General features: G+C 40.0%; 53 protein-coding genes and 1 tRNA gene (2 of these 54 only partly in view). 40 read left to right on the forward strand and 14 right to left on the reverse strand.

Features of this window, described 5'->3' with window-relative positions:
* The 5 genes from ACWPKD_RS08065 to ACWPKD_RS08085 form a co-directional block, all read left to right on the forward strand.
* Positions 1-361 carry the end of a metallophosphoesterase gene (locus ACWPKD_RS08065; protein WP_455412170.1) on the forward strand. It extends 1,598 nt beyond the left edge of the window, so the window shows 361 of its 1,959 coding nt (coding positions 1,599-1,959); its start codon lies beyond the left edge, outside the window; the stop codon is at positions 359-361.
* Positions 362-547: 186 nt separating this feature from the next.
* A complete protein-coding gene (locus ACWPKD_RS08070; protein ID WP_455412171.1) occupies positions 548-1,327 on the forward strand; it encodes a patatin-like phospholipase family protein in 780 nt (259 codons plus the stop codon).
* Positions 1,328-1,441: 114 nt separating this feature from the next.
* The gene (gene pyrH, locus ACWPKD_RS08075) at positions 1,442-2,149 is read left to right on the forward strand and encodes a UMP kinase (protein WP_455412172.1); all 708 of its coding nucleotides are present in this window, start codon (positions 1,442-1,444) and stop codon (positions 2,147-2,149) included.
* Between the two features lie 25 nt (positions 2,150-2,174).
* A complete protein-coding gene (frr, locus tag ACWPKD_RS08080; RefSeq protein WP_455412173.1) occupies positions 2,175-2,738 on the forward strand; it encodes a ribosome recycling factor in 564 nt (187 codons plus the stop codon).
* Between the two features lie 16 nt (positions 2,739-2,754).
* Positions 2,755-5,328: a DUF5686 family protein gene (locus tag ACWPKD_RS08085; protein WP_455412174.1), complete on the forward strand. Its 2,574-nt coding sequence runs from the start codon at positions 2,755-2,757 to the stop codon at positions 5,326-5,328.
* Here ACWPKD_RS08085 and ACWPKD_RS08090 read toward each other — a convergent pair.
* On the reverse strand, positions 5,325-5,654 hold the full coding sequence (locus ACWPKD_RS08090; RefSeq protein WP_455412175.1) for a DMT family transporter: 330 nt from the start codon (positions 5,652-5,654) through the stop codon (positions 5,325-5,327). The genes ACWPKD_RS08085 and ACWPKD_RS08090 overlap by 4 nt on opposite strands.
* Before the next feature lie 176 nt (positions 5,655-5,830).
* On the opposite strand from ACWPKD_RS08090, the gene asnS reads away from it, so the two are divergent.
* The 3 genes from asnS to ACWPKD_RS08105 all read left to right on the forward strand — a co-directional run bounded on the left by asnS (position 5,831) and on the right by ACWPKD_RS08105 (position 9,489).
* The gene (asnS, locus tag ACWPKD_RS08095; RefSeq protein ID WP_455412176.1) at positions 5,831-7,276 is read left to right on the forward strand and encodes an asparagine--tRNA ligase; all 1,446 of its coding nucleotides are present in this window, start codon (positions 5,831-5,833) and stop codon (positions 7,274-7,276) included.
* Positions 7,277-7,400: 124 nt separating this feature from the next.
* A complete protein-coding gene (gene rpoN, locus ACWPKD_RS08100) occupies positions 7,401-8,870 on the forward strand; it encodes an RNA polymerase factor sigma-54 (RefSeq protein ID WP_455412177.1) in 1,470 nt (489 codons plus the stop codon).
* Between the two features lie 4 nt (positions 8,871-8,874).
* On the forward strand, positions 8,875-9,489 hold the full coding sequence (locus tag ACWPKD_RS08105) for a hypothetical protein (RefSeq protein WP_455412178.1): 615 nt from the start codon (positions 8,875-8,877) through the stop codon (positions 9,487-9,489).
* On the opposite strand, the gene ACWPKD_RS08110 is transcribed toward ACWPKD_RS08105, so the two are convergent.
* From ACWPKD_RS08110 to ACWPKD_RS08130, 5 genes are all read right to left on the reverse strand, one after another.
* Positions 9,484-10,194 carry a porin family protein gene (locus tag ACWPKD_RS08110; protein WP_455412179.1) on the reverse strand — a complete coding sequence of 237 codons (711 nt, stop codon included), beginning with the start codon at positions 10,192-10,194 and terminating at the stop codon, positions 9,484-9,486. The two genes, ACWPKD_RS08105 and ACWPKD_RS08110, sit on opposite strands and share 6 nt — an antisense overlap.
* A gap of 64 nt (positions 10,195-10,258) precedes the next feature.
* Positions 10,259-10,345: transfer RNA gene (locus ACWPKD_RS08115), tRNA-Ser, on the reverse strand.
* A 61-nt stretch (positions 10,346-10,406) separates the two neighbouring features.
* Positions 10,407-11,435: an asparaginase gene (locus tag ACWPKD_RS08120; protein WP_455412180.1), complete on the reverse strand. Its 1,029-nt coding sequence runs from the start codon at positions 11,433-11,435 to the stop codon at positions 10,407-10,409.
* Complete coding sequence (locus ACWPKD_RS08125) at positions 11,425-12,564, reverse strand: 1-acyl-sn-glycerol-3-phosphate acyltransferase (protein ID WP_455412181.1); 1,140 nt, start codon at positions 12,562-12,564, stop codon at positions 11,425-11,427. The genes ACWPKD_RS08120 and ACWPKD_RS08125 overlap by 11 nt, the downstream gene beginning before the upstream one ends.
* A 65-nt stretch (positions 12,565-12,629) precedes the next feature.
* Positions 12,630-13,409 (reverse strand): TatD family hydrolase, encoded by a 780-nt coding sequence (locus tag ACWPKD_RS08130; protein ID WP_455412182.1) that lies wholly within the window; start codon positions 13,407-13,409, stop codon positions 12,630-12,632.
* 73 nt (positions 13,410-13,482) lie between these two features.
* Between ACWPKD_RS08130 and ACWPKD_RS08135 the strand changes: the two genes are divergently transcribed.
* Positions 13,483-13,920, forward strand: a complete 438-nt coding sequence (locus ACWPKD_RS08135; protein WP_455412183.1) for a retropepsin-like aspartic protease — start codon at positions 13,483-13,485, stop codon at positions 13,918-13,920.
* 32 nt (positions 13,921-13,952) lie between these two features.
* Here the strand turns inward: ACWPKD_RS08135 and ACWPKD_RS08140 are convergent, their stop codons facing one another.
* On the reverse strand, positions 13,953-15,170 hold the full coding sequence (locus ACWPKD_RS08140) for a TCR/Tet family MFS transporter (protein ID WP_455412184.1): 1,218 nt from the start codon (positions 15,168-15,170) through the stop codon (positions 13,953-13,955).
* 196 nt (positions 15,171-15,366) lie between these two features.
* Here ACWPKD_RS08140 and ACWPKD_RS08145 point away from each other — a divergent pair, with 196 nt between their 5' ends.
* The 8 genes from ACWPKD_RS08145 to ACWPKD_RS08180 all read left to right on the forward strand — a co-directional run bounded on the left by ACWPKD_RS08145 (position 15,367) and on the right by ACWPKD_RS08180 (position 25,120).
* The gene (locus tag ACWPKD_RS08145; RefSeq protein ID WP_455412185.1) at positions 15,367-17,604 is read left to right on the forward strand and encodes a DUF7619 domain-containing protein; all 2,238 of its coding nucleotides are present in this window, start codon (positions 15,367-15,369) and stop codon (positions 17,602-17,604) included.
* Positions 17,605-17,897: 293 nt separating this feature from the next.
* A complete protein-coding gene (locus tag ACWPKD_RS08150) occupies positions 17,898-18,689 on the forward strand; it encodes a DUF4261 domain-containing protein (protein WP_455412186.1) in 792 nt (263 codons plus the stop codon).
* Between the two features lie 78 nt (positions 18,690-18,767).
* Complete coding sequence (locus ACWPKD_RS08155) at positions 18,768-19,661, forward strand: hypothetical protein (protein ID WP_455412187.1); 894 nt, start codon at positions 18,768-18,770, stop codon at positions 19,659-19,661.
* Between the two features lie 162 nt (positions 19,662-19,823).
* The gene (locus tag ACWPKD_RS08160) at positions 19,824-20,444 is read left to right on the forward strand and encodes a hypothetical protein (RefSeq protein ID WP_455412188.1); all 621 of its coding nucleotides are present in this window, start codon (positions 19,824-19,826) and stop codon (positions 20,442-20,444) included.
* Positions 20,445-20,508: 64 nt separating this feature from the next.
* Positions 20,509-21,126, forward strand: coding sequence for a hypothetical protein (locus ACWPKD_RS08165; RefSeq protein WP_455412189.1), 618 nt, complete (start codon positions 20,509-20,511; stop codon positions 21,124-21,126).
* A gap of 66 nt (positions 21,127-21,192) precedes the next feature.
* Positions 21,193-21,894 (forward strand): hypothetical protein, encoded by a 702-nt coding sequence (locus ACWPKD_RS08170; protein WP_455412190.1) that lies wholly within the window; start codon positions 21,193-21,195, stop codon positions 21,892-21,894.
* Between the two features lie 88 nt (positions 21,895-21,982).
* The gene (locus ACWPKD_RS08175) at positions 21,983-23,524 is read left to right on the forward strand and encodes a T9SS type A sorting domain-containing protein (RefSeq protein WP_455412191.1); all 1,542 of its coding nucleotides are present in this window, start codon (positions 21,983-21,985) and stop codon (positions 23,522-23,524) included.
* A 48-nt stretch (positions 23,525-23,572) separates the two neighbouring features.
* Complete coding sequence (locus tag ACWPKD_RS08180) at positions 23,573-25,120, forward strand: T9SS type A sorting domain-containing protein (protein WP_455412192.1); 1,548 nt, start codon at positions 23,573-23,575, stop codon at positions 25,118-25,120.
* Between the two features lie 78 nt (positions 25,121-25,198).
* Here ACWPKD_RS08180 and ACWPKD_RS08185 read toward each other — a convergent pair whose 3' ends face one another.
* Positions 25,199-25,606, reverse strand: a complete 408-nt coding sequence (locus ACWPKD_RS08185) for a hypothetical protein (RefSeq protein WP_455412193.1) — start codon at positions 25,604-25,606, stop codon at positions 25,199-25,201.
* Positions 25,607-25,744: 138 nt separating this feature from the next.
* Entirely contained in the window at positions 25,745-26,278 is a 534-nt protein-coding gene (locus tag ACWPKD_RS08190) for a hypothetical protein (protein WP_455412194.1), read from the reverse strand.
* A gap of 294 nt (positions 26,279-26,572) precedes the next feature.
* Between ACWPKD_RS08190 and ACWPKD_RS08195 the strand changes: the two genes are divergently transcribed.
* The 8 genes from ACWPKD_RS08195 (at position 26,573) to ACWPKD_RS08230 (ending at position 35,696) form a co-directional block, all read left to right on the forward strand.
* Positions 26,573-27,220 carry a hypothetical protein gene (locus ACWPKD_RS08195; RefSeq protein WP_455412195.1) on the forward strand — a complete coding sequence of 216 codons (648 nt, stop codon included), beginning with the start codon at positions 26,573-26,575 and terminating at the stop codon, positions 27,218-27,220.
* 185 nt (positions 27,221-27,405) lie between these two features.
* Positions 27,406-28,404: a PIN domain-containing protein gene (locus tag ACWPKD_RS08200; protein ID WP_455412196.1), complete on the forward strand. Its 999-nt coding sequence runs from the start codon at positions 27,406-27,408 to the stop codon at positions 28,402-28,404.
* 183 nt (positions 28,405-28,587) lie between these two features.
* The gene (locus tag ACWPKD_RS08205) at positions 28,588-29,748 is read left to right on the forward strand and encodes a putative phage abortive infection protein (protein ID WP_455412197.1); all 1,161 of its coding nucleotides are present in this window, start codon (positions 28,588-28,590) and stop codon (positions 29,746-29,748) included.
* A gap of 76 nt (positions 29,749-29,824) precedes the next feature.
* On the forward strand, positions 29,825-30,814 hold the full coding sequence (locus ACWPKD_RS08210; protein ID WP_455412198.1) for a lysozyme inhibitor LprI family protein: 990 nt from the start codon (positions 29,825-29,827) through the stop codon (positions 30,812-30,814).
* A 337-nt stretch (positions 30,815-31,151) separates the two neighbouring features.
* Complete coding sequence (locus tag ACWPKD_RS08215) at positions 31,152-32,237, forward strand: hypothetical protein (RefSeq protein WP_455412199.1); 1,086 nt, start codon at positions 31,152-31,154, stop codon at positions 32,235-32,237.
* A gap of 76 nt (positions 32,238-32,313) precedes the next feature.
* Entirely contained in the window at positions 32,314-33,324 is a 1,011-nt protein-coding gene (locus ACWPKD_RS08220; RefSeq protein ID WP_455412200.1) for a hypothetical protein, read from the forward strand.
* Between the two features lie 42 nt (positions 33,325-33,366).
* On the forward strand, positions 33,367-35,049 hold the full coding sequence (locus tag ACWPKD_RS08225; RefSeq protein ID WP_455412201.1) for a hypothetical protein: 1,683 nt from the start codon (positions 33,367-33,369) through the stop codon (positions 35,047-35,049).
* A 248-nt stretch (positions 35,050-35,297) separates the two neighbouring features.
* Positions 35,298-35,696 carry a hypothetical protein gene (locus tag ACWPKD_RS08230; protein WP_455412202.1) on the forward strand — a complete coding sequence of 133 codons (399 nt, stop codon included), beginning with the start codon at positions 35,298-35,300 and terminating at the stop codon, positions 35,694-35,696.
* Between the two features lie 74 nt (positions 35,697-35,770).
* On the opposite strand, the gene odhB is transcribed toward ACWPKD_RS08230, so the two are convergent.
* Positions 35,771-36,985, reverse strand: a complete 1,215-nt coding sequence (gene odhB / locus ACWPKD_RS08235; RefSeq protein ID WP_455412203.1) for a 2-oxoglutarate dehydrogenase complex dihydrolipoyllysine-residue succinyltransferase — start codon at positions 36,983-36,985, stop codon at positions 35,771-35,773.
* A 55-nt stretch (positions 36,986-37,040) separates the two neighbouring features.
* Positions 37,041-39,812, reverse strand: coding sequence for a 2-oxoglutarate dehydrogenase E1 component (locus ACWPKD_RS08240; RefSeq protein WP_455412204.1), 2,772 nt, complete (start codon positions 39,810-39,812; stop codon positions 37,041-37,043).
* A gap of 107 nt (positions 39,813-39,919) precedes the next feature.
* Between ACWPKD_RS08240 and ACWPKD_RS08245 the strand changes: the two genes are divergently transcribed.
* Entirely contained in the window at positions 39,920-40,474 is a 555-nt protein-coding gene (locus ACWPKD_RS08245) for a hypothetical protein (protein WP_455412205.1), read from the forward strand.
* Between the two features lie 36 nt (positions 40,475-40,510).
* Here the strand turns inward: ACWPKD_RS08245 and ACWPKD_RS08250 are convergent, their stop codons facing one another.
* Both ACWPKD_RS08250 and ACWPKD_RS08255 read right to left on the reverse strand, forming a co-directional pair.
* Entirely contained in the window at positions 40,511-40,861 is a 351-nt protein-coding gene (locus ACWPKD_RS08250) for a hypothetical protein (RefSeq protein ID WP_455412206.1), read from the reverse strand.
* 5 nt (positions 40,862-40,866) lie between these two features.
* Positions 40,867-41,841: a polyprenyl synthetase family protein gene (locus ACWPKD_RS08255; RefSeq protein ID WP_455412207.1), complete on the reverse strand. Its 975-nt coding sequence runs from the start codon at positions 41,839-41,841 to the stop codon at positions 40,867-40,869.
* Between the two features lie 134 nt (positions 41,842-41,975).
* Between ACWPKD_RS08255 and ACWPKD_RS08260 the strand changes: the two genes are divergently transcribed.
* The 6 genes from ACWPKD_RS08260 to ACWPKD_RS08285 all read left to right on the forward strand — a co-directional run bounded on the left by ACWPKD_RS08260 (position 41,976) and on the right by ACWPKD_RS08285 (position 50,107).
* Entirely contained in the window at positions 41,976-43,070 is a 1,095-nt protein-coding gene (locus tag ACWPKD_RS08260) for an MBL fold metallo-hydrolase (RefSeq protein ID WP_455412208.1), read from the forward strand.
* 193 nt (positions 43,071-43,263) lie between these two features.
* Positions 43,264-43,860 carry a TetR/AcrR family transcriptional regulator gene (locus tag ACWPKD_RS08265; RefSeq protein WP_455412209.1) on the forward strand — a complete coding sequence of 199 codons (597 nt, stop codon included), beginning with the start codon at positions 43,264-43,266 and terminating at the stop codon, positions 43,858-43,860.
* Position 43,861: 1 nt separating this feature from the next.
* Positions 43,862-45,187, forward strand: coding sequence for a TolC family protein (locus ACWPKD_RS08270; RefSeq protein WP_455412210.1), 1,326 nt, complete (start codon positions 43,862-43,864; stop codon positions 45,185-45,187).
* Between the two features lie 6 nt (positions 45,188-45,193).
* Positions 45,194-46,267: an efflux RND transporter periplasmic adaptor subunit gene (locus ACWPKD_RS08275; RefSeq protein WP_455412211.1), complete on the forward strand. Its 1,074-nt coding sequence runs from the start codon at positions 45,194-45,196 to the stop codon at positions 46,265-46,267.
* 91 nt (positions 46,268-46,358) lie between these two features.
* Positions 46,359-49,544, forward strand: a complete 3,186-nt coding sequence (locus ACWPKD_RS08280) for an efflux RND transporter permease subunit (RefSeq protein ID WP_455412212.1) — start codon at positions 46,359-46,361, stop codon at positions 49,542-49,544.
* An 86-nt stretch (positions 49,545-49,630) separates the two neighbouring features.
* Positions 49,631-50,107, forward strand: a complete 477-nt coding sequence (locus ACWPKD_RS08285; RefSeq protein ID WP_455412213.1) for a hypothetical protein — start codon at positions 49,631-49,633, stop codon at positions 50,105-50,107.
* A 122-nt stretch (positions 50,108-50,229) separates the two neighbouring features.
* Here ACWPKD_RS08285 and ACWPKD_RS08290 read toward each other — a convergent pair whose 3' ends face one another.
* Positions 50,230-50,577 carry a toxin-antitoxin system YwqK family antitoxin gene (locus tag ACWPKD_RS08290; RefSeq protein WP_455412214.1) on the reverse strand — a complete coding sequence of 116 codons (348 nt, stop codon included), beginning with the start codon at positions 50,575-50,577 and terminating at the stop codon, positions 50,230-50,232.
* Positions 50,578-50,789: 212 nt separating this feature from the next.
* Here ACWPKD_RS08290 and aspS point away from each other — a divergent pair, with 212 nt between their 5' ends.
* The 8 genes from aspS to nuoF all read left to right on the forward strand — a co-directional run.
* Positions 50,790-52,544: an aspartate--tRNA ligase gene (aspS, locus tag ACWPKD_RS08295; RefSeq protein WP_455412215.1), complete on the forward strand. Its 1,755-nt coding sequence runs from the start codon at positions 50,790-50,792 to the stop codon at positions 52,542-52,544.
* Between the two features lie 167 nt (positions 52,545-52,711).
* A complete protein-coding gene (locus ACWPKD_RS08300) occupies positions 52,712-52,912 on the forward strand; it encodes a cold-shock protein (protein ID WP_026980090.1) in 201 nt (66 codons plus the stop codon).
* A 229-nt stretch (positions 52,913-53,141) separates the two neighbouring features.
* Positions 53,142-53,507 carry an NADH-quinone oxidoreductase subunit A gene (locus ACWPKD_RS08305; RefSeq protein ID WP_455412216.1) on the forward strand — a complete coding sequence of 122 codons (366 nt, stop codon included), beginning with the start codon at positions 53,142-53,144 and terminating at the stop codon, positions 53,505-53,507.
* Positions 53,508-53,589: 82 nt separating this feature from the next.
* On the forward strand, positions 53,590-54,141 hold the full coding sequence (locus ACWPKD_RS08310; protein WP_455412217.1) for an NADH-quinone oxidoreductase subunit B: 552 nt from the start codon (positions 53,590-53,592) through the stop codon (positions 54,139-54,141).
* Position 54,142: 1 nt separating this feature from the next.
* The gene (locus ACWPKD_RS08315) at positions 54,143-54,664 is read left to right on the forward strand and encodes an NADH-quinone oxidoreductase subunit C (protein ID WP_455412218.1); all 522 of its coding nucleotides are present in this window, start codon (positions 54,143-54,145) and stop codon (positions 54,662-54,664) included.
* Between the two features lie 24 nt (positions 54,665-54,688).
* Positions 54,689-55,924, forward strand: a complete 1,236-nt coding sequence (locus ACWPKD_RS08320; protein WP_455412219.1) for an NADH-quinone oxidoreductase subunit D — start codon at positions 54,689-54,691, stop codon at positions 55,922-55,924.
* 5 nt (positions 55,925-55,929) lie between these two features.
* Complete coding sequence (locus ACWPKD_RS08325; protein ID WP_455412220.1) at positions 55,930-56,460, forward strand: NADH-quinone oxidoreductase subunit NuoE family protein; 531 nt, start codon at positions 55,930-55,932, stop codon at positions 56,458-56,460.
* 4 nt (positions 56,461-56,464) lie between these two features.
* Positions 56,465-57,671, forward strand: the 5' portion of a protein-coding gene (gene nuoF / locus ACWPKD_RS08330; protein WP_455412221.1) for an NADH-quinone oxidoreductase subunit NuoF. The gene runs 161 nt beyond the window's last position; 1,207 of the gene's 1,368 nt are visible here — the first part of the coding sequence; it begins with the start codon at positions 56,465-56,467; its stop codon lies off the right edge, out of view.

The following is a 57,671-nucleotide window of genomic DNA, read 5'->3' on the forward strand; positions in this document are numbered from 1 at the left end:
AATGGACGTTACCGATAACAGCCTTTGTGTGACTTCCGTAGACAATAACGATGTGGTAATTGATTCTTTCTGTATCAATAAAGCGGCCGCGAAAAATGCCAATCAGACTTTTTATCCTGTCAAAATTGTACCGAATCCGGTAATAAGCGAGTTCAGTTTAGAATATTCGGCTCCCTTAACCGGTGAGGTTACCATAAAAATTTATGATATGAACGGCATTTTGATCTATCAGGAAAAAGCACAGAAGAAAACAACGGATTTCACACACAAATGTGACATGACAAAATACCCACGCGGTGTGTACAATTTAGAAATAAGTATTGGCAATCAAAAAGACTCTTCTTTAATCGTCTTAAAATAATTCCGCCCACTAAACAAAAACCACCGGAAATGAATTTCGGTGGTTTTTTATTTTAAAAGGTATCGAACGTACTGTTAACTTTCGTCTGCCACTACTTCATTTGTCACTTACAAGAAATAAACCCATATATTTGAAAACCAAAAAATTTAAAAAAATTAAATTTGTTCCGCTCAAACGGTAGACTTAATGGATTTTAAAACAAGATCAATAGGAATCGTACTTTCCGGAGGCGGCACCAAAGGCCTCGCCCATGCGGGAGTGCTCAAATTTCTCGAAGAGCTAAACATCAAGCCCTCTCACATTGCGGGTACGAGCGCAGGCGCCATCGTGGGGGCCTTATACGCAGGAGGAAAATCCCCGGAAGAAATACTGGAGTTTTTCAAATCGATTTATTTCTTCAACTGGAAGCATTTTACGTTTAAAAAAGCCGGATTTATCGATTCGGATGCTTTCAAACTGTATTTCCATGCTATTTTTGGCGATACACGAATCGGTGATTTAAAAATACACACCCACATTACCGCTACCGATCTGGTAAAAGGAAAGCTCAAAATTTTTGATGCCAACACCAAAGTTGTCGATGCCGTACTGGCGTCTTCCTCTTTTCCGGGCGTTTTATCTCCTTATGAAATCAACGGGAGTTTATACAGCGACGGCGGTATCCTGAACCACTTCCCCACCGATATTTTACAGGGCCGCTGCGACACTTTGATCGGCGTGTATGTGAGTCCGCTACAAAAAATCGAAAACAAAGACATCACTTCCATAAAAGCAGTTACCGCAAGGGCTTTCGATTTGTTTTCCGCCAACTCCAACACCCAGAAATTCAACATTTGCGATTGGGTAATCGAACCCGAGGAACTGGCGAATTTCGGAACCTTTGAAACCAATAAAGCCAAGATGGACCAGATTTTCAAAATCGGATATGAGGCCGCCAGGAAATCCTACGAAGCCCTTAACGCATAATTTTTTACCAACCTGTTTTAAAAAAACAGATTATGGTTATATTTGCACCACTAAACAATTCAGTTCTGATGAAACGAGTTCTATTCGGCCATCGGAAAACAATAAAAGCACAAAATGAAATATAAAAGAATCCTTCTGAAACTAAGCGGTGAAGCCTTAATGGGTGAAAGACAATACGGTATCGACCCGAAAAGACTGGCTGAGTATGCTGCTGAAATCAAAGAAATTCACAACCACGGTGTTGAAATCGCCATTGTGATCGGAGGAGGAAACATTTTTAGAGGTGTAGCCGGAGCCAGTAACGGTATGGACCGTGTTCAGGGTGATTATATGGGAATGTTGGCAACGGTAATCAACGGAATGGCGTTACAAGGCGCTTTGGAAGAAGCCGGTATGCCGACCCGATTACAAACCGCTTTAAAAATTGAAGCGATCGCAGAACCGTATATCAAGCGCAGAGCTACACGCCACCTTGAAAAAGGCAGAATCGTAATCTTTGGCGCAGGAACCGGAAACCCCTATTTCACAACCGACACTGCAGCCGTTTTAAGAGGTATTGAAGTAGATGCCGATGTAATCCTTAAAGGCACCCGCGTGGACGGCGTGTACGATTCCGATCCGGAAAAAAATGCCGATGCCGTAAAATACGACCAGATCACCTTTGACGATGTAATCAGTAAAGGACTGAACATTATGGACACCACGGCTTTTACACTAAGCCAGGAAAATAAATTACCGATTATCGTTTTCGACATGAACAAAGAAGGAAATTTGTTAAAAGTTTGTCAAGGCGATACGGTGGGAACAACTGTTAATGTTTAATTTAGATTTTTAAAAATTAAGTACGATGACGGAAGAAATCAAGTTTATATTAGATAGCACCAAAGAATCCATGAACGGTTCAGTGGCACACCTTGAAAAAGAATTTTTAAACATCCGCGCCGGAAAAGCGTCTCCACAAATGTTAGGTGGTGTTTTTGTGGACTATTACGGTTCGCAAACCCCGCTTTCCCAGGTTGCCAATGTAAATACTCCCGATGCAAGAACTATTACGGTTACACCTTGGGAAAAATCGATGTTACAGCCTATTGAAAAAGCCATCATGATTGCCAATTTAGGGTTCAATCCGATGAACAACGGGGACAACATCATCATCAGTGTGCCGCCGTTAACCGAAGAGCGTCGTAAAGACCTGGTAAAACAAGCCAAAGCGGAAGCGGAAGATGCTAAAATCAGTATCCGAAACGCCCGTAAAGATGCCAACACAGATATCAAAAAATTAGAGAAAGAAGGAACTTCGGAAGACATCTGCAAAACCGCTGAAGAAGATGTACAGAAACTTACCGATGCTTTCATCAAAAAAATTGACGAACATTTAGTGATTAAGGAAGCCGAAATCATGAAAGTATAATTTTAAATCCCGATTATTGTCGGGATTTTTTATTTCCTATCTTTACCAAGACCTTAACGGTCAGCTGTTTTTTCTGAATTTGAGAAGAATTATTTCAATTTTATTGCTTTTTTTCTGCATTCTGGCGAAGGCACAGCAACCTGTTTCCGGTATTGTTCTCAATGCAGCCACTAAAAAACCCTTATCATTTGCTACCCTTCACCTGAGCAATGACAAAACGGTTATCGTCGATGTGGACGGAAAATTCATCATAGAAAACACCTCCGACCTTAGCCATTTCACCGTTTCTTATACCGGATTTGAACCGGAAAAAATCCAACTGGAAGCCAACAAAAAATTCTATCCGGTAAGCCTTCAGCCCAAAACCCTGGAGCTGGACGAATTGGTGGTTGGAAAAAACCCTGCACTGGAGATTGTTGCCAATACTATCCTGTACAAAGACGTTAACAATCCGCATAAGAAACTCAACAGCTTCCAATTCAAAACCTATAACAAACTGATAATCACCGCCAACCCGGATTCAATCAACGGAAAAATCGACTCCGTTTTTGCGTATGAAAAAATAGGTTCACGCCTGCTCAAAATTGACTCTTCCAGTTTCAAATTCAAAAAAATCATTCAAAAACAGCACTTGTATCAGACTGAAAAAGTGTCCGAGTTCCGATTCAATCAAAAACAGGGAACAAAAGAAACGGTTCTTGCCACGCGAATGGCAGGGTTCAAACAGCCCATTTACGAATACATCAGCTTAAAACTCCAGTCCTTTACAGATTACGACAACAGGATCCAACTGTTCGAGAACAAGTACGTCAGTCCGGTTTCCAAAGAAGGATTGACCGTTTATAACTTTAAAATCCTCGACACGGTTTTTATTGGCAACCGAAAAGCCTTCATGATCCATTTCAAACATAAGAAAAAGAGCAAAAAAGTAAAGCTCGAAGGCGTTATATACATCGACAAAGAAAACTTCGCCATAGCCAAAACCATTTACCGAATCAAAAGCGTTTTGGACATCAGCGCCACCAATTATTACAATTACTACAAAGAGGAAAACGTTTGGTTCCCGGAGAAACAATCGCTGAAAATTACCAAAGGAAACAACAAAGGCGACATTAAGATTTTCGGGGAAACCATAAAATTTGAAGACCAGGAAGACGAAGACGTACTGAATTTCGGCAAGAAAAAGAAAGAAGCTTCCGATTTTGTCTACATCCTGTCCGAATCCAAAAACTCCGAAATTGAATTTAATGCCCCGGTGTCCATCAAACACCAGTATGTGGGCGTTGAAGTTAAAGAAGAAGCCATATCCAGAAACGAACATTACTGGGTACCGTACCGCAAAGACAGTCTTGACCTGCGAAGTATCGAAACGTATTCCGCACTGGACAGCCTGGTGACCAAAGAACGTTACGAACAAAAAATCCAGCTGGGCCGCAAAGTGATCAACGGCTTTTTTCCGGTGGGGCCAGTCGATATTGATTTACGCTATTTGATCAAGTACAACAATTACGAAGGGTTTCGATTTGGGGCTGGCGGAATTACCAACGACAAATTCTCCAAAACCTTCCGAATAGAAGGCTACGGCGCTTACGGCCTTAAAGACGAAGCATTCAAATACAGTTTGGGAAGTGCCATAAGAGTAGGCAAATTTTCCAATTCCTGGGTAGGCGGCTCTTATACGGACGACATTCGGGAAATTGCGAGTACCGCTTTCGAAGTAGACCGGCGTAAATTTCGATTGTACGATCCGCGGCCGTTGAACTTAACGACTTTTTACAACCACCAAACCTGGAAAGGCTATATCGAAACCCGGCTAATCCCCAAAACGGAAAGCATCTGGGTATTGTCGCACAGTTACATTGAACCTAAATTCGGTTATTTGTTCGATAACGGCAGTGAAGTACTTTCCTCCTTTAACATCACCACCGCCACGGCCTCCCTGCAATGGAACCCGTTCAGTGTCTATATGCAAACCCCGAATGGCAGGATTGAAACGGAAAAACGTTTTCCAAAATTTACGCTCCAGTTCACGCAAACCTTGTCGGATATTCTGGACAACGATGTCAGCTTCGGAAAAATGGATTTCAGGGCAGAATATGAAAAAAAATACCTTGACGGTCAAAAAACATCGCTGCTGTTTCAGGGCGGTTTCGCCTATGGCAATGCTCCCATCACGCATTTGTTCAGTATTTCCCCAAACAGCCTTGACAAAGACGCCATCTTACAACGTTTGAACATATCGGGTAAAAACAGTTTCGAAACTATGCGCTTCAACGAATTTTTCTCCGATGAATATGCCGCGTTCCATTTTAAACATGCGTTGCGAAAAATTAAAATTGCCGGTAAAATAAAACCGATCCCCGTACTTGTCAGCCGAATAGCCTGGGGTAACATGCAGCAAAAAGAAAGGCATGCCGGCATCGAATTCAAGACTTTAGAGAATGGTTATTTCGAATCCGGTCTGGAACTTAACAGCATTTACAAAGGGCTTGGGTTCTCCGGTTTTTACCGTTACGGTCATTATCAGTTCCCCAGATTTGAAGACAATATCTCGGTAAAATTCACTTTTGTGCTTGATTTAGGCTTTTAATGTGTCGAGACAAATTTCAATCCAACGATAGAAGCGATAAGCGTAGTTAAAAAGAAAACCCTCCAGAAATCGGCAGGTTCCTTAAAAACAAAAATCCCGACCAAAACCGTTCCCACGGCACCAATACCGGTCCAGACTGCATAAGCCGTTCCGATCGGTAAGGTTTGTGTTGCTTTATAAAGCAATGCCATACTGATGGTCAGGCACACAAAAAAACCTGCCATCCATAAGGTTGACGTTGTTCCGGTAGTCTCTTTTGCTTTTCCCAGACAGGACGCAAAACCCACTTCAAAAAAGCCCGCAATGACCAATAAAATCCAGTTCATTTTCTTTAGGTTTGAATTCACTGCGAAGATACGGTTTCAATCCTTAATCTTTTCTAAAATCTAAATCCCGAAAGGTTAAATTCATCCAGCTTTTTACTACATTTGCAGGCATTTAATTTTTTATTTATTTAAAATTTCAGTTTAAAAGGAAAGCTGGAACAAAAATCTTAAAAGAGATGAAACACACTAAAGTTAAAGACCTGCTTAACAGCACCCCGGGATTACATGAAGTAAAAGCAAAAGGATGGGTTAGAACATTTAGAAATAATCAGTTTATCGCGTTGAACGACGGTTCGACTATCAATAATATTCAGTGTGTGGTGGATTTTGAAAACACCCCTGAAGAAACTTTAAAACGTATCACAACCGGAGCTGCCGTTTGCGTAGTGGGAACTTTAGCCGAAAGCCAGGGTGCTGGACAAAAAGTAGAAATCCAGGTTTCCAAACTTGAGATTTTAGGGGATTCGGATGCGGAAAAATATCCGATGCAACCTAAAAAACACTCCTTGGAATTCTTACGCGAAAATGCACACTTGCGTATCCGTACCAACATGTTCGGAGCGATTATGCGTGTGCGTTCGACACTTTCATTTGCTGTTCACCAGTATTTCCAGGAGAAAGGCTTTTTCTATGTGAATACACCTATCATCACAGGTTCTGATGCGGAAGGTGCCGGAGAGATGTTCCGTGTTACCGCGTTACCGTTTGACGGAACACCAAGAAACGAAGAAGGCAAAGTAAACTTCAAAGAAGATTTCTTCGGAAGAGAAACCAATCTTACCGTTTCCGGACAATTGGAAGGTGAAACCTATGCCATGGCCTTAGGCCAGATTTACACGTTCGGACCAACGTTCCGTGCCGAAAACTCCAACACATCACGTCACTTGGCGGAATTCTGGATGATCGAGCCGGAAGTGGCCTTCAACAACCTGGCAGACAACATGGATTTGGCGGAAGATTTCATCAAATACGTAATCCGTTATACGGTTGAAAAATGTGAAGACGATTTGAAATTCCTAGAACAGCGTTTGATCGAGGAAGAAAAATCAAAACCCCAGGCGGAAAGAAGCGAAATGAGTTTGTTGGAAAAACTGAGCTTTGTTATGGACAACAACTTCAAACGTGTTTCCTATACCGAAGCAGTAGACATCCTGAAAAACTCCAAACCGAATAAAAACAAAAAGTTCCAGTATTTAATCGAGGAATGGGGTGCTGATTTACAAAGTGAGCACGAACGTTTCTTAGTGGAAAAACACTTTAAATGTCCGGTAATTTTATTTGATTACCCGGCTAAGATCAAAGCGTTCTACATGCGTTTGAACGACAATACGGAACCAGGAAGAGAAACTGTACGCGCTATGGACATCTTATTCCCGGGCATTGGCGAAATCGTTGGAGGTTCCCAAAGAGAAGAGCGTTACGACGTGCTTTTAGAGAAAATGAAAGCCTTAGACATCGATGAAAAAGAACTATACTGGTATTTGGACACACGCCGTTTTGGTAGCGCCGTACACTCCGGTTTCGGTCTTGGCTTCGAGCGATTGGTATTGTTCGTGACCGGTATGTCGAACATCCGTGACGTAATTCCATTCCCTAGAACCCCGCAAAACGCAGAGTTTTAATAAAATAATTTGTGGATCTGGTTATTTGTTTATTTGAAAATAGAATTTCGTAAATTTGATTGGTTACGTTTTTTTTAGCAGCAACAAATAACCAAATTCAGGAATAACCGAATACACAAACAGAATGCTCAAACAGAATCTACAGTTTAAATTATCACAGAAATTATCGCCTCAGCAGATCCAACTGATGAAGCTGATCCAATTGCCTACGCAGGCTTTTGAACAGCGTCTGAAAGAAGAAATGGTGGAAAATCCCGCCCTGGAATCCGGAAAAGAAGAATCTTTGGACACGGAAGACTATACTTCGGAAGACGACTACGATGATTTTGATGACAATTACGACAACGAGAAAATAGATGCCGACGAAATCAACATCGATGAATATTTGAGCAACGACGAAACCCCGGACTACAAACTTCAGGCGAACAATTACAGCGATGACGACGAAGACCGCAGCCTGCCGTTTGCCGCACCGGTGAGCTTTCATCAGGATTTAATCAACCAGCTGAATACCTTCATCTTATCGGATGAGGAGCGAGAAATCGCTGAATTCTTGGTCGGAAGTATTGACGATATGGGTTACATCCGCAGAAGCATTCAGGACATCGTGGACGATATGGCCTTTACGCAAGGGATTTACACCGATGAAAAGAAAGTCGAGCAAATCCTGCACATCGTGCATCAGTTGGAACCTGCCGGAGTAGGCGCGCGCGATTTACAGGAATGCCTGTTACTGCAATTGCGTCACAAAACCCCAACGGATTCCGTAAGCCTGGCCATCAATATCATTGAAAACCAATTTGAGGCGTTTACCAAAAAACATTACGAAAAGTTATTACAGAAATTCGATATTTCTCAGGAGCAGCTCCGCAAAGCCATCGACGAAATAGAAAAATTAAACCCAAAACCGGGCGGTTCGTTTGAAAGCAATTCCAAAGCCGTGGAACATGTGGTTCCTGATTTTTCCATCCGTGTAACCGATGGGGAACTGGAATTAACCCTGAACGGCAGAAATGCACCGGAGCTGCACGTTTCCAAAGACTATCAGGAAATGTTGCAGACCTATAAAGATTCAAGGGACAAATCGAATGCCCAAAAAGACGCGGTACAGTTTATCAAACAGAAACTGGATTCGGCCAAATGGTTTATCGATGCCATCAAACAGCGCAACGAAACCCTTTTGGTAACCATGAATGCCATCATGTTTTACCAGCAGGAATACTTTCTGGATGGGGACGAAACCAAGCTAAAACCCATGATCCTGAAAGACATTGCAGACCTGATCGGACTGGATATCTCCACTATTTCCCGTGTAGCCAACAGTAAATACGTGGAAACCCCTTATGGCACCAAACTGATTAAGGAGTTCTTCTCCGAGGCCATGAAAAATGATCAGGGCGAAGATGTTTCAACGATAGAAATCAAGAAAATTTTGCAAATGGTCATCGAAGAAGAGGACAAAAGCAAACCACTTCCCGATGATAAATTAGCCGATATCTTAAAAGAAAGAGGCTATCCGATTGCCCGAAGAACGGTGGCCAAATACCGCGAGCAAATGGACATACCGGTGGCCCGTATGCGCAAGAAAATATAGGCTTATGGATTTTAAGAAACTGCTTCCTTTTTTTTCCTATGTTTTTCACCCGCTTTTCATTTCGGTGTATGCGGCCTTGTTTTACTTTTTTGTCACCAGAGGTTTTTTCTATCCGCATGAAATCTGGCTTACACTGATCCAGATAAGTATCTTAACGGTTTTCCTGCCGCTGTCGATGTATTTTCTGTTGAAATCGTTAGGGATGATAAAATCCGGGGTGATGCTTAGTGAAACCCGCGAAAGACGTCTGCCGTTGGCGTTTCAGGCCATGTTTTTCCTGGTATTGACCCAGCACAGTTTCTCCACACTGGTCGTGCCGGAACTCTATTACTTCTACATGGGCGCGCTGATCAGTACGTTTTTTGCTTTGTTGTTATCGGTGCTGCATTTTAAAGTGAGCATCCACATGATTGGGATTACAGGACTTTGTCTGTTTATCATGGGCATTTCCCTGCATTTCGGCATTCCGTTTTTAAACCTTATCGCCTTTTCTGTAGTGATGATTGGCTGTGTAGCGTCTTCAAGACTATACATGAACGCCCATTCGGTTAAAGAAATCCTGATTGGTATTTTTGTGGGCGCCTTGCCGCAAATAGGGCTGTGGTATTTTTGGTTATAAGATGTAAAACATCAGCCCTAAGTTTAACGACTTCAATTCCAGATCTCTTCCGGAAGTCTTCCCTTCTTTGAAAATAGGGCTCAATCCGTAATACGCATATAAATTCCAGGTATTATACCCTGCATTGATATAGATACCGTACTGGAACTTGTTCAACGCATCAATATTCGTTACTTTATAATCTGATTCCAGTGATTTGTAAACCGCTTTAGAAGCCAATACATAACTCGCTTTGAATCCGGTATAAATCCTCCAGAACTTATGGCTTTCAGGTGTAGACGTGCGCCAACGGATTTCAAGAGGCAGATCAAGTGTGTGAAACTCGAGTTTGTTTTTATCAAAGGACGATTCCGGCACCACCTCGAAAACCACTTCGTCCCCTGTGGGCTGGGTAACAGTCAGGTTGTGTTTGATGCTTGAAAAGGAATATCCCAAACCTGCCGCAATGGCAAAAGTCCTGGTTTTATTTATCGGTATGTCACGCAGCACACCAAACGAAAACGAAGGTGAAAAACCGCGTTGCGAATACCCTGATGGTTTTGCCTGTACGATATTATAGGCCAACGAACAGTAAAACTGATCCTCACGGTAGAGGGAATCGACCGCCGGCAAATTTGTTTTTACCGTGTCTTTTTTAACCTCAAGATCCTGAGCAAAAACGGGCAAAGAAGAAAAAGCGATCAGTAACAGCCAAAAATTTCTCATACTATATTTTTTCCAACACTAAGGTAATAAAAAAAGGCAATCTTTCGATTGCCTTTACATTTCGCAGAGAGGAAGGGATTCGAACCCTCGATACAGTTACCCATATACAAACTTTCCAGGCTTGCTCCTTCAACCACTCGGACACCTCTCTAATTTGAGAATGCGAAATAACGACTTTTATTTGGTTTTGTCAATGTTTTTGATGAAAATTTTTAGGACAATTCTCCCCGGATGGCCGTTTCAAAAACCGTTTTGAAAATTGCAGCGGGAACTTTTTGCCCCAGCATGTACATCAGTTTGGTTACAGCAGCTTCTGTAGTGATATCGTGACCGGAAATTACACCGATTTTTTTGAGCTGAATACCGGTTTCATATTTATCCATATTCACGCTTCCTCCGGAACATTGCGTAACATTCACCACCTGAAGCCCGCCTTTAATAGCTTTTTTTAATGTACTGATGAACCAGTCTTCGGTAGGGGCGTTTCCGGAGCCGTAGGTTTCCAGCACTACTCCTTTCAAATTAGGAATGGAAAGCACCGCTTTCAGTACCGTTTCGTTAATACCCGGGAACATCTTCACCACCATAACATGACTGTCAAAATCCTTATTGACTTTCATTTTTTTACTGCCGCTCTTTTTCAGCAGCAATTCGTTGTTCACTTTTAAATGCACACCGGATTCGGCCAGTTCGGGATAATTAGGCGACGTAAACGCATTAAAATGTTCCGCACTCACTTTGGAAGTACGGTTACCCCTGTATAATTTATATTCAAAATATAAGCACACTTCAGAAATTACGGGTTTCCCTTTTTGACGCAGGGACGCAATTTGTATCGCGGTAATCAGGTTTTCTTTCGCATCGGTACGCAAATCCCCAATTGGAAGCTGGGATCCGGTAAATACAATTGGTTTGGCCAGATTCTCAAACATAAAACTCAACGCTGAAGCCGAATACGACATCGTATCGGAACCGTGAAGAATGACAAAGCCGTCAAATTTATCGTAATTTTTTTCCACCGCTTCGGCCATGGCTACCCATTTTTCCGGGTTCATGTTAGAAGAATCGATCGGATCTTTGAACGAGAACGTCTCAATTTCGCAATCCAATAAGCGCAGTTCGGGGATGTTGTGTAGTAATTCGTCGAAGTTGAAGGCTTTCAGCACACCGGTTTCGGAATCTTTTACCATTCCAATGGTTCCCCCGGTGTAGACCAACAATATTTTCGGTTTAGTCGACATTGCCGTATTTCATTTTATTAATCACAGGATTGGCGTACATGGCCAGGAAACTGTCGCGCAAGGCTTCTTTTTCACTGCCCAGTCGCATTTCCAGACGTCTTTCGAAAAGCTGTTTTTCTTTTTCGGTATATTTAGTCGCGTACGTAGTGGTATTGTGCAGTAAATCGTAAGCGATAAAATTGGTCGGCCATAATTTGTAGGTAGACAGGATCGAATCATCGATAACCTGCGCCAGGGCCTGTATCTGTTTATTGGTATTATCGTTTTCCGCGATGATTTTATCGTATTCGTTTTCAAGCACATCACCCACATGGATATGAATGCGTTTTTTCTGCCCGATAATGCCGCTGATCAGCGTGATAAAATCTTCGTTCTTTTCTTTTATGTAGACCTCATCGTTGGCTTCTGCCATCAGTTGCGGCATTTTTAAGGCGTCCGTCGGGTCATATTCGTAAGAAATGGAAACCGGAACCACGCGTACTTTTCGGAAAAACTCCATCACGTTCTTCTCATCGGAAGCCATGGCGAACATTTTCAATACCCCCTGATGGGTCGCATCGTTACCGTCTTTGGTCCTTCCTTCGCGCTGGGCAATCCAAACGGAACGGTTTTCCTTCGAAAGCAAATGATACATGAATTCCGACATCAGTTTAGAACTCTGCAGCAATTCACGCGGGGACAAGCCTCTGCGCACCAAAAAGTTTCGGTTTAAACGGGACAAGGCCAGCAAAAATGTTTTCTGTACCAGATTATCACCGATAGCCGAAGCGGTCATGATCTGTCCGTGATCGTATAAACTTACATTCAGTAAAGACGTATCTAAGATGATGTCGCGGTGGTTGGAAATAAAAAGATAGGAAAGACTCGGATCCAGCTTTTCAAAACCGGAAGTAGAAAGGCCTTCCGAGCTGCGTTCCAGCACACGCTGAATCGACTGGTAAATAAAATTAACCTGAAAATCTCGAATGGAATGGGTGCGTTTGAGCTGCTCCATCCATGCCGACTCGTCTAAATCGGGAAACGTAAAACTCATCAGAGCCTTCATCATCGGATGATGTGCTATACTCTGAATGGCGTCATTTACCTCACTGTCGTAGAACTGACGAATCGAATCGAATTTTGTTGGCATTTTGGTTAATTCATTAACAATTCACAAAAGAACGAATTTTTTATGAATCTAAGGGAATTTTTTGGTTAAATACCGAAAACTTCTTTGGAATTTTCAGTAGTGATACGGGCGATTTCTTCCATGGGCAGCTGATAAATTTCGGAAAGCTTCCCGGCCACCAGCGTTACATAGCCACTTTCGTTGCGTTTTCCGCGGTACGGCACCGGTGCCAGATAAGGCGCATCCGTTTCCAGCACGATATGGCTCAGGTCGATCTGATGCAGAAACTGATCGATTTTCCCGTTCTTAAAGGTCACCACGCCGCCGATCCCTAATTTCATATTGTACGAAATCGCCTGAAGTGCCTGCTCATACGTGCCGCTGAAACAATGAAAGATCCCGAAAAGCTCGTCGGATTTCTCCAGTTCCAGAACTTCAAAAATCTCATCAAAAGCTTCACGGCAATGGATGTTGATCGGCAGTTTATATTTTTTGGCCCACTGGATCTGCTTCTGAAAGGCTATTTTCTGAATGTCCAGCGTGGTTTTGTCCCAATACAGATCGATCCCGATTTCCCCGATGGCGGCAAATTGACGTTTGGCTAATGCGGCTTCCACCAGCGCGAGTTCTTCTTCGTAATTTTCTTTTACATAACAAGGATGTAAGCCCATCATCAACTTAATATGCTCCGGATATTGTTTTTCCAGCTCGTACATTTTTTGGGTATAAGTGGAATCGATCGCCGGCACAAAAAAACGGGTCACGCCTTTTTCTATGGCGCGCTGGATCATTTCGTTGCGGTCTTCGGCAAATTCTTCGGAATACAAATGGGTATGCGTATCGGTAAAAACAGGTTTTAAATCCAAAATTTCAAGTTTAAAGTTCTTTTGAAGCTGCAAAATTACGAAGATAGTTTCAGTTTTTGTGTATTTTTGAGGTATGGAGAATCTGCAGGAAGTACTAAAGAAAAAAGGCTACAAGAAAATCAAATTCAAACTCTCGAAAACCCAGCATCTTTTGATCAAAGCAAAAATCAATGGCGTGGAAGGCAGTTTCATTCTGGACACCGGCGCTTCGAACAGCTGCATCGGTTTTGAAAGTGTGGCTTTTTTCAACTTAACCGCCCAGGATTCCCCTACTCAGGCGGCAGGCGCAGGCGCAACCGGCATGTACACCCAAATGGCCACCAACAACACCCTTCAGCTTTCCCGATGGAAAACCAAAGATTTCGCGGTGGTGATTTTTGATTTAAGCCACGTGAACCAAGCCTTACGCCTCTATAAAGCAAAACCCGTTCACGGTATAATCGGTGCGGACATCTTATTAAAAGGTAAAGCTATAATCGATTATTACAACCACTGTCTTTATCTGAAATAATTGCTTGTTTTGAGGCAGCAGCAAACAACCTTTTATTTAACGTTTACCCTCAAAGCACGGTAGGCGATCACACTACTGATCAGCATCAGGATACCTCCCAGTAAAAAAGGTGCCCCTGCAAATTCAAATGGCGCTTCTTTGTGCGTAAAAAAGTAAAACACATTAGTCATTAACGGAGGCCCCACGATAGCGGAGGCGCTCATCATACTGGTCAATGTCCCCTGGATTTCCCCTTGTTCATTTATCGGCACTTTACTGGTAACAATAGACTGCAGAGCCGGTCCTGCGATTCCACCCAAACAATACGGCACCAAAAACGCAAACATCATCCAGCTTTGTCCGGCCATGGCAAAAAGGAACATACCGATGGTGTAAAACCCAAGCCCGAAATAAATACTTTTCTCGTTCCCCAATTTAGGATTAGCCCAACGGATTAAACCTCCCTGAACCAAGGCTACCAGAAGCCCTATCACTCCTAGGGAAATCCCGACCATTTTTTCGTCCCAGTTAAAACGGTACATGGTAAAGAAACTCCAATTACTGTGTACCGCATGTGACCCTACATATAAAAGGAATATCGATAAGATCAAAGCGATTAGGGACGGATGTTTTTTCAGGTTGATAAAAGCCATAACCGGATTTGCTCTTTTCCAGTCAAACGCCCTGCGATTGTCTTTCTCTAACGATTCCGGAAGGATGAAATAGCCATAAAGAAAATTCAGCAGACACAGCACGGCAGCGGCATAAAACGGAACCCTTGGCCCAAACTGCCCGAGCAAACCTCCCAAAACCGGCCCGATGATAAAGCCCAATCCGAAAGCGGCACCTATCATTCCGAAGTTTTTGGCGCGGTTTTCCGGTGTGCTGATGTCTGCGATATAAGCGGAAGCCGTAGTGATACTGGCCCCGGTAAATCCGGCGATAATCCTTCCGATAAAAAGCCAGGTGATGGTGGGCGCTAAGGCCAGCAACACATAATCAAAGGCAAATCCCAACAACGAAATCAGGATCACCGGGCGGCGTCCGAATTTATCGCTCAGGTTTCCGATCAACGGCGCGAAAACAAACTGGGTAATCGCATACGCAAACGTAAGCCACCCGCCGTATTTGGACGCCTCACTGATATCGCCGTGAATCAGCTGACCAATCAGCTTCGGGATTACCGGAATGATGATACCCCACCCGATGATGTCGATCAGCATCGTGATGAAAATAAAACCAATGGCGGCCTGTTTCTTCTTTTCTTTCATATCCGTTGATTTGGACTGCAAAGTAATTTAAAAATGACGGCGCCACCAAATTTCATTAGTGCACTAGAAACCAGCAGTATAAACAAACAGTAATTTAACTTTTTTCCTACATATGTAACAAAATAACGTTTTTGCGTTACAGGTTTTCAACTTACCTTTACCCTTCAACAAACTGTAACTAATTAAAAACATAATTATGATAAAAAAATACTTATTGTTACTGATTTTATCACTCAGTGCGCTGTATAGTTCTTATGGTCAATGTCCTACCCCGACAACTTTGACTGTATCAAGCATTACCGCAACTACTGCTAATTTATCCTGGGCCTCAGGCGGGGGGGAAACCCAATGGGAAGTGTTTTTAGCAACAGCTAACGCAGCGGCACCAACCCCTAACAACACAGGAATTCCCTGCAATACTAACCCGTATGTCCTAACAGGACTGACGCCGTGTACAGCATACAAATTTTATGTAAGAGCCGTTTGTTCTCCGGGGGTAACAAGTGCCTGGTCAACAGCCCATACTTTTTCAACTATGGGCACACCAAACTGTACCTACTCAGCAAACATCGTGGCAACACAGGACATCCCGACAAGCTCATTATTTGTGGAAGTTTTTGCCGGATCACCTCCTTATTCTTTTCAATGGAGTCATAACGGGACCGCTATACAGGGTGCGACAGGTCAATCGCTTGCTATTACGGGACAATCCGGAACGTTTCAGGTTACGGTTACCGATTCAGCCAACCAGACAACCACTGCCACCATCACTATTCAGGCCCCAACCCTAACTGCTTCGAATGACGCGATTACCATTTATCCGAACAGCACAGGTATCAGCACTTCAACAACGTCTGTGTTGGCTAATGATTCTATATATGATACAGCTATTCTTCCAAATTACATTAATCAGGTAACCATAACCCCTTTAACCCTTCCGTCCGGTTTCAGCATCAATGCTAACGGAACCATAAGCGTATTGCCGGGAACAGCACCAGGGACCTACACCCTAACCTATAAAGTTTGTTCGATTCCAAGCCCTAACGCTTGCTCCAATACAGCAGCCGTAACCGTTACCATTGCCAACGAAGGCTTTTTGTTAAATGCCTTTTTAGACACCAACAACAACGGGACACAGGATTCAGGTGAGCTTAATTTCAACTTAGGGACTTTCCAGTACCAATTGAACAACGGCACTATCAATACTGCGGCCTCCACAAACGGAACGTATTACATTCAGGAATCCAATGCGGCCAACAGTTATAATTTCAGTTTCCTTGTCAACAGCAATTATAGTGCATATTATAGTGTATCGCCTTCCGCTTACAACAATGTTACCTTTACTCCGGGTTCCGGCGTTACCATCTTGAATTTCCCGGTAACACAACTTCCTTACGCGGACGCTGTCATTGTCGTTTCACCCTACGGAGCGCCTCCGAGACCAGGCTTTACCTATAAAAATATAATCTATTACACCAATAACGGGAATCAGGCTGTTGCCTCCGGTACGCTTACGTTTACAAAACCAAACGCGGTTTCCATAACAGCGGTTTCACAAGCCGGTACCACGCCAACGGCCACCGGTTTCACGTACGATTTTACCAATTTACAGCCTAACGAAACCCGCAGTATTATTGTAACTATGCAGGTTCCGACCATTCCTACGGTGAATCTTAACGATTTACTGACCAGCAACGGAACGCTTAGCAATATCAGCAATGACGTTAACCCTAACAACAATACCTACAACCTGACGCAGATTATTGTAGGTTCTTATGACCCGAACGATAAAACCGAAAGCCATGGCGGTAAAATCGTACATTCCACCTTTACGTCAAATGATTACCTGACCTATACGATTCAGTTTGAAAATACCGGTACATATTACGCGGAAAACGTTAGAATTAATGATGTTTTGGATGCTAAACTGGACGAGACTTCAGTTAAAATGGTAAATGCGAGCCATCCTTTCCTATTGACCAGAACAGGTACTACCTTAAACTGGAATTTTAACGGTATCGATTTACTTCCTGCCGGAAAAGGACAAGTTACCTTCCAGATCAAACCGAAACCAGGCTATACCATTGGCGATATCATCCCGAATACCGCATCGATTTATTTCGATTTCAATCCGGCGATTGTAACCAATACCTATACTACGGAATTCGTGGCTACGATGAGCGTTTCGGATTTCAACCACAACAGCTTTGTGGCGTATCCGAACCCTACCAAAGGGCTTTTAACGATTGCTTCTAAAAACACTGCAAGCCTTCAGACCGTAACCGTTACGGATGTGACAGGCAAAACAGTACTTAAAAACAACTGTTCTGCTACGGAAGCGACGGTTGATGTTTCGCACTTAATGAGTGGCATCTACTTCCTGACCGTGGAATCCAACGAACAGAAAAGCACAGTTAAGTTTGTAAAACAATAACCCCAATACCCATCATAAAAAAATCCCGTCTCGTTCATGTGAACGAGACGGGATTTTTTGTTTAAGAGATATTTCTTGTTTTCAATTTTTGTTCCACACGGATTTTTAGTTGGAAATGGAAACGTTATAATATAATCTCTAACCAGATTTTAAAATATCATCAGATTTGGTGATTGTGTAAGTCTTTTTTTATGTTTAGGTTTGTAGGCAAGCATACCAAGGCTATACTATTGTATTAGATTTATGAGTGGTAGGCAACTTTAATAAACATCAAATAAAAAACAACTATACGTATGGGGCTATTTGACCTTTTTAAAAAGAAAAATCAGCAAAAAGAAAATACAGACAATAACATTCTTCTTGCAATGCCAATGTTTAACAATAACGAAACTTTGGAGTTCAACAAAGTAATTGATTATCTGAAGAACAATTGGAACAGTAATGTTTCAAACATTAGCGGAGATAATGCAACCGGAAGTTTTTCAATAGAAGGAGAAACCATTATTATTGCAAACATGCCAGCTCAAATTCCTTGGGGAGATATTCAGGGAACGGCGCAATATTCTTATAATTGGGTTTCTGCTGAACAAGATTTGGAAAACCATAATTCACATGCAATCGTCTCAATACTATCAAGCAATACCAGTGAATTTGAACGTTTTAAAATTTTGACAAAAGTTTTATCGTCAATTCTTGCCACATCAAATGCTATTGGAATATATCAAGGTTCACAATCTTTACTGATACCAAAGGAACAATACCTGGAAAGTGCAGAAGCACTGAAGTCAGACCAAATACCTCTTGATCTTTGGGTTTATATCGGCTTACGAGAAGGTGAGCATGGAAATAGTGCCTACACTTATGGGTTAAATGCATTTAATAAACTTGAAATGGAATTTATAAATGCAAAACTTGATTTGGAAGAAATGTACGGCTTTTTAAGTAACATCAGTGCCTATGTAATCAATAGTGACATCACTTTTAAAAGTGGTGAAACTTTGGGATATACAGCGGAACAGAAAATAAAAATCAGTAAATCAAAAGGACAATTTGTAGAAGGTCAAACTCTTAAGCTTGAAATTTAAAAAGCCGCCGGGACGTTAGCCATCAGCTTAGTGCAACGCAGAAAAAAACAAACCAAAATTAGTAAACAAGCAAAATTAATGAAACCAACGAATAAACTACATTATTATTTATACACATTTTGCAGGTATTTTTCGGCCACAATGCTTTTAATTTATGGGTTTGCAAAAATTATCGGAACGCAATTTACTACGCCACTAATAACCTATGACACTCCAGTTGGCGCATTAGACGGCATGGAATTAGTCTGGTTTTATTTTGGGTATTCCTATCCTTATGCTGTATTTATTGCACTATCACAAATTACCGCTTCCTTTTTCCTGTTTTTTAGAAAGACCGTTCGCCTTGGTTCTGTTCTGTTCTTATGCATAATGACAAATATTGTTGCGGTCGATATTGCTTTTAATGTTGATTTTGATGCCTTTATAATGGCTATCATTTTAACGTGTATGGGTTTATTTATCTTTTTATCGGAATTTCCTTTATTGATCAAATATTTCATTAGCGAACCAAGTTTGTACCAAAAAGACAATATGCCAAATTGGATAAATAAAATCCAAAGATTTAAATTCATTTATATTCCTGTAGTCTTTATAGGCTTTTTCTCCCTTTTGTCTTACGTTAATAACGCTCAATTTGATAAAAATGAATTTTACGGAGTATGGCAACTTCAAAAAGGGAATACTAAATTTTATAAAATATATTTTGAAGGGGATGCTTTTCAAACGGTCGAATTCGGAAAAACAGAAATGGACAGAAAAGGCAGATATAGTTATGATACAAAAAGTAAAAAAATAGTATTCAATTCATATCCAAAGGACTATATCGAGAAATTATACTCCCAAACGGGAACAGGTGTTACCCTAGACACAACAAAAAGAGAAAAATTATTTCAAGGTAAATACGAGTTAAATCAGAGTACTTTAAAATTGAAAAACGAAAACACTGAATTCATATTTAAAAAAATTCGATAAAACCGAACGGCTGACAGCGGTTTTATAAAATGGCTAGCATCGGTTCGCAATAGAACGAACTGGAAGCAATCAAACTTTTCGCAATATTCGAAAATCAGTAATAAAAAGCCGCCACTTTATAAAACCGGCGGGACGTTGTGTTGCATATAAAAAACATCGAAAATGAAATCAATACTATTAATTTTCAGCCTATTAGTAAGTAATGCGATTTATTCACAATCGGCCAAAGACTCACTTTTGCAAAAGGACATTAACAGTTTAGTAGAAGAAATGGAGTTTATGTATGGCTATGACCAAACCATGCGTGAGTACATCGTTTTTAAAACCTTTGACAAATCAGAAACCGACCGAATTGAAAATCTTCCTGATGATTTGAGAGCTGAAGAAATGAAAAAACGAAAATTTGAATCAGACAGTATTGGAAAACAGATTTGGAAAAAATATATAAGTCCAATGGATGCTCAACATACTGAAAGGATGATAGCGATTACTAAGAAATATGGCTTCCCTAGTATTGCGCGGATAAAAAAATACTATAAAAAAGAATTCGTTGACCCGGAATTTAATCCATTGATCCTATTTATCCACTCGCCTAAAAATTATTGGGATGAATTAAAGGAGCTAATGTTGCAGGAATACAAGGCCGGAATAATTAATCAATGTCAGTATGGATATGCCCTTTGGCAATTTACCGGACGAAAAAGTTTTCAGCCCATGCTAGATAATGGATACAAAATGGTTAAAGAAAACGGAAAGACAACCTTAAAATCAACCTGCGAATAATATAAACGTCGCACAACTGCGGCTTTATAAAATGGCGGGGGACGTTAGCAACTAAACAAACTTTATGAAACAATTCTTGACAATTTTAGCTTTATTTTTTATCACTTCAAATCTCTATTCTCAGAGCAAAATTCAATTAATTTCAGAATTTGATGCCCCCCAAACAAAGGATGAACTTGAAGCTAATTTGTTCTCCGGAATAAATAAACTGAAATTTCATTTTGAAGACCCGAATTTAGTCCTGAACAAAGAATATAAAATCATTATCCGGGAATATAAAAACGGAAAAATACATTCTGAAAAAGTGGCCATAAATTCAAAAGAAGAAGGTCATGCCAAAATTGGCAACGATTTTAAATTTACTTTAATGGCCCAACAAGTGCTTGACATTGAAAAAATCGGATTCTTTTTCAAAAATTTCATGCATAAAAAAACATATAAAATCAATAAGGCTTTTCCGGACGGAACCTTTGAATTAAGAGAGATAACAGGAGATTCAAATAAAATTGATGTTGAAATCGGAAAAGAAATCCAGATTGCTTTGATAACGCCGCCAAACGAAAACCCAAATGCCGGAAATTTAGGATACTGTGAAGTTGCAAAAGGCAATATTGATGTTACTGCTTGGCATGAAAAATATAAAATCCCCCAATTTTTTCTGATTTACCTCCAAGTTGACTAAAATTGGAACTACAGCTAACCGCGGTTTTACAAAATGCGGAAACACTAGCAACCAAACAAAAAAGAGATGAACTATAAATTACTACTCCTGATTTCTTTTGGAATTACGATGAGTTGTTCTAAAAATAAAGAGGCTGAGAACAAGCCTTCCGAAAAAAAAGACGCTGCAATAAACAGTACGACTGTTAGTGAACATTTCCCGCCGGCCGGATGGAAAATAGTCGGGTCCTGCGCAACAGATTTTAATAACGATACTATTCTTGATAAAGCTTATGTAATTGAGGAGGATAAAGAAACGATTCCAAAGGAAGCCGAGTGCATGGGAGAACCCTTTCATAAAAAGGAATTACTTATAAAATTCGGGGCAAAAAACGGAACGGAAACCACCAATTTTAAAACCTCCAAAGTCTTTGGAAAGTGCAATTGGGGTATTCAGGGCGCAGATGCTTTCGACGAAATCGGAAACCGGAAAAACACCTTAAAATTATCCTTTTCTACAGGAGGAACCTACCGCTCTTCCTTGTCCTATTATTTCAGATATCAGGATAATGATTGGTTTTTAATAGGCTATGAAGAAGTATCGTATGATATTTCGCATGAGGGCCAATCCGTTAAAGAGATCAATTATCTGACAGGAAAACAAGACGTCTATGAAACACTTAATGGCAAGAATTCAAAACATGAAATTTCAAACATTAAGAAATCAGGGTTACTTAAACTTGACGGATTAGACATTTCCGAACATCATAACACTATAGGAGAAGAGTAAGCTTCAGTAGCTACCATTTGTCAGCAAAAAATTCCAAACCAACTTTAAAAGCAACAACATCAACCAAAAAAATAAAAACATTACCATTATGAGGATTTATGTATACCAACTAGTCATACTCTTATTTAGTGTAAACACATTTTCACAGGCTCCTGCCCTACAATGGCAAAAATCGCTTGGCGGTACGAATGGCGATATACTGCAAAGTATTAAAAAAACCAGTGACGGAGGGTTTATCGTTTCAGGGTATACCACTTCTGTTAATGGTGACGTTACCACCAACCATGGGGATTTTGATTATTGGGTAGCAAAAGTAACGGATACCGGCACTATCATCTGGCAAAAATCTTTTGGCGGTTCGGGTATGGACTTGGCAAAAAGTGCCATTCAGACTACTGATGGGGGCTTTATTGTATCCGGAAATTCGATGTCAAACAATGGCGATGCTACCAATAATAAAGGCGGCATGGATTACTGGATCCTAAAACTTGATACCAACGGAACTTTACTATGGGAGAAATCCCTGGGAGGTTCTTTTAATGACTACGCGGGTGAAATTCAGGAAACAAATGACGGCGGACTGATACTAACCGGCTATTCAAGCTCGACCAATGGGGACGTTACCGGGAACCATGGGGATTACGATTACTGGGTAGTTAAATTAAATGCAGCAGGAGGGATTGTTTGGCAAAAACCCTTGGGAGGATCGTTACTGGATCAGGCCTTCAGCATTAAACAGACCACAGATGGCGGATACATTGTCGCAGGTGCTAAAAGATCAAGTAATGGCGATGCTACGCTTAACTATGGATCCGACGATTGCTGGATCGTAAAATTAGATGCTTCAGGGAATTTGATCTGGCAGAAGTCTTTTGGTGGCACTGGTCAGGAATTCGCTTATAGTATTATACAAGCTACTGATGGCGGTTATGTTTTCGCAGGATTTTCAACACAAGCAGGTGGTGATGTTACGGTTAACCATGGCGGTAGAGATTGTTGGATCGTAAAACTTGACAGTAGCGGTACCTTAGTCTGGCAACATTCCCTGGGGGGTTCTGCGGATGAAATCGCAACGGAAATAATACCAACACAGGACGGAAACTATCTGGTAAGCGCCTATTCTACTTCAAGCAATGGTGACCTTTCCCATAACAATGGCCTGAATGATTTTTGGGTGCTGAAAATTAGTACTTCCGGCACGGTCATCTGGCAAAAAAATCTTGGCGGAAGTGGCTCCGATCAGGCCTATGCTATCGAACAGGCTGCTGATGGTGGCATAGTAGTGGCAGGTTCTTCATCGTCCAATAACGGCGATGCTTCAGGCAATCATGGCTCCACTGACTTTTGGCTGGTTAAATTAGCCGCTGAAAACTTAAGCACTTCCGAATTCGAAACCAAACAGACTATTATCTACCCCAATCCGGCAAGCAACTTTATTAAGATAACAGGTGCAAATATGGCATCAGACTTTACTTTTAAAATTGTTGATGTAACGGGTAAAATAGTACAAAAGGGTTTTTCAAAATCTGATAACCCAATCACTATTGAAAATTTAGCAAACGGAACGTATTTACTGCAAATGGAAGCGGAAAACGGTATAAAAACATCAGCAAAATTCATTAAAAAGTAAAGCTTAGGCTGACAAACATTAGCAATCAAAAACAATAAAATTAATAGCATGAGAACTTATCTATACCAACTAACCCTACTCTTATTCAGTGTAAATACTTTTTCACAAGCGCCTGCCCTACAATGGCAAAAAGCACTTGGTGGAATGGGTAATGAATACGCCCATTGTATTGTAGAAGCAGCAGCGGGTGAATATGTAATGGCCGGCTACACCTATTCCAACAATGGGGATGTTTCCGGAAATCACGGGGATGCGGATGCCTGGGTGGTAAAAGTTAATGCAACCGGGGCTATCGTTTGGCAAAAAACCTTAGGCGGCTCCGGAGAAGATTGGGCTAAACGGATCAGAAAAACCCCGGACGGCGGCTTCATACTGACTGGACGTACAGCTTCAACCAATGGCGATGTAACAGGGTATCATGGTGGTTTTTCATGGGACTGTTGGGTAGTAAAGTTAAATGCGGACGGAACGATACAGTGGCAGAAAGCCTTAGGGGGCGGCAGCGATGATCAGGGCTATGATATTCAACCCACCTCAGATGGCGGGTATATCGTAACGTGTGGTACTCATTCAAACGATGGCGACCTAACCGTAAACCATGGAGGATTAGACATTTGGGTGGTGAAATTGAATGCAACCGGTGCTATCGAATGGCAAAAAGCATTGGGAGGAACGGACGATGATTTAGGTGGAAGTATACAACAAACCGCTGATGGAGGTTATATTCTGGCCAGCAATACAAATTCAAACAATGGCGATGTTTCCGGAAATCATGGCAATACCGATATTTGGCTGGTAAAATTAGATTCCGGAGGCACCATCACCTGGCAAAAAACCTTAGGGGGCGGCAGTAGTGATGCCGTGCAACACCTCGAAAAGACTACAGATGGTAACTACATCGTTTGTGGCTATACCTTTTCAAACAATGGTGATGTTTCCGGAAATCATGGGAATTATGATGCATGGGTAGTAAAATTAAATGCGGTCGGCACTATCCTTTGGCAAAAAACCTTAGGGGGTGTAAATGCGGACCAGGCAAAATACATCCAGCAAACACCAGACGGTGGATTTATAGTAGTCGCAAACAGTAAATCAACCAACGGAGATGTCACACAAAACCAAGGGGACTGGGATTATTGGGTGGTACGGTTAGACGAACTGGGCACTATCCAATGGCAAAAAACCTTAGGCGGCAGCAGTTATGACGAGGCAAGCTGTATTGAAAAAACCACCGATGGCGGCTACATACTAACCGGGCGAACGAATTCATACAATGGGGACGTTACCGGAAACCACGGCAATGACGATTTTTGGGTAGTGAAACTAGCCACGGACAACCTAAGCACTTCCGAATTTGACGGTATACAAACTATTCTCTATCCCAATCCGGCAAGCAACTTTATCAAAGTAACAACTGCAAATACTGCATCCAACTTTAGTTTTAAAATTTTTGATGTAACGGGTAAAATCGTACTAAATGGTCTTTCAAAATTTGATAGCCCAATCACTATTGAACGTTTGGCAAACGGAATGTATTTACTGCAGATGGAAACGGAAAATGGTGTAAGAACGACAGCGAAATTCATTAAGAATTAAATTTTCGGACAACAAAGGTTTCGCAGGAATTTAAAAAAATCCCGTCCCGATTATATCGGGGCGGGATTTTTTGTTGGGTTACAAGGCATTTCTGTGCGCGGTAACCCCTGCAATAAAAGCATCGACCTCAGCTATTTCCTTATTGAGACGTTCCAGGTCGAGTTCGTTTTCCAGTAAGGCCACCACCCCATAACTCTCTTTTCGGTTTTCCAGCAGGAACTTTTTGTATTCCAGACGTTTCTTCTTTTTCACATGCTCTTCTTTTTGTTTCCCCTCGGGCAAAACGGCGATGATGTTTTCTTCGGAGGCTATTTCCGTAAGCACCCCTTGTAAAACAGCTTCAATCTCTATAGAAGTAGTGCTGTAGGTGTTCGTAAAGCGTTGCTCGGTGTAGCGTTTGTGCGCCAGTTCTTCTTTTTCTTTGGTGGCCCAGGTTAACAATACATCGCAATCGGCTACTGTGGTAATTCTGTTCAATGAATACATAATTTAAATTTTAAAAGTTACTACTATTCTTACGGTTTTCAAAAGCGATGCCAAAAAAACAGGAAGCCAAATCACTTTCTGAATTTTAACATTTTGTAAGAAAATATTTCTTTAAAAATTAAACCATAGTGTATTGATTTACAGTTCGTTTTTACTTTCCTTCATTTTTTGCTCAAGACTGTTTTTTAACATTTCGAGGTTCTCTTTTTTGAGCTGCAGTTCGGTTAGGACATACAAATTATGGGTTCTCAGGGTACCGGCTACTCTTGCCCTAATGCCTTTTGCCAAATCTTTTTTAGCCTGATACTCTGTTTGGTGTTCTAAAAATGCGGCTACTTCCAGGGCAGCAAAACATTCGGCTCTTTTGTTTTCGAGGGCAGTGATTTGTTTAGCCACCTTGTACTGTTTCATTTGTACCGCAAGATAGTCCTGTTGCAATTGTTCCTGCATTTTCTTCTGCTCCGCTTTGGCGATTTCCCGGCTTTCTTTGGAAGGGTTTTTAGCTTGCTGTACCTGTTTCAGCAGCGCCGTTAGTTGTTGCGTCGCGGCTAAGGGCAAGGCGCGTTTGCCGGACACGTACATGGACCATTGACTCCGCTCGATCCCTAATAAGTACGAGATTTCTATTTGCGATAAACCCAATATATTTTTTAAGGTAGTGGTGTTTTCCATGCGTGTCATTTTTTAAATAAAAATTAATTTGACACAAAAACTGTGTCATTTTTTCAAAAATAAAAATTTTGACACGCATTTTGTGTCAAAATTTTGAAAAATATTTTTTTGACACAGTTTTTGGTTTGAAAGGAAGGCGTGTTGGTATAGTCTATAATGTTTATGAAAAATCACCAGATTTGGTGATTGTGGGGGTGGGGAATTTTGGGTAGGTTTGTGGGAAATGTTTGCGGGGATTTGTATATTGTGTTTGATTATAAGTTACCTGCTATGCTAAACCAAAAACAGTAAAATATGAGACATTTCTACATTCTAATAGTACTATTTTTCATTTCATGTGGTACAAAAATGAATTTGGTCAATAAAATTCCTTTAGATAAAACTTATCCTGAACTAAATGCAATTACAAAGGTTGAAATTGGAATCTCATTAGTCACTAAGGAAACGGGATATATTTATAAAGCATTACAAATAAATGAAGATAGAAAAGTAAAACTTGGAGACTTGACCAAAGAAATCCAGAAAGGAGAACTATTCTTAAATAAGTATGAAACTAAAAAATATCTTCTTTATGAATCGCAAAACAATAATTCATTTGGAATTGCAATTTCTAAAGATGGTGGTGAACAAATGTTTTTTGTAAAGACCGAAATGGGCGCAGAAATTGTAAAACTCAACAATCCCATTAATGTTACAGAAACTTCGACGCCGGTTAAATCAAAAGAATATTTTAGACAGGAATTTATTTATAACGGTAAAGTTGGAAATGGAATAAAATTCATCTATCGCGAATTTGCAGATGATTACGCAAGGCCAGCTTTTACACAGGAACTTCAATATGATTTGTCCGATAGCAAAACTGTAGGTTTTAGAGGGCTACGAATTGAAGTGATAAATGCCAACAATACAAATATCGAATATAAAGTATCGAATCAGTTTTAAAATAGCAAGCACAGCAGGTAACAGCAGTTTTAATTTGAAATAAGGCGTGCTCATCATTTTTTTAATTACTACTTGAAAAATCACCAGATTTGGTGATTATGGGGGTGGGGAATTTTGGGTAGGTTTGTGGGAAATGTTTGCAGGAAATTGTATATTGTGTTTATACAACATTTTAAAAGAACATTATGGCAATACATCTTTTTATCGATACAAATGTTTATTTAAAATTTTATCATTTTTCAAATGATGATTTAGAAGAATTAAATAAGCTTCTTGTATTATTGGATAATAACAAACTTGAATTATATCTACCTGAACAAGTCATTAATGAGTTTGAAAGAAATAGAGACAATAAACTTGCAGATGCTCTTAAAACATTTAATTTAAACAAAATAAGCAATCAATTCCCTCAATTCTGTAAAGAGTACAAAGAATTTGAAAACTTAAAAAGAATAATGAAAGAGTATGAGCATGAAAAACAAAACTTGCTTAAAAATGTAATGTCAGCAATTGAAACTTCTTCTCTAAAGGCTGATAAAATCATTGACCTACTTTTCAATAAATCAAACTATATTGAAATTACTAATGACCTTGTCGAAAAAAGCAAACTTCGCTACGATTTGGGCAACCCTCCTGGAAAAAACAAATCATATGGTGATGCCTTAAATTGGGAATCGTTACTTGAAAATGTGGAAGAAGGAAATGATTTGTATTTCATTGCAGATGATAAAGATTATTTTTCTGAGATAAACAATTCAAATTTCAATGCCTTTTTATTAAATGAATGGACAAAAAAGAAAGGAAGTAAAATCAAATTTTACAAAACATTATCAGATTTTTTTAAAGATGTCTTCCCAGATATTAAACTGGCAACTGAATTAGAAAAGGATTTACTCATTTCGGAACTAGATGGAAGTCCTAATTTTTATACATCAAGAAGACTTTTACAAAAAATATCTAAGCTTGATTCTTTTTCAAGTGAACAAGTAAATCAAATTATATCATCAAGTATTACAAATACACAAATTTATTGGATAAGCGAAGATGAAGACATTAATGAAATTTTGCATGATTTTGTAAAAAGTAATTATGAGAAAATCCAACCTGAATTATTAAAAGAATTTTATAGGCTTATACCAAATTTAAAAGTTAAAGTTCCTCCTCCTCCGCCACTAACATTTTAAGAAAAGAGGTGCATAGCAGCGGTTTTATTTTGAAATTAAGGCTTATACATCATTTCTTTAACTCTTTAAAAAATCACCAGATTTGGTGATTGTGGGGGTGGTTATTTATGGGTAAGTTTGTGGTCTAGCTCACTTATCCCATTGGATGTTGTATATTTTATAGGTTAAGTGAAATTTAATAAAATGAATAGATTAATAAAGGTTCTTTGGGTTTCTTCAATACTTCTTGGTATATATCTTTTAACAAAATTTGTAACTAATACTTTTTCCTATTTTTCATTATTATATTATAATGAAAGATGTGTTGATCTTGAAAAATTTGCACAAATAGGTGATTTTATAGGTGGCTTTATAGGAACCATTTTTTCATTTGTAGGTTTAATACTCCTTATTGACACACTAAGGAGTCAGCTAAATGATTCAAAAATTAATAGAGAATTAATTCAAATACAGCAATTTGAAAATACTTTCTATGAATTATTAAATCTGCATAATAGAAATATTGAAACAATTGAATTTTATGATGTATTTGGAAATCAAAGAAAAGGAAAATCTTTTTTTGATAGTAAAAAAGAAGAATTATACAATACATTCAATGCAAGCTTCTCTCTGACAAAAAATAAGAGAAATGCAGTGAGTAATTTTGAACTTATTTACAACATGAATGAAGAAATATTTTCAACTTACTTTAAAACATTATACCAACTCTACAAATTAATTGACAAGGAAGATATTCCTAATGCGTACAAGGTAAAATATTCAAAAATTTTAAGAGCTCAATTATCAAATTCAGAACTATTTTTTATACGTTATAATGCATTATCAGAGATAGGAGATGAATCAATCCAGTATTTAAACAAATACAATTATTTGAAACATTTGTCAAATTTTGAATTATTAGAATTTAAAAAGTGGTGGATTAAATTAGATAAATTTGAGAGAAACGGCTTAGGACACATTTTTAAAGATTTAAAGTATTTACTAAAAAACATAATTGACGATAGAAATACCGACACCCTAGAAAAGGTTTTCAAACAGAGTAAATATAAAATTATAATTACGTCAAAAGAAAAATTTGAATTAGAAATAAAAATTATCATCAACAATAATTTAAATCCTCAAGGTAAATTTTTGATTGATGGTTTAGATAAATTTAATGTCAAAGAGATTGAAATACTCTTTAAGTATGTTGTTAGAGAGTATCTCATATATTCAAATTTTAACCGTTTCAACGTAAGAAGACAGTTAGATATAAGATCAACAACTAATGGAAATGAAATCACAATTCAGATTGAACAATTTTTAAGAAAAAGAATTAATTTCTATAATAAAAACTTCACATAGCAGCGGTTCTATAAAAGTGAGATTTAATTATATATCGTAAAAGAGCCAAGTATTTAACAATAATAACTGAATTTACATGAAACGCAATTTAATCAATGAAATTAATGGCATAAAATCAAGGACAGAATTTAATTCTCGTCATGACATAAACCTACGACTCAATAACATTGAAATTGCTTTTGCACAATTTTTAAATAATGATGAAGTTTTACACAGTGAACTACTTAAATATATTCCTATAGCAACTGTAGCATGTTTTGAAGCATTTTTTCGTTCAGTTATTAAAGAGTTAATCGATTTTGGGAAACCTTTTAATGAAAATGCGCTACAATTCAATCAATCTAAAAATGTGAAGTTTGATTTTGATATAATTCTTGCTATTCAAAGTAAAACAGTGACAATTGGAGAATTCATTTCACACATTTTACCCTGTAACAACTATGATGATATAAACTCAAATCTTTCAACTTTAGCTGGAATTGATTTTACTAAAACACTTAAAAATTTCAAGCGTGACAGTATATCTGAACATACCAATAAAAATTCTGAATTATTTCGAAATAATTCAGATCAAATAATATCTGATATTAAAAAAACTTTTGAATTAAGACATATTTTTTGCCATGAGTTTGCTACTAGTGTCAAAGTTGATAAGGATGAAATAATAAGATGCTTTAAAAATTCTAAAATTTTTCTAGAGCATGTAAATGATTTCATTTGGCAGCTTCTTCACCCTAATGCTCCTGAAAGCCAGATTGAAATGAATATTAAATCGGCTAACGACTTTGAGTATATAGAAAATGAATTGTCTGAGTTAATAACAAAAATTAAAGGAATGCGAGGTGAAAATCATAAAGGATTTGTAAATCAAAAACTTTTTGATAAATCAATTGTAGAATGGAAAAAATATAGAACGGCAAAAGCTGATGCTGATGCATCAATTTATAAAGGCGGAACAATTTATCCGACAATTTCTGCAATGAGTTCAATATGGACGACAAAAGAAAAAATTGAAAGTTTAAAAGATGAATTTCAACACGAATTAAGAAAGTATACCAACCTCTAACAGCGGTTTTACAATGGTTGGCTAAATCTGCAATGTAAGAACCCCGATAGCGCGGATTTGCAACCACGATAGCGCGGATTTGCAATCCGTGCCCACAATCAAATTCAAAAAAACTAAACAACAGCTATAACATTGGCTAAACCAGCATGCTTTTAAGCTTCTCCTGTTTTCGGCAGCACGGATTGCAAATCCGCGCTAACATTACTGCGTTAACAGGTAACTACCCACGGCTTTAGCCAAACTGACGACGTAAATCCGCGCAATCAGGTTTGTGGGGAATATTTGCTGAAAACTTGTTTATTGTTTATATTTATGAGACTCCAGTAATATTACAAAGATGAGACTGTTAAGAAATGTTATCATTTTTATTTTATTTTTCTCTTCTGTAAAAGTCTTCGCTCATGAGGATTTCACAGCAGTAAGAAAATATTCAAATGTAATTGTGAGGTTAAAAAGCGGTTATTCGTACGAGGAATTTAACAAAGTATTTCTGTTAGGAAAACTGGTCGAAAAATTTTCCAGGAAACTGAATTACTCCCAAACCATTTTTTTAGACTTTGACCATTACTACGTGGGACAATGTCAACCGGCATATTTCATTTCATTTGACAAAGGAAAAGATCATATTAAAAAAGTTTATGCAGATGGGGAGCCTGAAAAAGACATTCTTAAAGACAATGCAATAGTAATCAGGCAAGTCTCTACTTCTTTTGACCCTCAAATTACACTTAAACTGGTAGAATATGCTATTGAAAACCTACCCTATATTAAGAGGAATCAAAAAACAGTAGTTTATAAAGAAAATTATTGCGATTGGGAAATCAAATCCGTTGACAGAAAACGTATAAGTCAGATTGTTAACGCACCCAGTTCGAAAAATGTCCGCAACAGTCTGACTGAAAGAATTAATTTGGATGATGACAAATCAACCAGTATATCCTATTATTTGCAAAATAATTCATTTACTCTTTTTTACAAGTCAAAAGGAAAAGAATCAAAGATTATTACTCTTAAAACAATTTATTACATAGCACAAATCAGTAAAGAAGCTATTATTGTATTTACTTCTAAAAGCTCATTTTATTATATCAATAAAAGTAAACTTTCAAAAAAACAATACATTCCAAATCCAAAAACAGCATTCAGACCCTACAATATTGAAAAATATAAAAATGATACAATAAGCTTTTTTTATTATTACACAGTTTTAACAGGCAATAAGGATAAGCCAATGAAAGATGTAAAAAGAGAATATGTTTATTCCATAACGAAAGATAAATTAACGCTAAAAAACACTACTGGCAACAACGATTTTGAGTTAGTGGGGCTTCAGTGCGTAATGGAAGGGACTGGATTGGAAAGGCTTTGCCCTTATTATACTTTCTCCTTTTTAAATCTTCGGTATATTTGTAATCATCAGTGATAAAAATCCGTGTCTTTGTAAAGCCGATATAACGTTGTATATAACTTTATAACAAACTTCATCAATCATTAATTCAATGAAACTATATACTTTCATTTTTTGTCTTTTATTTCTAAATCTTCATGCACAAGAAAAGAAGGTTCAGGAAAACATTTATCAAATTGATGCAATTGTCAAAAAAATAGCTGCAAAAGACATTATTGTTTGGGGGAGAAATGAGCGCAACAATTATTTCATTAAAGATTCTCTATTCAATAAACTAATAGAGATTGCTGACGACACTAAATTAATTTCATTATGCCAAAACAACAATGGAAATGTTAGGCACTATGCATTCAATGCGCTGGCTGAAAAATCAAATGAAAATTGTTTTAGAATTGTCTTAGAAAATTTGAAAGACACTACAACTATCCGCGAAAGATGGGGATGTGTTGTAGGAAAAGTGTATGTCACTGACTTTTGGATTTTTTTAATTTCCGGGAACGCTTGGAAAAGTAACTACAAACTAAATGAAGTACAACAAAAAAGGCTTGACAGTCTATTAATTAGTGATAAATCTATTAAGCTAGGATCAAGATTAAATGCCATTGCAGAACTTAAAACTTCTCCTGAAAATTACCAAACGATCAAATCATTAGTCATAAAGGAGAAAAGTGGTGTTGCTTTAAGTTTACTGGCAGCATACCAAAAACCTGAAGACATCAAACTAATAGCTTCTTTTTTCAATAAAAAAGGCTATCAAAGCAGTTTTCTATCTGCTGTGGAAAAATTTCCTGATGTTTCTTTTTACAATTCAGTTTTAAAATGTGTCACTATTCAAAAAAAGAAAAATATATACGACTCTACTGTTGCTTGGATTTATATCTGCAAAGCATTATCTAAGTACCCAACACAAGAGACAACTGCTTTGTTTGAAAAAATGATGGAAGAAAAAGACAACTATACAAAAGAGACTTTAACAAAAAGTATTTATTTGGCTATCACAAAAAATCCCAACCCCATTTTTGACCCAATTAAAGCAAAAATAAATATAACTGATGAAGAGCTTGAAGAAATAAAAATGCTAAACGAGTTATATAATTACTAAAAAACACTGCTTATATAACGCCAAGATGCCAGACGTAATTTTATGAACCGACTGAAAAAAAATATAGTGTTTTTGTTTTTTCTGGGAATATATTTTACCAATACCGTTTTGGCACAAAATACTCCCCAAAAAAACACCTATCCTAAAACCTGCCAAGAAGCAGTAGCTGAAGTAATTAAAATTATGCATGAGAAGGATAAACATTTATTTCGGGATTGTCCAAAATTTGAGGTTAGAAAATTTGCCCACATAATCCACGACAGCCACTTAATAAACTACAGCGACAGTGACCTTCTAACATCATGTGCAAAAAGCATTGGAACAAAATATGTCCATCCCGAAGACGTAACAAATGTTATATTAGCCGGAGTTTGGGACAAACTTAATAGTGATTTAGAACTGGTCGATTTTGAAAAGGTAGTACCTGAACATTATTTTAATGCAATCTCAACAGTAATCGAAAAAGGCAAAGGCAACAGGTCAGGTTATCTAGCTTCTTTACCATATTGGGTTTATCATGCCAATTATTATCAATACAGCATTGATAGCATTAGGGATAATAAATTATTAAATATTGCCAAAAAAATGGTTTTGAAAAAAAACCAAACCTCTTATTTAGGACTATTATACTTATCACAGTTTGGCTCGGATTTAGATGAAAACACAAGACTGATTCAACCTTACTACTTAAATACAACTGACTATTTTACTTTCCCCTCTTATGAGTACACTTATAATCAAAAATCGTTGCTAAAGAAAAGCGATGAATTAATTGGCGTCAATTACGTTTTTAAGAAAACGTCCTATAAGGATTTCGCTTTAAAATGTTATGAGATTATTTATAATAAAACGTTTACTACTTCAAATGATTATGAAGCGTTTTTAAAATATTGTAACACTAATTATTTGGCGAAATGGAAATTTTTAAAAACTTTGTCCTTAGAAGATTATGAATCCTTACTCAATGAGCCAAGAAAATTACTAGAAATTTTAACTTTAACAAATAAATATTATTTCAGAGAAAGTTCAACTCATAACTTAATAATGAGTTCAGACTCGGTTGATGATTTAATTAATATAATCGAAAGTAAAAACCCAATCAGTTTAAAATACCCCTATCATAAAAAACTAGAGGAATACAATTACTTAGAAACGAACGTTTCTTACAAACCTATAAATGCTCTTAAAATGATTGCGGAAAGGTTAACCATGGAAGAACTATTTGCTATTATGGATCCCAAATCAATCGAATTTTATAACAACACCTATAAAACAGACGATACATCAGATTATAAATACCTGATTAGTTTTCTCATAGCCTCCCAGTATGAACGATTGCTAAAGCATCCGGATAAAGAAAGGGTTTTCAAAACTTGTTATTATTATTGGGAAAACGAGCATGTATCTTGGCCCTTCAAATATTTTCTCACTGATTTATTGATACAAATTGACAACAAAAAAGCGTTGAGTATTTTTAAAGAAGACTTTAAAACAAAACCAACTGATGGCTCATTTACAAGACAAGCGATATTAAGTTCAATTATTGAATATGACTTCCAAAATAATTCAAAATTTATAGAAGACTGGTATTGGGTTATTCACGACACACGTTTTAACTACGATCCGGCAGAGCAGGATCAGATATTAAAACTTTTAAAAGAAAAAGATTCCGCTACTTTGAATCTTTATAACAAGATTACAAATGATGTTAGATTTAAAAAATAAAAATTCCCGCCAAAAGCGGGATTCAATATTTACAAACCAAACCTATTAAAGCTCCAAAGCCTTCTTAGGATTATTGTCCATTGAAAGTTCCATTGGGTTTTCTAATGCCTGTGTTCGCATTTCTTCTCCTAAGCAAGGTTTTTTCTTCTTATCTTTTCGGTACCTTTGTAAACGTAAGCAGCAACAAAAGCCACGGGCAGAAAGCCCCGAAAGCTTATGCGCCGGCTTAAAAAACCTAAACTGAAAATATGACAAAGAAAAAATACAAACCGGAATCCTTTCTGCCTGCAAAAATGGACACCTTATCCAAGAAAGAGATTGAAGAAATTGCCCTTAAAATTATTGCCAGTTTAGATTTCAAGTCTAAAAAACAAATGCAACTTTTAAATTCTATTCCTTTCAATACCACTACTTTTCGCAGGGACTTAAAAGATAAATTTGAAAGCCTGGAAAGTCTCGAAAACGAAAAACAACATTTAAGGAATGAGCTCTTTGTGGTGGATCAGGAAATCATCTCAAAAAATTATAAAAGCCAATTCCGATTCAAACATTTTCTGTCGGACAAACAAATCGACGTTACCTCAAACCGACAGCTCAAAGAGTTAATCCGCGAATATAAAAAACTGAAAAGCCAAACCGGCTCATAGCAGCAATAAAAAAATCCCGCCTAAAAGACGGGATTTTCTATTTATCAAGAGATTGCTTCGTTACCTCGCAATGACTATAATTCCAAAGCCTTCTTAGGATTGTTGTCCATCAAGATTTCCATTGGGTTTTCCAACGCTTCTTTTACCGCTACTAAGAATCCTACAGACTCACGTCCGTCGATGATTCTGTGGTCGTACGATAAGGCTACGAACATTACCGGAGCGATAACGATCTGACCGTTTTTAACGATCGCTCTGTCTACCACATTGTGCATTCCAAGAATACCAGACTGTGGAGGGTTGATAATTGGTGTAGACAACATAGAACCGAAAACACCACCGTTTGAAATGGTGAACGTTCCGCCTGTCATTTCGTCAACGGTGATTTGACCGTCACGGGCACGGATAGCCAAACGTTTGATTTCCGCTTCCACACCTCTGAACGTTAAGTTCTCTGCGTTACGCACTACCGGTACCATCAAGCCTTTAGGACCTGAAACCGCTACCGAAATATCACAGAAATCGTAAGAGATTTTCTCCTGACCGTCGATCATGGAGTTTACGTCCGGATACAATTGTAACGCGCGGGTTACCGCTTTGGTGAAGAACGACATGAAACCTAAGCCTAAACCGTGTTTCGCTTTGAACTCTTCTTTATATTGGTCACGAATCGCGTAAATCGCGCTCATGTCTACTTCGTTGAATGTCGTCAACATTGCCGTTTCGTTTTTCGCCGCTACCAAACGCTCTGCTACTTTACGACGCAACATCGATAATTTTGATCTTTCAGAACCTCTTGAACCACCTGTTGGCGTTCCCATAGAAGCTGTAGCGTTTACCGCGTCTTCTTTAGTGATTCTTCCGCCTTTTCCTGTTCCTGTGATATCGGAAGGCTGAATGCTTTTTTCGTCTAATATTTTTCTTGCTGCCGGCGACGGTGCGCTGGTGGCATATGTTGTAGCAGCCGGAGCCGGAGCTGCTTTTACTGCTTCTGCTTTTGGAGCCTCAGCTACTTTTTCCGCTACTGCTGCTGCACCACCTTCCGGTCTTGCGGCATCGGTATCGATTAAACAAACTACTGCACCTACTGCTACCGTGTCACCTTCTTCTGCTTTAAGGGTGATAACCCCGCTCATTTCCGCTGGTAACTCCAAAGTAGCTTTATCAGAATCAACCTCAGCAATTGCCTGATCTTTTTCTACATAATCTCCGTCTTTTACTAACCAAGTAGCAATTTCTACTTCTTTGATCGATTCTCCCGGTGAAGGGACTTTCATTTCTAAAATCATCTTTTATATAATTTTATAGGTGTTGTTATTTATAGAATTCTCAAAAATACAATTTTTATTGGAATAAGGTTTTATCAAAAACCATCGCAATGGCAGAGGCATGACGTTTCTTAGAACGTACATAACTTCCAGCTGCCGGCGCACTGTATGCTTTCGGTGAAGCCACTCTGAATTTCACTTCGTGGAAGTTCATCAGCATATAGCCGTAAGCTCCCATGTTTCTTGGCTCTTCCTGTGCCCAAACGAAATCGTCCGCGTTCGGATATTGCGCGATGATGGCTTTCATCTGCTCGATCGGTAACGGGAACAATTGCTCCAAACGTACCAAGGCTACATCGGTTCTGCCGTTTGCTTCTCTTTCCGCTTTTAAGTCGTAGTAGAATTTACCGGTACAGAACACCAACGTTTTAACATCGGCTTTATTTACGTTTGCATCGTCGATCACTTCCTGGAACTGTCCGTTCGCGAATTCCTCCACAGAAGAAACTGCTTCCGGGTGACGCAACAAACTCTTCGGTGTAAATACCACAAGCGGTTTACGGAATTTGGTCACCAACTGTCTTCTTAACAAATGGAAGAAGTTTGCCGGCGTGGTACAATCCGCTACATACATATTGTGGTTCGCACACAACTGAAGGAAACGCTCCATACGTGCTGATGAGTGTTCTGCTCCCTGGTTTTCATACCCGTGTGGCAACAACATCACCAAGCCGTTCTGGTTGTTCCATTTATCTTCTGCTGCGGAAATGTACTGGTCGATCATGATCTGCGCTCCGTTTCCGAAGTCTCCAAACTGTGCTTCCCAAATGGTTAAGGCATTCGGATTTGCTAAGGCATATCCGTATTCAAAACCTAAAACCCCGTACTCGGAAAGGTGCGAATTGTACACCGAGAAGTTTCCTTTTTTGTTCGGGATGTGGTTTAATAAGATTACTTCTTCTTCGGAATCTTCTACTTTCACTACCGCGTGACGGTGTGAGAAGGTTCCGCGCTCTACGTCCTGTCCGGAAATACGAACATCGTACCCTTCCGTCAATAAGGAACCGTAAGCTAACATCTCGCCCATCGCCCAATCCAATTTGTCCGTTTCGAAGAACATGGTTTTTCGGTCGGAAATCAGTTTGGTGATTTTGCTGATGAATTTTTTATCCGATGGCAGTTCCGTTACGGTTTTCGCCACATCGGTCAATACTTTCTTGTCTACTTTAGTTTCGAACTTCTGAAGCATCACATCTGCCTGTACCTGCTCAAATCCTTTCCACTCGTCCTGCATGAACGGGGTGATTACCGTCAAATCTTTTTTACGGGAAGCTTCAAGGCTCTCTTCCAATCTGGTTTTGTACTCCGCTTCCAAAGAAGTAACATAAGTACCATCAATAGTTCCCTCTGCTTTTAATGCATCTGCATAAAGGTCTCTTGCATTTTGATGCTTGGAAATGGCTTTGTATAATTTTGGCTGGGTGAAACGAGGCTCATCTCCTTCGTTGTGCCCGTATTTTCTGTATCCTAACAAATCGATGAACACATCACTTCCGAATTCCATGCGGTATTCCAAAGCGAACAACATCGCGTGTACCACAGCTTCCGCATCGTCTGCATTTACGTGAAGTACCGGCGATAAGGTTACTTTCGCGATATCCGTACAATACGTTGAGGAACGTGCATCAAGATAATTCGTGGTAAATCCAACCTGGTTGTTCAATACGATGTGAATGGTTCCGCTGGTTTTGTATCCGTCAAGCTTCGCCATCTGGATGATTTCGTACACAATTCCCTGTCCGGCTACGGCAGCGTCTCCGTGAACAGCAATTGGTAATACTTTGGATGGGTTCTCAGCGTAATATTTGTCTTGTTTTGCTCTTGTGATTCCTTCAATTACAGCTCCAACCGTTTCAAGGTGCGAAGGGTTCGGCGCTAAATTGATGTTGATTTTTTTACCGTTTTGAGTAGTACGGTCTGCGGTTAACCCTAAGTGGTATTTTACGTCTCCGTCGAACAGTGCGTCATCGTCGTAATCTTTTCCGTCAAATTCAGAGAAGATGTCCTGCGTCGGTTTTCCGAAAACATTCGCCAATACGTTCAAACGGCCACGGTGTGCCATACCCATTACGAACTGCTCCACGCCTTTATCGGCTGCTGCTTCGATTAAAGCATCTAAAGCAGGGATGGCAGACTCTATTCCTTCCAGAGAGAAACGTTTCTGTCCAACATATTTAGTATGAAGGAAGTTCTCGAAAGAAACTGCTTCGTTTAATTTAGCAAGGATTCTTTTCTTCTGGTCTGCATTGAAATTCGGCAGGTTATCGTTGATATCTAAACGGCGTTGGATCCATTCCACTACTTTCGGTTCACGGATGTACATGTACTCCACCCCGATAGACTCGCAATATACTTTGTTCAGGTGGTTCAGGATGTCCTGAAGTGAACAAGGGTTTAAGTTTACAATGCGCGCGGCATCAAAAACCGTATTTAAATCCGCCGCTGACAAACCGAAGTTTTCGATAGCCAAATCCGGGGCATATGTTCTTCTGTCACGAACCGGGTTGGTTTTGGTAAACAGGTGACCGCGGGTTCTGTAACCGTCGATCAGTTTCAAAACGTTGAATTCTTTCTGTAATTTTTCGGAATCTCCGGAAACCTTCATTTGCCCGTTGGACATGTGTGTAAGCTGTTCCACAGGGCCTTCACCAAATTCATTGGCGAAATCAAACCCCTGGAAAAAACTCCTCCAACTTGGCTCTACGCTATCCGGATTTTGTAAATATTGATCGTATAAATCGGCAAAAAATGCCGTGTGTGCTGCGTTTAAAAAGGAAAACCTATCCATAATACGGTCGAATGACGATTTTGGGTTAAAAAATTTTCCGCAAAAGTACAATACTTTATAATAATCTTCTAATGTTTTTCATACTTTTATATCATAAATTCTTCTTAATGATGAACTTGAAAACAAACATCAGTAAATTTTTAACATTCTTTCTCGCTACCTTTCTTTTTTTAACAGCTACCAGTACGATAAAAGCACAGGATAGTGACGAAACACCTCAAAAAAAAGATTTTTGGGAGAACGTTCGTTTCGGTGGTGGTTTTGGCTTAAGTGTGAGCAACCGTTATTCCAACATTATGGTTTCCCCGATAGCGATTTACCAGGTAAATGACTACTACGCGACCGGTGTAGGTTTACAATACAGCTATGCACGCGACAAAGAATATTTTAATTCCAACATATACGGGGTCAGTCTATTACAAATCTTCAACCCTGTCCCGGAAGTACAGCTTTCTGCCGAACTCGAACAACTTCGGGTGAACAATACTTACACCACCTTCGATCCGGACATTAAGGATGAATTCTGGAACACTGCTTTGTTTTTAGGAGCCGGTTATCAGACCAACAATGTAACGGTTGGCGTGCGATTCAATGTGCTGTACAGCGAAAAGAATTATGTTTACAGTCAGGCCTGGATGCCTTTTGTACGCGTTTATTTCTAAAGAAAAACAGCCCGAAATACAAAAAGAAACTGAATTTTAAAGGCGGTTACGGAACCACACTTTCTGCCATTCGCGTTTTAAAATAAGGAAAGTAACCTGTTCGGATAAATCGACTAAATCGGAACCGTCGAGTTTTTTCACCTGTTCTTCCGAAACATCGATGATGTAGAGCAAATTGAGGTATTCGGCAAATTTGTACTGGATCAGACGATAGACTTTTTCATGGAGCTGCAATTTCAGATCAATAGGTGAAACATCGGTGGGAAAATCCATGCTCTCGTTGGCAAAGGTAAAATCCTTGTTGATCTGTTCCACCAATTTTACATACAACTCCTCTTTCTGGGCTTCAGAAAGTAAAAGATCGGTATTTAAAGGAGTTACATACATATAGCTTATACTTTTCGGCCCATCAGGTTTTCCCCGAAAGTTCTTAAAACGTCTTTTTTATTGGCTTCGATCTGCATTTTGTCAAGCATTTCAAAAGCTTTGAAGGTATAGTCTTTGATCGCTTCCTGCGTGGCCTCACTTGCGCCCGTCTGGTTGAAAAGCGTTTTTACCTTTTCAATTTTATCGGTGTTATCGCTCGGCTGAATCGAAAACAACTGTTTCAACTGTTCTTTTCCGTCGGGATTGGCAAATTCAATCGCCTTAAGATAAAGATACGTTTTTTTGTTTTCAATGATGTCGCCCCCCACCTGTTTTCCGAACGTCAGCGGATCGCCAAACGCATCCAGATAATCGTCCTGCAATTGGAACGCAATCCCAAGGTTCAGACCGAAATCGTAAATCAGGTTCGCGTTTTCTTCCGAAGTTTCCGCTACGATGGCGCCCATTTTCATGGCAGCACCCACTAAAACTGCGGTTTTGTATTCGATCATTTTCAGGTATTCCGGTATGGTAACATCATCGCGGTTTTCAAAATCCACATCCCATTGCTGGCCTTCGCAAACTTCCAGGGCCGTTTTACTGAAGAGTTTTGCCAAATCCCTGAAAACCGCCGGTTCGTATTGTTCGAAGTATTGGTACGCCAAAATCAGCATGGCATCGCCCGATAAAATCCCGGTATTGATATCCCATTTCTCATGCACCGTTTCATGCCCGCGACGCAAAGGCGCATCGTCCATGATGTCGTCATGAATCAGAGAAAAATTGTGGAACACTTCCACGGCTGTTGCTGCTGCCAATGCTTTTTTGTACTCAGAATTAAAAACTTCCGAAGCCATTAACGTTAAAACGGGACGAATACGCTTGCCGCCCAACGACAAAATGTACTGAATGGGCTCGTATAAATTTTTAGGTTCACGTTCGATGGAAATGGCGGAAAAATGCTCGGTAATAAAGGCCTGATACTGCGAAATGGAATGCATACAACAAATTTTCCGCTAAAGTACTTCAAATTAAACAGTTTTTCAAATGTTAATTTTTTTATAAAAACTTGGAAACTTTTTTAGTATCCAAAGTTTCCTGATTACATTTGCCCTGTAATTTAACAGCAACTAAAATGACTTTATTCTTCATAACCTTATTATTCATCACCTTACTAACCGTTTGGTTTTTAAACACTAAAGCTTTCGGAACGGCTCCAAAAGGCGTTCGTCTGGAAACCATAAAAGCATCGCCTAACTACCGAAACGGCGCTTTTCAGAACCTAAGCCCGACACCCAGTCTTACGGAGGATGCTACGTTTTATTCCGTGATGAAAGAATTTATGTTTGCTAAAAAAGAACGCAAGCAGCCCACGGAGGAAATCCCGGTGATCAAAACCAACCTTCATACACTGGATCCTCAAAAAGATACCATGATCTGGTTTGGCCATTCTTCGTATTTCATGCAATTGGACGGGAAAAAATTCCTGGTCGATCCGGTTTTGAGCCCGAACGCTTCCCCGGTTTCGTTTACTACCAAAGCCTTTAAAGGAACCAACCAGTATACCGTTGAAGACCTTCCGGCTATCGATTACTTGTTCATCACTCACGATCACTGGGATCATCTTGATTATAAAACGGTTAGCCAACTTCAGCCTAAAATTAAAAAAGTAATCTGTGGTTTAGGTACCGGAGCGCATTTGGAACGCTGGGGCTTCACTTCGGAACAAATCATTGAAAAAGACTGGCACGAGACGTTTGCTTTAGAAGAAGGCTTCACAGTGACTACAGTTTCGGCACGCCATTTTTCCGGCCGCGGTTTAAAACGCAATCAGTCGTTGTGGTTGTCTTTCGCCCTGAAAACACCTTCCATGAATGTATTTATTGGTGGTGACAGCGGTTACGATAGTCATTTCGCTAAAGCAGGAACCGAACTTGGCCCTTTCGATTTGGTTATTTTGGAAAATGGGCAGTATGACAAAAGCTGGAAACACATCCACATGATGCCCGAGGAAGTGATCAAAGCCACACAGGAATTGAAAGCTACGAAGTTATTCCCGGTGCATTCGGCAAAATTTGCCTTAGCCAACCATGAATGGGACGAACCGTTAAAACGCATTTCGCAATTAAGCCAAGAGACTGACATTCAACTGGTAACCCCAAGAATTGGAGAAATCACGTACCTGAAAGCCAATCAGAATTTTCCAAAATGGTGGGAGTTTACCAATTAATGGAACTATACAAAGCAAAACCCTTTTTAAACCCAATGTTTACAACACTTAACCTCAATGTTAAATAAATGTGAAAACTAAGGAAACTATTTTTGTGTTAAAAGTTTCCGTGATAAATTTGCATCACAATTCTGAATTTTTTGAACTCAAAAACGGTTTGATCAGCAAACGCTTCTAAATAATTTTACAGACTATGAAAGAGAAAATCACGTCCAAAGCCAGAGAAATGTTTTTAAAACTGGGTTTTAAAAGCGTGACTATGGACGACATTGCCGGAGAAATGTGTATCTCCAAAAAAACCATCTACAAATATTTCTGCAACAAAGAAATTTTAGTGGAGGAAACTACTGAAAGAATCCATAACGATGTTAACGAGAAAATCAACATCATCACCGAAAAAGGTTTCAACGCCATTGAAGAAAATTTTGAAATCCAGAAAATGTTCAAAGAGATGTTTAAATCGTATGACACCTCCCCAGTGTATCAGTTGAAAAAACATTACCCGTCGATTTTTGTCAAAATTCACGAAAAAAGCATCGAATTCTGCAGCGACAATTTCAGAAAGAATATTGAAAAAGGAATTCGCGAAGGTTTATACCGTGCAGATCTCGATATCAAAACCGCCGTTGAGTTTTACTACACCCTGATCTTCAGCATCAACGAAAACACCATGTCGGAAAGAGAAGCACAGGAACTGGAACTTAAAGCATTGGAATACCACACCCGCGCACTTGCTACGCCGAAAGGAATAGAAGAACTTGAAATACACTTACAAAATCCCAATCTATAACATGAGAAACATATTCATCACAACACTGATAGCCTTAGCCTTTTCAGCACAGGCACAGGACGTCAAAGAACTTACGTTAAAAGACGCACTTACCTATGCGCTTGAAAATAAAGCCGAAGCCAAAAAAGCAAAACTAAACGTAGAGAACAGTAACCATCAGATCGCTGAAGTACGCGCCATGGCCTTACCACAGGTTACGCTTAACGGAGGAATTACCAACAACCCCATCATCCAGCAAACCGCTTTTACCATTGGGGATGAAACCATGGTAGTGGAATTGGGACAGAAATGGAGCAGCATCGCCTCGGTAAACGTAACCCAAAACCTTTTCAACCAATCTGTTTTTACAGGTTTACGTGCCGCAAAAAGCACCCGTGAATTTTACAGTATCAACCAACAGTTAACCGAAGAGCAGGTTATCGAAAAAGTCTCTTCGAGTTATTATCAGGTTTATGTTTACGAGCAAAAACTGGCCATCGTGGAAAACAACTTAGCCAGCACCAAAAAAGTCCGCGACATCATCAAAGGACAGTTTGATAACGGTTTGGCCAAAAAAGTCGATTTGGATCGTATTTCAGTGAAAGTCAGCAACATTGAGGCAACCCGTCAGCAATTGCAGAATGCGGTGGAACTTCAAAAAAACACTTTGAAATTTTTAATCGGTATGCCGATGGATCAGCAGATCAAATTACCGGCCAATGTTATAGAAGTAACTGCTGAAGCCTTCACGGACAAAGCCGATACAAGTAACAGAACCGAAATGGCTTTACTGAAAAAACAGGAGCAGTTGCTTACCTTCCAGAAGAAAGCTTATCAGGCGGAATATTACCCTAACCTGTATTTAAGCGGCAACTTCGGTTATCAGGGCTTTGGAGACAAATTCCCTTGGGGCGCCACTTTTTCGGAAGACAAGGTTTTCTGGAGTGATTTCGCTTCGGTTTCCCTAAACTTAAGAATTCCGGTTTTCACAGGTTTCGGCACACGTTCCAGAGTTCGTCAGGCAGAAGTAAGCCTTAAGAAAATTGAAGAAGACATCAAGGACACCGAACTGGCTTTGAATTACAGTTTTGAAAATGCCAAAACCCAGATGAACAACAGCATCATCAACATCAAAACCCAAAAAGAAAACGCAGATTTAGCGAAAACCGTTTTGGAAAACACCAAAAACAATTACATCAACGGTCTGGCTTCGTTAACCGAACTTTTAGACGCTGAAAACGCCTTATCGGAAGCCCAGAACAATTACACTACTGCACAATTGGAATACAAACTGGCAGAAATACAAATCATCAAATCGAAAGGAGCTTTAAAAAATCTAATAAACTAATCACCCATGAATAAGAAAATAATCACCGGAGTAATCGTATTGGCCTCACTAGGATTAATAGGATTCATATTAAGCAAAAACAAAGCCAGCAACGAAGCCAAAACAGCCGTAGTGGCTGAAAACAACGCTAGTGTTGTGGTAAAAATCGATACCGTAAAAACCGAAGCCGTAAACCAGGATTTCGTAGCCAACGGTACGTTTGCCCCGGCTCAGGAATTGAATTTCGCAGCTGAAAAATCAGGTAAAGTAATCAGTGTACTGGTAAAAGAAGGCGACCGTGTAAGCAAAGGACAAACCCTTGCTGTGGTTCGTGGCGATGTCATCAACGTAGAAGCCCAAACCGCTAACGCCAATTATCAGAACGCCTTAAGCGATTACAACCGATTTGAAAGCGCTTACAAAACCGGCGGCGTTACCAAACAGCAGTTGGATCAGGCAAGAATCTACATGATCAATGCCAAATCAAGACTTACACAAGCCAACATCAATGTGGGCGACACAAGAATCAAAGCGCCTTTCAGCGGGATCATCAACAAAAAATACATTGAAGTGGGAACCATCCTAAGCGGTATGCCACCCACACAAATGTTCGAAATCGTAGACGTTTCCAAACTGAAATTAAAAGTAACGGTTAACGAAAACCAGGTGAGCAGCTTAAAAGTGGGCAGTCCGGTTAACGTAACAGCAACGGTTTTCCCTGATAAAACTTTCAACGGAAAAATCACTTTTATTGCTCCGAAAGCCGATGCCAGTTTAAACTTCGCCGTGGAAATTGAAATCGCCAACAACCCATCCGGAGATTTGAAAGCCGGAATGTACGGTACCGCGAATTTCGTTCCGACCACAACCGACAAAACACCGCTTATGATTGTACCGAGAACGGCTTTCGTAGGAAGTGTGAGCGCCAATGAAATTTTCGTACTGGAAAAAGACGGCAGTGCAAAACTGAAAAAAGTAACCGCCGGAAGAATCTTCGGAGAGCAGGTTGAAATCTTAGGAGGATTGTCCAACGGGGAAATCATCATCACCAGCGGACAGATCAACCTGACTGACGGAACCAAAGTGACGGTATTAAAATAATTTAGAAACAAGAAGCAAGAAACAAGAGTTAAACTGCCTACAAAAGTTACTCTTGGCTCTTGACTCTTGGCTCTCAAAGAATAAGACACATATGAAAATAGCAGAAATATCCATTAAACGTCCGTCGCTGGTAGTCGTACTCTTTACGATCCTTACCCTTGGAGGTTTGTTCAGTTACAGTCTTTTAGGCTACGAATTGATCCCGAAATTCGAACAGAACGTAATCAGTATCGCTACTGTATATCCCGGTGCTTCCCCAGGTGAGGTGGAAAATACCGTGACCAAAAAAATTGAGGATGCGATTTCCTCGATGGAAAACATCAAAAAAATCGAATCCAAATCCTATGAAAGTTTATCGACCATTGCGGTACAGCTTACCAGTGATGCCGATGCCGATGTGGCCTTAAACGACGCTCAACGAAAAGTAAATGCCGTTTTAGGGGATTTACCCGATGATGTAAAACAACCGTCTTTAAGTAAATTCTCCTTGAGCGACTTACCGATCATGACCATCGGGGCAAACGCTAAAATGGAAGAGGCTGAATTTTTCGACTTAATCGATAAAAAAATCAAACCGATTTTGTCCCGTGTAAACGGTGTGGCACAGATCAACCTTGTAGGAGGCTCGGAAAGAGAAATCCAGGTGAACATGGATGCCGACAAAATGAAAGGTTTCGGATTATCCGTTCCGCAGGTGCAACAGGCTGTTTTGGCCTCTAACCTTGACTTCCCAACGGGAAACATTCAAACGCGCGAACAGAAAATCTTAATCCGTTTAGCCGGAAAATATAAAACGGTAGAAGAATTGCGCAATCTGGTAATCGCCAGTGCCAATGGATCCCAGGTACGTTTAGGCGATGTCGCCGATGTGCAGGATGCTCAAAAAACCGCGGAAAAAATTGCCCGTGTAGACCAGAAAAACGCAATCATCCTTCAGATTATCAAACAATCCGATGCCAATGCCGTAGAGGTAAGTGAGCACGTTCAAGTATTGTTGGAGCAGTTGAAAAAAGATTATGCGAAAGACCATTTGGAACTGAATATCGCCAACGACAGTTCGGTATTTACCTTACAGGCTGCGGATTCCGTAATCCACGATTTGATCTTAGCCGTATTATTGGTGGCTTTGGTAATGTTGTTCTTCTTACACAGTGTGCGTAACTCGTTAATCGTAATGGTTTCCATTCCGGCGTCGTTGATTGCCACCTTCATCGGATTCGTACTGATGGGCTATACCTTAAACTTAATGAGCTTATTAGGCCTTTCATTAGTGGTAGGTATCCTGGTGGATGACGCGATTGTGGTCCTCGAGAACATCTACAGGCACATGGAAATGGGTAAAAACCGTGTCCGTGCCGCCTACGATGCAACAGCTGAAATCGGTGGTACCGTAACGTCGATCACCTTGGTAATCGTGGTGGTATTCCTTCCGATTGCGATGAGTACCGGGTTGGTGTCCAACATTATTACCCAGTTCTGTGTGACCGTAGTAATTTCCACCCTTTTGTCCCTAGTGTCCTCCTTTACCATCGTGCCTTGGTTGTCTTCCCGTTTCGGAAAACTGGAGCACATTGAAGGAAAAAACCTGTTCGGAAGAATCATTTTGGCTTTCGAGGCCGGATTGACCCGTTTCACGAATTTTATCAGCGGATTGTTGGAATGGTCGTTAGCAACTACTTTCAGAAAAGTTGGAATTATCGTTGGAATTACCATATTGTTTTTTGCAACGCCTATGATAATGATGGGCGGCGGTTATGTTGGAGGGGAATTCTTTGCCCGTTCCGATGCCGGAGAATTTTTAGTGCAGATTGAAATGCCGAAAGACGCTTCTCTGGAACAAACCAACTTCATGACCCAAAAAGCAGAAGCTTTCCTTAAAAAACAGGAAGATGTAACCAGTCTGATCACTACAGTAGGACAAACCTCTGAAGGATTTTCCGGAACACAGGCTACCGCTTACAAATCGGAAATCCGTGTAAAAATGGTGGATCAGGACGAGCGTGAAGACGATTCTTATGTATATGCGGCCAAAATCAAACGTATGTTACAAAAAGAATTGGTGGGCGCTAAAATCAGAACGGTTGGTATGAGTATCATGGGTACTGCGGAAGAAGCTCCGTTGGCCTTAGTGGTAACCGGAACCAGTTTAGACAGCGCAATGGTATTTGCCAAAGCAGCCGAAAAAGAATTGTACACCATTGCCGGAGCCTCTGAAATACGTTTATCGGTAGAAACCGGAAACCCGGAAATCAACGTAAAAGTAGACCGTGATAAAATGGCGGCACTTGGCTTGAACCTTCAAACGGTGGGAATGACCATGCAGACCGGCTTCAGCGGAAATACAGACAGCAAATTCCGTGATGGAGAATACGAATACGACATCAACTTAAAATACAACGATTTCAACCGTAAAAATATTGACGATGTAAACAACCTGACCTTTACCAACGCTGTGGGGCAACAAATCAAATTATCCCAGTTCGCAGAAGTGAAAGAAGGTTCAGGACCGAGCCAATTGGAGCGTCGTGACAGAACGGCGTCCGTAACGATCAAAGCACAAACCGTGGGACGTCCCGGAGGTAGTGTGGCAGCAGACTGGCAGGCGAAATTTGAAAAAATTCACAAACCAACCGGTGTCAACTACGTTTGGGGCGGGGATATGGAAAACCAGACGGAAGGTTTCGGTACTTTAGGATTTGCATTATTAGCGGCGATTGTATTGGTATACTTAGTGATGGTTGCTTTATATGACAGTTATGTTCACCCGTTTGTGGTATTGTTTTCGGTACCGTTATCGCTTATCGGAGCCATGCTGATCCTTGGATTGACGAACAATTCCCTGAACATCTTTACCATATTAGGTATTATCATGTTGATCGGATTGGTGTGTAAGAACGCGATTATGTTAGTAGACTTTACCAATCAACGTAGAGCGGCTGGTGAAACGGTGCATACGGCATTGATTCAGGCGAACCACGCTCGTTTACGCCCTATCCTGATGACCACAATCGCGATGGTGTTTGGTATGTTACCGATTGCCTTAGCTTCCGGAGCGGGTGCAGAATGGAAAAATGGCTTGGCTTGGGTAATCATCGGAGGATTGATTTCTTCCTTGTTCCTTACTCTTGTCGTAGTACCGGTTATTTATGATGTGATGGACAGAATCGTACATAAATTCACCAAAGGGGAAACCAAAGATTATGCGGCTTTAATGACAGAAGAATATGTGGCGAATGAAATCAGTGAAGACGGTTTCACCCCAACCCATAAAATGTAATGATTAGTTAATTTAATTTGTGAAAAGGCCGCTGCTGTTTTGTAGCGGTTTTTTTATATTTTTGAATTAAACTAAAAATCATTTTCATGAAAAAACTTATTTATTTAATCGCTTTAATTGGTCTAACCGGATGCAATTCTGATTCTTATGAAAACCAGTCTGCAGTAAAAAATGCGGAAAAACAAAATGCAACACTGAAAGGAGGAGGCACAAAACCTACTTGTCTTTTTGATTTTACAGTGACTGCCTCACAACATCCTACAATTGCCAACACTTCAGTTATTACATGGGATATAAGCAATGCTGTCTATAGTTCCAATACCTCTTCGTCTATCGAAATTCAGCCCTTGGATTATTGCGGACTTGATGGTCAGGGATCCGGAACCTCACTCTCGGTAATCACATTCCCAGTAAATATATTTACCACTACCAGCCTTAATATCAATCATGTTCCTTTTCAGCGCAAATGTTATATGTGGCGTTTTATAAATCAGGGGCGTATGGAAAACGGTCAAAGCTGCTATACTGCTACAGATTGGGAATATTTCAGCTTATACTATTAAAACATTTCTCTTCTAAAAAACAAGAATGGCTGTCACTACTCTGTAACAGCCATTCCTCTTTAAAAACGGTGGTGTTTTAATCCTACAAACAGATTTAATCTTTTCTGCTTTACAGACCGTGATTAATTTCTGTGTGCCAACCCGTCTTTAGACCATTTTTTAACATCGGAGATTTTACTTTTCGTATAATCAACTTCTGCTAAATTATTGTTATTCCAGAAAAACCATTTTCCGGTTTTCATTCCGTCGGTATATTCTCCAATGGATTGTTTCGATCCGTCTTCGTTAAAAGCAACCCAACTTCCGTGCAATTTGCCATCTTTATAAAACCCTTCCTGTTTCACCTGACCGTTATCGTAATAATAGGTAGCTTTCACCGTCTTTCCGACAATCTCATATTTAGGTTCGATATTTTGTGCAAATAATACTCCTGAAAACAGTAACAATCCTGCAATTAAGTTCTTTTTCATAGCGCTTGTGTTTTAATAGGTTAGCAATTATAAAAACGAATTTACAATTATATTTTACACAAAAGAAACTTTTGCTTAACAATTTCGTAACATTGAGCAAAACTTAACACAATCAAGTATTTTCCTACAAATTTAAAATTACTTCCTTTATTAACCTTCTAAGTTTCAAACTCGGAAATAAAAACATAAATTTGCGACAAATTTTTTTTGAAATGTACAGAAGTCATACCTGTGGCCAATTGAACGCCGCAAACATAAATACAGAGGTTACTTTAGCCGGATGGGTGCAAAAATCACGCGACAAAGGATTCATGATCTGGGTGGATTTGCGTGACCGTTACGGGATTACCCAGTTAATCTTCGACGAAAGCCGTACCGATAAAGCCGTTTTTGAGTTAGCCAAAACCTTAGGCCGTGAATTCGTAATTCAGGTAAAAGGAAACGTAATCGAGCGCGAATCAAAAAACCCCAACATGGCGACCGGGGACATCGAAATTTTGGTTTCGGAACTGACCGTATTAAATGAAGCCATCACACCTCCGTTCACCATCGAAGACGAAACCGATGGCGGGGAAGACATCCGTATGAAATACCGTTACCTGGACATCAGAAGAAATCCGGTAAAGAACAGTTTGTTGTTCCGTCACAAAGTAACGCAGGAAGTACGCAACTATCTTTCAGCCAAAGATTTCTGCGAAGTAGAAACACCATATTTAATTAAATCCACGCCGGAAGGGGCTCGTGATTTCGTAGTGCCTTCGCGCATGAATCCGGGACAGTTTTACGCGTTACCGCAATCCCCGCAAACGTTCAAACAATTGTTGATGGTGGGCGGTATGGACAAATATTTCCAAATCGTAAAATGTTTCCGTGATGAGGATTTACGTGCGGACCGTCAGCCGGAATTCACACAGATTGACTGTGAAATGGCCTTTGTGGAACAAGAAGACATCTTAAACATCTTCGAAGGACTGACCAGACACTTATTAAAAGAGATAAAAGGGATCGAAGTAGACAAATTCCCAAGAATGACCTACGATCACGCCATGAAAACCTACGGGAACGACAAACCGGACATCCGTTTCGGAATGGAATTCGGTGAATTGAATGCCGTGGCTCAACATAAAGATTTTGGCGTATTTAATACTGCGGAATTGGTAGTCGGAATCGCGGTTCCGGGCGGAGCATCCTATACAAGAAAAGAAATCGATGCCTTAATCGACTGGGTAAAACGCCCACAGGTTGGAGCTTCAGGTATGGTCTACTGTAAATTGGAAGCAGACGGCAGCCTTAAATCTTCGGTAGACAAATTCTACGATCAGGACGATTTGAAAAAATGGGCGGAAGCTACCGGTGCCAAACAAGGTGATATCATTTTTGTATTGTCTGGACCGGCAAATAAAACCCGTTCACAATTAAGTGCGCTGCGTATGGAAGTGGCAACGCGTTTAGGTTTACGCAAACCGGACGAATTTGCTCCGTTATGGGTTGTAGATTTTCCGTTATTGGAATTCGACGAAGAAAGCGGACGTTACCATGCGATGCACCACCCCTTTACCTCACCGAAACCGGAAGACATCGACTTATTAGCAACCAATCCGGGTGCTGTAAGAGCCAATGCTTACGATATGGTGTTGAACGGAAACGAAATTGGAGGCGGATCGATCCGTATTCATGACAAAGAAACACAACAGCTGATGTTCAAATATTTAGGCTTTACCGATGAAGAAGCGAAAAACCAGTTCGGTTTCCTAATGGATGCTTTCCAGTTCGGAGCACCGCCGCATGGAGGTTTAGCCTTCGGATTAGACCGATTGGTAGCGATTTTAGGCGGCCAGGAAACCATTCGTGATTTCATCGCTTTCCCTAAAAACAACTCCGGAAGAGACGTAATGATTGATGCACCATCCGTGATCGACAACAAGCAGCTGGATGAACTATTCATAAAGCTAAACTTAAATTCTTAACGATAAAGCGGCCTGTTGGTCGCTTTTTTGTTTTTCTAATAAATAGTTAACTTTTGTTCGGACTTTTCAATACTTAAACATTTTTTTTGAAAATTTTTTACTAAAAACTTGTTTGGTTTAAAAAAAAGTCTATCTTTGGAATATTATTAATTTTTTTTTATTACAGAATGCGCACAGGCAAAGTAAAATTTTTCATTGAATCCAAAGGATATGGATTCATTACAGACGATGAAACAGGAAATGATATTTTCGTTCACGCAACAGGTTTAAAAGCTGAAGGCTTAAGCGAAGGAACAAAAGTTTCTTACGTTGAAGAAGAAGGAAGAAAAGGTAAGGTAGCTGCTCAGGTAGCTGTTATCGAAGATTAATATATATTTTTGATTACCTGAATGTACAAACCACTCCAAATCGGGGTGGTTTTTTTTATTAAGAACTTTCTGAAAACTCCTAACAACAAGGTGTTAATTATTTGTAATTAGTCTAAATATGTTTTAACTTTAAAAGAGTATAAACGCGAAATTCATCAAAAAATTACGTTGTGTATAAAATTAAGGAATGTATATTTGTGAATTCATTTTCTTTTAAGAGAGTAAAAACATGCAAACTAACCAAATCGACTACATTCCAATCATTATGCAGCTGCTTTTAGCTACAGGGTTTGTAGGTACTACAATAGTAATTTCGGGACTTTTGGGCCCAAAAAGACATTCCGCAAACAAAGACAAGAATTTCGAGTGCGGAATCGAGTCCGTAGGAAATGCACGTATTCCTTTTTCCGTTAAATACTTTTTAGTAGCCATCCTGTTCGTTCTTTTCGACGTGGAGGTGATTTTCATGTATCCCTGGGCGGTAAACTTCAAAGCGATGGGCTGGGAAGGATTAGCCAAAATGGGGATCTTCATGGGGCTTTTGGTCGTAGGGTTTTACTACGTGATCAAGAAGCGAGGTTTAGAATGGGAATAAAGGTAGTGTTCTAAATGCTGGATTTTGAATTAGACATAAACCTTAGTTCATCATTCAAGATTTAAAATTTAAAATATTAAAAATGAGCGATTCATCAAAATATACAATGGTAGACGCACCGGAAGGCTATGCCGGAGAAGGTTTTTTTGCTACCAAATTAAGCGACGTGGTAGGATTGGCGCGAGCGAATTCGTTATGGCCTTTACCTTTTGCGACTTCTTGCTGTGGTATCGAATTCATGGCAACCATGGCTTCCCACTATGACGTGGCGCGTTTCGGATCCGAGCGTATGAGTTTCTCTCCGCGTCAGGCCGATATGTTGCTGGTAATGGGAACCATCGCTAAAAAAATGGCCCCGATCTTACGTCAGGTTTACGAACAAATGTCTGAACCGAAATGGGTTATCGCTGTAGGTGCCTGTGCTTCTTCCGGAGGGGTTTTCGACACGTATTCCGTACTTCAGGGTATCGACAAAGTAATTCCGGTGGATGTATACGTACCGGGTTGCCCTCCAAGACCGGAACAAATCTTAGACGGTATCATGAAATTACAGGAAATTGTAAAAAGTGAATCAGTAAGAAGAAGAAGTTCCGACGAATACAAAGACTTATTAGGTTCTTATAACATCAAGTAAAATGGCTTTAGAAACCTCAGTAATCCAAAACAAACTGATTGAAAACTTCGGATTAAAAGTGTCCGATTTTGTTCAGATCCACGATATCTTAACCTTTGAAGTAGCACCGGATTCCATCCTGGAAATCATGCAGTTCTTAAAAGACGATGCTACGATGCGTTTTAACTTCCTAACCGACCTTTGCGGGATCCATTACCCGGATTATGACAAAGACCGCCAGTTTGCCGTGGTGTACCATTTGCACAATTGGGTGGACAATGTTCGTATCCGTATTAAATGTTACCTGAATGCAGATGCTCCGGAAATCGATTCGGTTACTCCTTTATACTTGGGAGCAAACTGGATGGAAAGAGAAACCTATGACTTTTTCGGTATCATCTTCAAAGGGCATCCACAGTTGAAACGTATTTTGAACATGGATGAAATGACCGTATTCCCGATGCGAAAAGAATTCCCGTTGGAAGACGGCGGAAGAACCGACAAAGACGATCGTTTCTTCGGAAGAACCAAACAAAATTGCTAATAGTAACCTGAAATAACAACCCAAATGTCAGATCTATTATTAACGCCGGAAGCCCGATTTGCCAAAGAAATCGAGAAAAGAAGAAACGAAGACGGAAGTGAACTTTCGGTTTTGAATCTTGGGCCAACGCACCCGGCTACCCACGGAATTTTCCAGAACATCCTTTTGATGGACGGAGAGCGTATCGTAGACGGCGAAGGAACCGTAGGCTACATTCACCGTGCCTTTGAAAAAATCGCTGAAAACAGACCTTTCTACCAAATCACCGTATTGACGGACCGTATGAACTATTGTTCGGCACCGATCAACAACATGTGCTGGTGGATGACCCTGGAAAAAGCCTTAAACATTGAAGTGCCGAAACGTGTACAATACATGCGTGTAATCGTAATGGAATTGGCGCGTATCGCAGACCATATCATCTGTAACTCCGTATTAGGAGTAGATACAGGAGCCTTAACCGGTTTCTTGTACGTGTTCCAGTTCCGCGAAAAAATCTATGAGATTTACGAGGAAATCTGTGGCGCGCGTTTAACGACCAACATGGGCCGTATCGGTGGTTTCGAAAGAGACTGGAGCCCGGCGGTTTGGGAAAAACTGGACAAATTCTTAGAAGAGTTCCCTCCTATCTGGCAGGAATTCGAAAACCTTTTGACCCGTAACCGTATCTTCATGGACCGTACCATCAACGTGGGACCTATTTCTGCGGAAAAAGCGATAAGCTACGGTTTTACCGGACCTAACTTACGTGCTGCCGGAGTAGATTACGACGTTCGCATGATGCAACCATATTCTTCGTATGAAGATTTCGACTTTAACGTACCGGTAGGACAATCGGGAGATACTTATGACCGTTTCTGCGTTCGTAATGCGGAAGTTTGGGAAAGCTTGAGCATCATCAAACAAGCCTTGGCTAAAATGCCGGAAGGCACTTTCCACGCGGATGTTCCGGAATACTACCTGCCTCCGAAAGAAGACGTATATTCTACCATGGAGTCCCTGATCTGGCACTTTAAAATCGTAATGGGTGAAGTTCCGGTTCCGTTAACCGAAGTATACCACGCGGTAGAAGGAGGTAATGGAGAACTTGGTTTCTATCTGATTACCGACGGAAGCCGTACCCCGTACAGACTACATTTCAGAAGACCTTGTTTTATATATTATCAGGCATTTAACGATATGGTAAAAGGACAGATGTTATCCGACGCCATTGCAACTTTATCGAGTTTGAACGTTATCGCCGGAGAATTAGACGCTTAATGATTATGGAAAAATATATCTACAAACAGGATATCAATATCACGCCGGAATTAATGACCCGCATCAACGAACTGATCAGTCATTATCCGGAAGACAAAAGAAAATCGGCTTTATTGCCTGTGCTGCACGAAGTACAGGACGCTCACGACAACTGGTTGAGCTACGAACTGCAGGACAAGGTAGCCGAAATCCTGAACATTCAACCGATTGAAGTTTACGAAGTGGTATCGTTCTATACGATGTTCAACCAAAAACCGATCGGGAAATACATGTTCGAATTCTGCCGTACTTCTTGTTGTGCAACACGCGGTGTGGAAGACTTAATGGATTACACCTGCAACAAATTAGGCATCAAGGAAGGTGAAACTACCGTTGACGGCATGTTTACCGTAGTGGGTGTGGAATGCTTGGGTGCTTGCGGTTATGCGCCTATGATGCAAATCGGGGATTTCTACCACGAGAATTTAAACCAGGAAAAAGTAGATCAGTTAATCACCGACTGCAGAGCCGGTAAAATAACGTTACACGATAAATAATACCATGGGAAGAAAGATATTATTAGATAAGATAAACATTCCGGGTATCAAAACCTACGAAGTGTACCGCCAAAACGGAGGATATGCTTCCGTGGAAAAAGCGTTGAAACAGATGACCCCGGACGAAGTGACCGAAGAAGTAAAAACTTCCGGTTTACGCGGTCGTGGTGGCGCAGGATTCCCAACGGGATTGAAATGGAGCTTCATCGACAAAAAATCAGGAAAACCAAGACATTTAGTTTGTAACGCCGACGAATCCGAACCGGGTACATTCAAAGACCGTTACTTAATGGAATACATTCCGCATTTATTAATCGAAGGAATGATCACTTCAAGTTATGCTCTTGGGGCAAACTTGTCGTACATCTACATCCGCGGGGAGTACATGTGGGTTTACAAAATTCTTGAAAGAGCCATCAAAGAAGCTTATGCGGCAGGATGGTTAGGAAAAAACATCTTAGGAACCGGATTCGATCTAGACTTGCACGTTCATTGTGGCGCGGGTGCTTACATCTGTGGTGAAGAAACAGCACTTATCGAATCGTTGGAAGGCAAAAGAGGAAACCCAAGAATCAAACCGCCTTTCCCGGCTGTTAGTGGTTTATGGGCGAACCCAACCGTGGTAAACAACGTAGAATCCATTGCTGCAGTGCCTTGGATCGTACTGAACTCCGGAGAAGAATACACCAAAATCGGAATTGGACGTTCTACCGGAACAAAATTGATTTCCGCTTCAGGACACATTAAAAACCCAGGGGTTTATGAAATCGAATTAGGTTTGTCCGTAGACGAATTCATGAATTCCGACGAATATTTAGGAGGAATGTTAAACGACCGACCATTAAAGGCATTAGTGCCAGGTGGTTCTTCGGTGCCGATTCTTCCTGCGAATTTAATTTTCAAAACCGCTAACGGAGAAGACCGACTAATGACCTATGAGTCGTTATCGGACGGAGGTTTCGCTACAGGTTCCATGTTAGGATCCGGAGGTTTCATCGTGTACAACGACACTACCTGTATCGTTCGCAACACCTGGAATTTCTCCCGTTTCTACCACCACGAATCGTGTGGGCAGTGTACCCCGTGTCGTGAAGGAACAGGTTGGCTGGAGAAAATCTTACACCGTATCGAAAACGGTCACGGCCGTGAGGAAGATATCGAACTGTTGTGGAGCATTCAGAGCAAAATCGAAGGAAACACAATCTGTCCTT

The organism is Flavobacterium pedocola (genome assembly GCF_053764385.1).

What these genes read in the sequence shown, in the direction of transcription:
- ACWPKD_RS08070 (WP_455412171.1), top strand. Translation starts at nt 548, where the DNA reads ATGGATTTTAAAACAAGATCAATAGGAATCGTACTTTCCGGAGGCGGC.
- pyrH (WP_455412172.1), top strand. Translation starts at nt 1,442, where the DNA reads ATGAAATATAAAAGAATCCTTCTGAAACTAAGCGGTGAAGCCTTAATG.
- frr (WP_455412173.1), top strand. Translation starts at nt 2,175, where the DNA reads ATGACGGAAGAAATCAAGTTTATATTAGATAGCACCAAAGAATCCATG.
- ACWPKD_RS08090 (WP_455412175.1), bottom strand. Translation starts at nt 5,654, where the DNA reads ATGAACTGGATTTTATTGGTCATTGCGGGCTTTTTTGAAGTGGGTTTT.
- asnS (WP_455412176.1), top strand. Translation starts at nt 5,831, where the DNA reads ATGAAACACACTAAAGTTAAAGACCTGCTTAACAGCACCCCGGGATTA.
- rpoN (WP_455412177.1), top strand. Translation starts at nt 7,401, where the DNA reads ATGCTCAAACAGAATCTACAGTTTAAATTATCACAGAAATTATCGCCT.
- ACWPKD_RS08105 (WP_455412178.1), top strand. Translation starts at nt 8,875, where the DNA reads ATGGATTTTAAGAAACTGCTTCCTTTTTTTTCCTATGTTTTTCACCCG.
- ACWPKD_RS08110 (WP_455412179.1), bottom strand. Translation starts at nt 10,194, where the DNA reads ATGAGAAATTTTTGGCTGTTACTGATCGCTTTTTCTTCTTTGCCCGTT.
- ACWPKD_RS08120 (WP_455412180.1), bottom strand. Translation starts at nt 11,435, where the DNA reads ATGTCGACTAAACCGAAAATATTGTTGGTCTACACCGGGGGAACCATT.
- ACWPKD_RS08125 (WP_455412181.1), bottom strand. Translation starts at nt 12,564, where the DNA reads ATGCCAACAAAATTCGATTCGATTCGTCAGTTCTACGACAGTGAGGTA.
- ACWPKD_RS08135 (WP_455412183.1), top strand. Translation starts at nt 13,483, where the DNA reads ATGGAGAATCTGCAGGAAGTACTAAAGAAAAAAGGCTACAAGAAAATC.
- ACWPKD_RS08140 (WP_455412184.1), bottom strand. Translation starts at nt 15,170, where the DNA reads ATGAAAGAAAAGAAGAAACAGGCCGCCATTGGTTTTATTTTCATCACG.
- ACWPKD_RS08145 (WP_455412185.1), top strand. Translation starts at nt 15,367, where the DNA reads ATGATAAAAAAATACTTATTGTTACTGATTTTATCACTCAGTGCGCTG.
- ACWPKD_RS08150 (WP_455412186.1), top strand. Translation starts at nt 17,898, where the DNA reads ATGGGGCTATTTGACCTTTTTAAAAAGAAAAATCAGCAAAAAGAAAAT.
- ACWPKD_RS08155 (WP_455412187.1), top strand. Translation starts at nt 18,768, where the DNA reads ATGAAACCAACGAATAAACTACATTATTATTTATACACATTTTGCAGG.
- ACWPKD_RS08160 (WP_455412188.1), top strand. Translation starts at nt 19,824, where the DNA reads ATGAAATCAATACTATTAATTTTCAGCCTATTAGTAAGTAATGCGATT.
- ACWPKD_RS08165 (WP_455412189.1), top strand. Translation starts at nt 20,509, where the DNA reads ATGAAACAATTCTTGACAATTTTAGCTTTATTTTTTATCACTTCAAAT.
- ACWPKD_RS08170 (WP_455412190.1), top strand. Translation starts at nt 21,193, where the DNA reads ATGAACTATAAATTACTACTCCTGATTTCTTTTGGAATTACGATGAGT.
- ACWPKD_RS08175 (WP_455412191.1), top strand. Translation starts at nt 21,983, where the DNA reads ATGAGGATTTATGTATACCAACTAGTCATACTCTTATTTAGTGTAAAC.
- ACWPKD_RS08180 (WP_455412192.1), top strand. Translation starts at nt 23,573, where the DNA reads ATGAGAACTTATCTATACCAACTAACCCTACTCTTATTCAGTGTAAAT.
- ACWPKD_RS08185 (WP_455412193.1), bottom strand. Translation starts at nt 25,606, where the DNA reads ATGTATTCATTGAACAGAATTACCACAGTAGCCGATTGCGATGTATTG.
- ACWPKD_RS08190 (WP_455412194.1), bottom strand. Translation starts at nt 26,278, where the DNA reads ATGGAAAACACCACTACCTTAAAAAATATATTGGGTTTATCGCAAATA.
- ACWPKD_RS08195 (WP_455412195.1), top strand. Translation starts at nt 26,573, where the DNA reads ATGAGACATTTCTACATTCTAATAGTACTATTTTTCATTTCATGTGGT.
- ACWPKD_RS08200 (WP_455412196.1), top strand. Translation starts at nt 27,406, where the DNA reads ATGGCAATACATCTTTTTATCGATACAAATGTTTATTTAAAATTTTAT.
- ACWPKD_RS08205 (WP_455412197.1), top strand. Translation starts at nt 28,588, where the DNA reads ATGAATAGATTAATAAAGGTTCTTTGGGTTTCTTCAATACTTCTTGGT.
- ACWPKD_RS08210 (WP_455412198.1), top strand. Translation starts at nt 29,825, where the DNA reads ATGAAACGCAATTTAATCAATGAAATTAATGGCATAAAATCAAGGACA.
- ACWPKD_RS08215 (WP_455412199.1), top strand. Translation starts at nt 31,152, where the DNA reads ATGAGACTGTTAAGAAATGTTATCATTTTTATTTTATTTTTCTCTTCT.
- ACWPKD_RS08220 (WP_455412200.1), top strand. Translation starts at nt 32,314, where the DNA reads ATGAAACTATATACTTTCATTTTTTGTCTTTTATTTCTAAATCTTCAT.
- ACWPKD_RS08225 (WP_455412201.1), top strand. Translation starts at nt 33,367, where the DNA reads ATGAACCGACTGAAAAAAAATATAGTGTTTTTGTTTTTTCTGGGAATA.
- ACWPKD_RS08230 (WP_455412202.1), top strand. Translation starts at nt 35,298, where the DNA reads ATGACAAAGAAAAAATACAAACCGGAATCCTTTCTGCCTGCAAAAATG.
- odhB (WP_455412203.1), bottom strand. Translation starts at nt 36,985, where the DNA reads ATGATTTTAGAAATGAAAGTCCCTTCACCGGGAGAATCGATCAAAGAA.
- ACWPKD_RS08240 (WP_455412204.1), bottom strand. Translation starts at nt 39,812, where the DNA reads ATGGATAGGTTTTCCTTTTTAAACGCAGCACACACGGCATTTTTTGCC.
- ACWPKD_RS08245 (WP_455412205.1), top strand. Translation starts at nt 39,920, where the DNA reads ATGATGAACTTGAAAACAAACATCAGTAAATTTTTAACATTCTTTCTC.
- ACWPKD_RS08250 (WP_455412206.1), bottom strand. Translation starts at nt 40,861, where the DNA reads ATGTATGTAACTCCTTTAAATACCGATCTTTTACTTTCTGAAGCCCAG.
- ACWPKD_RS08255 (WP_455412207.1), bottom strand. Translation starts at nt 41,841, where the DNA reads ATGCATTCCATTTCGCAGTATCAGGCCTTTATTACCGAGCATTTTTCC.
- ACWPKD_RS08260 (WP_455412208.1), top strand. Translation starts at nt 41,976, where the DNA reads ATGACTTTATTCTTCATAACCTTATTATTCATCACCTTACTAACCGTT.
- ACWPKD_RS08265 (WP_455412209.1), top strand. Translation starts at nt 43,264, where the DNA reads ATGAAAGAGAAAATCACGTCCAAAGCCAGAGAAATGTTTTTAAAACTG.
- ACWPKD_RS08270 (WP_455412210.1), top strand. Translation starts at nt 43,862, where the DNA reads ATGAGAAACATATTCATCACAACACTGATAGCCTTAGCCTTTTCAGCA.
- ACWPKD_RS08275 (WP_455412211.1), top strand. Translation starts at nt 45,194, where the DNA reads ATGAATAAGAAAATAATCACCGGAGTAATCGTATTGGCCTCACTAGGA.
- ACWPKD_RS08280 (WP_455412212.1), top strand. Translation starts at nt 46,359, where the DNA reads ATGAAAATAGCAGAAATATCCATTAAACGTCCGTCGCTGGTAGTCGTA.
- ACWPKD_RS08285 (WP_455412213.1), top strand. Translation starts at nt 49,631, where the DNA reads ATGAAAAAACTTATTTATTTAATCGCTTTAATTGGTCTAACCGGATGC.
- ACWPKD_RS08290 (WP_455412214.1), bottom strand. Translation starts at nt 50,577, where the DNA reads ATGAAAAAGAACTTAATTGCAGGATTGTTACTGTTTTCAGGAGTATTA.
- aspS (WP_455412215.1), top strand. Translation starts at nt 50,790, where the DNA reads ATGTACAGAAGTCATACCTGTGGCCAATTGAACGCCGCAAACATAAAT.
- ACWPKD_RS08300 (WP_026980090.1), top strand. Translation starts at nt 52,712, where the DNA reads ATGCGCACAGGCAAAGTAAAATTTTTCATTGAATCCAAAGGATATGGA.
- ACWPKD_RS08305 (WP_455412216.1), top strand. Translation starts at nt 53,142, where the DNA reads ATGCAAACTAACCAAATCGACTACATTCCAATCATTATGCAGCTGCTT.
- ACWPKD_RS08310 (WP_455412217.1), top strand. Translation starts at nt 53,590, where the DNA reads ATGAGCGATTCATCAAAATATACAATGGTAGACGCACCGGAAGGCTAT.
- ACWPKD_RS08315 (WP_455412218.1), top strand. Translation starts at nt 54,143, where the DNA reads ATGGCTTTAGAAACCTCAGTAATCCAAAACAAACTGATTGAAAACTTC.
- ACWPKD_RS08320 (WP_455412219.1), top strand. Translation starts at nt 54,689, where the DNA reads ATGTCAGATCTATTATTAACGCCGGAAGCCCGATTTGCCAAAGAAATC.
- ACWPKD_RS08325 (WP_455412220.1), top strand. Translation starts at nt 55,930, where the DNA reads ATGGAAAAATATATCTACAAACAGGATATCAATATCACGCCGGAATTA.